Here is a 57,231-nt window from a genome sequence, read left to right on the forward strand (position 1 = left end):
CGCGATCGACATGATCCGCTGCGCCAAGCTCGCGCTCGATCGCGGCATCGCCGGGCCGATCGACGCCGCTTCCAGCTATTTCTGCAAGCACCCGCCGCGCCAGACGAGCGACGATCTTGCCTTCGCCGCGCTGGAGGCTTTCATCGCCGGCGGCGGCAAGCTGAACTAGGGCAGGGCCGTGCAGGCCATCGTGCTTGCCGCCGGTTTCGGCAGCCGGCTGCGCAGTCATGCGCCGTCGAAGCCGCTGGCGCCGGTCGCCGGTCGCCCGCTGCTGCTGCACACACTGCTGCGCCTTGCGGAGGCGGGCGCTGATGACGTCACCGTGGTGCTGGGCCACCGCGCGGAAGACGTCGCGGCGGCGCTCAGCCAGTGGAGCCTGCCGCTCACCGTCCGCACCGTCACCGTCGCGGACCCTGCGCTTCCCAACGGCGTATCGGCGCTTGCGGCCGCGCCCTTCATCGCGTCGCGCGCCTTGCTGGTGATGGCGGACCATCTCGTCGATCCCGCGCTTTACCGCGCGGTGATGCAGGCCCCCGCCGACGACGGCGCGCTGCTGCTCGGCATCGATCGCCGCATCGGCCACGCCTGGATCGACGAGGACGACGTCACCCGCGTGCGGACCGAGGGCACCGCGATCACCGCCATCGGCAAGGGGCTCGACCCCTACAACGGCTACGATACCGGCGTTTTTTCCATAGGCGCGCCACTGTTTGCCGCGCTTGCCGCGCTCGCCGGGCTCGAAGCGCCCAGCCTGTCGCAAGGCGTGGCGACGCTCGCCGCGTCGGGGCTTGCGCGCGGGGTCGAAACCGGGGATTGCGCGTGGCTCGACGTGGACGACGCGCGCGCGCTGGATATCGCGGAGCGCTGGCTCGGCGCGGAAGAGAAGGGTGCCCGATGAAGTCTCTTGGTATTGCCGCTGCCGCCGTCCTGCTTTCGGCGATGCCCGCCGCTGCCGGTCCCTGGCTTGAAGCGGGCGACCGTCAGGTCCGCAGCGATGTCGAGCTGCTGAAAGCGGCGGGGCTGATTCGAGGCCCGGTCAATGCGTGGCCGCTGCCGTGGGCGCAGGTCGCCGAGGGGCTGGAGCGCGCCGAGGGCCAGGCGCTGCCGCCGCATCTCGGCGCTGCCGTGCGGCGTCTCAATATCCTCTCCGCGCGCGATGGGCAGAAAAGCCGCTACGAAATCCGCGCCCGCGCGACCAATCGGCCGTCCGTGGTCCGCGATTTCGGCGATACCGCGCGCGAGGACGGCGACGTCACCGTCCGCGCCGAACACGAACTCGGCGGCCTTTACGTCTCCTACGGCGTCGGCTGGCGCGAGGGGCAGCAGGGCCGCGACTTCCATTTCGAGCCCGCGACCCTCGCGCTTCCCGTCGGCAACTGGGCGCTTTACGGCGGTTATGTCGATACGTGGTGGGGGCCGGGGCACGACAGCGCGCTGCTGTTTTCCACGAACGCGCGGCCCATCCCGCGCGTCGGCATCAAGCGGCTGGTGCCCGAGCCCATCGATTTCCCCGTGCTGCGCTGGTTCGGCCCGTGGCGGCTCGATATCTTCGCAGGCATCGCGACCGAAACGCGCCTCGACTACAACAACCCGGCGATTGCCGGCATGCGCCTGTCCTTCGAGCCCGTACCGGGGCTCGAAATCGGCCTGAACCGCGGCCTTCAGCTCTGCGGCAGCAACCGTCCGTGCGGTCTGCGCACCATTTTCGATGCGGTCATCGGCATCGGCGACGCCGATAACACCGGCACGCTCGATGAACCGGGCAACCAGATCGCCGGTTTCGACATCAGCTATACGCGCATGATCGGCAACGTCGCCGTGCAGGGCTATACCGAGTGGGAAGCCGAGGACGAGGACAACCTGCTGATCGAGCAGTTCTCGCGCCTGGCGGGCTTCACGCTTTCCGGGCCGCTCGGCGACAACGGCGCGAGCTGGACGCTGCTTGGCGAATGGTCCGATACGCTGGCGGTGAAGCTCGGCGGCGGCCGCACCTATCCCGGCAGCATGTATCACAATTTCATCTATTTCGACGGCTTCACCTACCGCGACCGCGCGCTCGGCCACAGCCTCGACGGCGACAGCGAGCTCTGGACAGCGGGCCTCTCCGTCACCGACGAGAAGAACCGGCGCTTTTACGGCACCTATCGCCGCGTCGATATCAACAAGACGAACAACCTCAGGAACAACAACCTTTCGCTCACCCGCGAAACCTACAACGCCTTCGAAGTCGGTACCGAACTCCCGACCGCGTTCGGCGATATCAGCCTGGAAGCCCGCTACGATACCGATGCGCCGGGCACGCCGGGCACAAGCGACGCGAAAACCGCAATCGAAATCGGCTGGCGCACACGATTCTAGCAACCTCTACGCGTCATGCTGAACTTGTTTCAGCATCCATGCAGCAGTGCGGCCGAACCCGCCGTATGGACCCTGAAACAAGTTCAGGGTGACGACTTGAGACCATCAGACTTCGCGCGGGCAAGGTTAATCCAATTTTAGGCGCATCCTTCTAGGTTCCGGTTTCGAGAAAAGACACGGGTTCGCACCGAAGAGGGGTTTCCTTGCCGCTGGATCGGCCAATCGACGTTCAGGCGCTTTTGGGTCTCGCCGCCGGCCGTTCCGGCGCGGCGCGGGCGCAGCTTGCGAATGCCGTTGCCGATCTTTTCCTGCCCGCCGCCCAGCGGCTCACCGATCAGCAGCGCGCGATGATGACCGACGTGCTCGGGCGCCTGCTCGGCACGGTCGAAATGGAGGTGCGCAGGCATCTCGTCGAAGCGCTTGCCCGTTCGCCTGCCACGCAGCCCGATCTCGAAGCCCGTCTTGCAAGCGACAGCATAGAGGTCGCGCGGCCGATCCTGGAACGCAGCAGCGTGGTGCGCAATCACGCGCTGATGGAAATCGTCATCCAGTGCGCCGAAGAGCATCGCATGGCGATCGCGCTGCGCGAAACCGTGTCGCCGCCGCTCACCGAGGCGCTGGCCGAACGCGGCCTGAAGGGCAGCGAAGACGATGTTCTCGAAAGCCTGATACGCACCGAAGACGCCGTGCTCTCGCGCCGCGCGATGGAGCTTCTGGTCGCGGAGAGCAAGCGCAACGGCCAGTTCCAGCAGCCGCTGCTCACGCAGAACGATTTGCCGGTCGATCTGGCGCGCGAAATCTACTGGTGGGTTGCGGCGGCGCTGCGCCGCCATATCCTGAAGAGCTTCGTCATCGATCAGGCCGTGCTCGATCCGATGATCGAACGCGCGGCGAAACGCGCGATGGTGGAGCATGACGATACGCAGTCGGTGCAGTCCCGCGCGCTGCAGCTTGCGCGCCGTCTGGGCGATCTGGGCGAGCTGACCGACGGGTTCCTGCTCCGCACGCTGCGCCAGGGCCGCCTCAGCCTGTTCACAGCCGCATTCGCCGCCCGCGCGAAGATTGCGTTCAACACGGTCTGGCGGATCGTGACCGATCCGGCGAGCGAGAGCTTTATCGTGCTGGCCAAGGCCGTCGATGTCAGCCGCGATGCGACCGCGTCGCTCGTGCTGGTTCTGGGCGATCTCAACAATGCCGCCCGCGCGCGTCCGCCCTCTGCGCTTGCCGAAATCCTGATGCTTCATGATGATCTCGATGTCGCCGCCGCGCGCCGCGTGCTCCACTACTGGCAGCTCGATACCGGGCTTCGGCAGGCGATCGACGACCTGAACGGGGACACCGCGTAGCGGCCATGTTCGAGCCGCGCGACATCAGGCCCGGCGAGGGCAGCGTGTTCGATGCGCTCGCGGCATCGGATCCCGCGCTTGCCGGTGCAATCGTGTTCGAATGTTCGTCCGCAGGCGTGCTTCTGGACGCCAACGCCGCCTACACGGAACTGGAGCGCGCGGCCGCTCTTGCCCCCGGCGAACTCGCCGCCCGGCTGCTCGCGGCGCTGGCGCCGACGGGGGAATCGGTTTCCGCGAGCTTAACCCTTGAGCTTTTGGGCAATTCACGTCATTTTCACGCTCGTTTCGTGCCCGTGTCGACACTGGCCCGCAACGAGTTGAAATTCGTGGGAATCATGCGGGAATCGTCCACCACTATCGATCAGCGCGAACGCGATCCCCTTGCCGCCTGGCAGGGGGACGAACTCGTTCGCGTCAATTCCGATTGGTATTGGGAGACGGATAGCCGCGGCGCGCTGGTCTCGATCTCGCGCGCGCTGGAAATTCTGGTCGGGCAACCGGCGGGCGCGCTGCTCGGGCGCTCGCTTACCGCAATCGGCACGCTGCTGCGCGGCGAAAACGGCGAAGTCCCCTACGATTTCGCCCGCGAGCGCGGCTCCAGCTTCCGCGATCAGCTCATGTCGGTCACGACGCAGGGCGGCGCGACGCGGCTGTATCGCCTCGCCGGGGTCGCGGTGCCCACGAAGGACGGCGGCTGCGGTTATCGCGGCGTCGCGGCGGTGGTGCCCGACAGCGCGCGACTGATCGAGCGCATGCGCTCCGAACTCGGCCGCACCGCCAAGGCCAATTTCCTCTCCTCGATGAGCCACGAGCTGCGCACGCCTTTGAACGCCATCATCGGCTTCGCCGAAGCGATGAACCACGAGGTGCACGGCCCGCTGAGAGCGCAATATGTCGAATATGCGGGCGATATCGCCAATGCCGGTCGGCATCTGCTCAGCCTCATTCAGGATCTGCTGGATATTTCCAGCCTCGATTCGGGCGAGGTCGATCTCGAAACCGAGGATTTCGACCTCTCCCTGCTGGTCGAGCAGGCCCGCGCGATGGTCGCGATGAAGGCGTCGGCGCGCAAGATCGATATCAAGGCGGTCGCGCTCTATGCGCCGCTGCGCGCGCGCGGCGATCGCCGCCGCACGCTCCAGATCCTCGTGAACCTTCTCACCAACGCGGTGAAGTTCACGCCCGAAGGCGGCTTCGTCGGCGCCGAGCCCGCCACGTCGCTGCCCGGCAACGTCGCCGTCACGATATGGGATTCGGGCCCCGGCATCGATCCGGAAGATCACGCCCGCGTGTTCGAAAAGTTCGAGCAGCTTCCCAAACCGCCCCATGTGGCGAGCGGCGAGGGCACCGGCCTCGGCCTCCACATCTCACGCCGCCTTGCCGATCTCATGCAGGGCAGCCTCACGCTCGAAAGCCGCAAAGGCATGGGCGCCCGCTTCACCCTCACACTGCCCGCAGCGGACTGATCGGGCACCACCAGCGCAAATGAAAACGGGCGCCCGAAGACGCCCGTTTGCTTCCACCGTAGTGCCGCCGCATCAGCGGTTCGTGATCTCCACGTAATCCCGCGCTGTCGCGCCGGTGTAGAGCTGGCGCGGGCGGCCGATCTTCTGTGCCGGGTCTTCGATCATCTCGTTCCACTGCGCGACCCAGCCGACGGTGCGGGCGAGCGCGAAGAGCACGGTGAACATCGAGGTCGGGAAGCCGATCGCCGAGAGGATGACGCCCGAGTAGAAATCGACGTTCGGGTACAGCTTCTTCTCGACGAAATAGTCGTCGTTCAGCGCGATCTGCTCCAGCTCGCGCGCGACGTCGAAGATCGGATCGTCGACGCCCAGCTTGTCGAGCACCTCGTTCGCGGTCTTCTGCATCACCTTCGCGCGCGGGTCGTAGTTCTTGTACACGCGGTGGCCGAAGCCCATCAGGCGGAACGGATCGTCCTTGTCCTTGGCGCGCTTGATATACTCGGGAATCTTGTCGGGCGTGCCGATCTCGCGCAGCATTTCGAGCGCGGCTTCGTTCGCGCCGCCGTGCGCCGGGCCCCACAGGCAGGCGATGCCCGCCGCGATACACGCGAACGGGTTCGCGCCCGACGACCCTGCCAGGCGAACCGTGGAGGTCGAGGCGTTCTGTTCGTGATCGGCGTGCAGGATGAAGATCTTGTCCATCGCCGCCTCGATCACCGGATCGACCTCATAGGCTTCCGCCGGCACGCCGAAGGTCATGCGCAGGAAGTTGCCCGTGTAGGAGAGGCTGTTGTCCGGGTAGAGGAAGGGCTGGCCGACCGAATATTTATACGCCATCGCCGCGATCGTCGGCATCTTGGCGATCAGGCGGTGGCTCGCGATGCGGCGCTGCACGGGATCGTTGATGTCGGTCGAGTCGTGATAAAACGCCGAAAGCGCGCCGACGACACCGCACATGATCGCCATCGGGTGCGCGTCGCGCCGGAAGCCGCGATAGAACATCGCGAGCTGTTCGTGGATCATCGTGTGGCGCGTGATGGTGCGCACGAATTCGTCGTAATCGTCCGGGTTCGGCAGCTCGCCGCGCATCAGCAGGTAGGCGACCTCCATGAAGCTCGATTTCTCGGCGAGCTGGTCGATCGGGTAGCCGCGGTGCAGCAGCACGCCCTGGTCGCCGTCGATGTAGGTGATCTTCGATTCGCACGATGCCGTCGACGTGAAGCCGGGGTCGTAGGTGAACGCGCCGGTGTTGCCGTAGAGCTTGCGGATATCCATCACGTCGGGGCCCACCGAGCCCGAAAGCACCGGATAGTCGCTGGCCTTGCCGCCCAGGTCCAGCTTCGCAGTTGTGTTGCTCATGGCTCGCTCACCCTTTCGTTATGTTGGCGGTCTGGGCCGTCTTCCCAACCTGGTCGTCTATCCTGCCGAGGCTTTCGTCGCGCCCCATCACTTCCAGAACCTCGAAGATACCCGGCGACGTTGTGGTTCCCGTTAACGCCGCGCGCAGAGGCTGCGCGAATTTGCCGAGCCCGATCTGCTCTTGCTCGGCGTAGACCCGCACGGCGGCTTCGATGGCTGCGGCAGTCCATTCGCCCACACCGGCGATAATCTCCCGCAGCGACGCGAGGCGCTCCCTGCCGGCGCTGTCTAGCAACCCTTGCGCCTTTTCGTCGAGTATTATTGGGCGCTGCCGAAACAGAAATGCGCTGGAGGCGGCCAACTCGTTCAAATCTTTCGCTCTTGGCTTCAGATGCGGCATTGTGCGGAGCAGCAAGTCTCCTTCGGCGGGCGTCAGCTCGCGGGCCAGTTCCGCCGCGATCCGGGGCGTGATGAGCCCCGTCAGCCGGGCATCGTCCGCCTCGCGCAGGTAATGCCCGTTGACGCTTTCGAGCTTCTTGAAGTCGAGTCGCGCCGGGTTGCGGCCGATGCCGTCCAGCGTGAACACGGCGGCGGCCTCGTCGCGCGTGAAAAACTCCTGGTCGCCGTGCCCCCAGCCGAGCCGCAGCAGATAATTCTCCAGCGCTTCGGGCAGGAAGCCCATGTCGCGGTAGGCATCCACCCCGAGCGCGCCGTGCCGCTTGGAAAGTTTCGCCCCGTCCGCGCCGTGGATCAGCGGCACGTGCGCATAGCCGGGTTCCGCCCAGCCGAGCGCGCGGATCAGCGCAAGCTGGCGGAAGGCGTTGTTCAAATGGTCGTCGCCGCGGATCACGTGCGTGATGCCCATGTCGTAGTCGTCGACCACCACCGCCAGCATGTAGGTCGGCGTCCCGTCGGAGCGCAGCAGCACGAAATCGTCGAGTTCGGCGTTCTTCACCGTCACCGCGCCCTGCACGGCGTCGTTGATCGTCACCTCGCCCTCCTGCGGCGCTTTCAGGCGGATGACATAGGGCGCACCCTCGGGCGCGTCCGAAGCGTCGCGGTCCCGCCAGCGGCCGTCGTAGCGCAGCGGGCGTTTTTCGGCGCGCGCGGTCTCGCGCATCGTCTCCAGCTCTTGCGGAGTCGCGAAGCACTTGTAGGCGCCGCCCGTCTCCAGTAGCCCGCGCGCGACCTCCGCGTGCCGCGCCTCGCGCTCGGACTGATGGACGATCTCGCCGTCCCAGTTCAGGTTCAGCCACGAAAGCCCGTCGATGATCGCATCGATCGCCTCTTTGGTGGAGCGCGCCTTGTCGGTGTCCTCGATGCGCAGCTTGAACGTACCGCCCGTCGCCTTCGCGTAGAGCAGGTTGAACAGCGCGGTGCGCGCGCCGCCGATGTGGAGGAATCCGGTCGGGCTCGGCGCGAAGCGCGTAACGACCGGGGTTTTGGCGCTTGCGCCCATGAAGATCCTGTCCGAAACTGAGGAAAGTCGGGGGGCTCTAACATAACGCTGCCAGCCGTTCAAACCGGGCCGGTCGAGACCGGAGCGTCATCCCGCGCGCGGCTTTCGCGTCAGCACGATGCAGCCGAAATCTGGCTGGCGGAGGAGCGCCACCAGCTCGTGCTCTTCGCGCCCGTTGCGCTCGGGCTCGGCATCGCGGCGTGGTTCGCGCTTCCCACGCCGCGCGATTGGCTGGCGGCGATGCTGCTCGGTGGGGCGCTTGCCGTCGCTGCGCTGCTCGCGAGCGGCTTGCCCCGTATCGTGCTTGCCGGCTTCGGGCTGCTGTTCGCGCTCGGAGTCGGCGCGGCGTGGCTGCGCGCGGAGCAGGTGCGCGCGCCGATCATGGAGCGGACCTGGCGCGTGCTGACGATCGAGGCCACGGTCGATGCCGTGGAGGCGCGACCGGCGGAGGGGCGCACGCGCCTGCTTCTCACCGACATTTCCGATCTGCCTCCCGGTCTCACCGCGCGCGTCGGCATCCGCAGCGAAGCGCCGCCGGGCGTCAGGCCGGGCGCGCGCGTCGCGCTCAGGGCGTCCCTGTCGCCGCCGCCGGGGCCCAACATTCCCGGCGGCTATCATTTCGCGCGCCGCGCCTGGTTCGACGGGATCGGGGCGGTCGGCTACGCACTTTCCGATGTCACGGTCGTCGCGCCCGCGCCCGAGCGCCCCGGTTTCGTGCGGCGGTTCCAGGCGTTTCGCAGCGCGCTCACCAAGCGCCTGCAGGACGGCGTCGGCGGCAGGGAAGGCGGGCTCGCCGCCGCGCTCGTCACCGGCGACCGGGGCGGCATCCCTGAAGACGTCACCGAGGCGATGCGCGACAGCGGGCTTGCGCATCTCATTTCGATCTCGGGGCTCCACATCGCGGTCGTCGTCGGCGGCGTGCTGTGGAGCGTGCGCCGGTTGCTGGCGCTGAGCGAACGTCTCGCGCTGGGCACGGATATCAAGCTGATCGCCGCGCTCGCCGCCGCCGCCGCGGGCATCGGCTACACGCTCGTCGCGGGGGCGGAAGTGCCCACGGTGCGCTCGTGCATCGCCGTGCTCATCGTGCTCGTCGGCCTCGCGCTCGGGCGGGAGGCGATCTCGCTGCGCCTCGTTGCGGCGGGCGCGATGTTCATTCTTCTCGTCCGTCCGGATTACCTGCTCGGCCCGAGCTTCCAGCTGAGCTTCGCGGCGGTCACGGCGATCGTCGCGCTCTACGAATCGCCGCTCGGCCGCCGGTTCAACGCGGGCAAGGATGCCGGGCGGATCACCCGCCTCTGGTGCGGCGTGCTCGCGCTTTTTGCCACGGGCATTGCGTCGGAGTTCGCGCTCACGCCGATCGCGATCTTCCATTTCAACCAGATGGGCCTCTACGGCATCGCAGCGAACATCGCCGCGATTCCGCTCACCAGCTTCGTCATCCTGCCGCTGCTCGGTCTTTCGGTCTTTCTGGGCGGCATCGGTCTGGCCGCGCCCGTCGATTGGCTGCTCGGCTACGGGGTGCATGCGCTGATCCGCATTGCGGAGATCACGGCGGCGATGCCGGGCGCGGTTTCCCGTCTGCCCGCCGCGCCGAACTGGGCCTTTGCGGTCTTCATCTTCGGAGGCATCTGGCTCTGCCTGTGGCACACCCGCCGCCGCTGGCTTGCGCTGCTCCCGCTGGCGATCGGCACGGTCGGCATGGTGACGGCGCAGCCGCCCGATCTCATCATAGACGGCGAGGGGCGGCACCTTGCCGTGGTGCGCGGCGGAACCGTCGCGCTGCTGCGCCCGCGCGCGGGCGATTACGTGCGCTCGATGTGGGCGGACGCTTCCGGGGAAGCCGCCAGCGGCGATCTCGACACGATTCCCGAAGCCCGCTGCACGCCCGACGCGTGCACCGCGCGGATCGTTGCGGGCAGCCGCGCATGGACACTGCTCGCCACCCGCTCTGATCTGCTCATCGATCGCGCCGCGTTCGAACCCGCCTGCGCCGCCGCCGACATCGTCGTCAGCAATCGCCGCCTGCCGTACTGGTGCGCCCCGCGCTGGCTGAAACTCGATCGCACCCGCCTCGCCGAAACCGGCGCGCTGTCGATCTGGCTCGAAGGCCCCCGCATCCGCACGGTCGCGGAAGAAGACGGCGCGCACCCGTGGGCGCGGCACGGCCCGGATCCGAAACGCACGAGCCTGTTGCGGCGGGCGCCGATATAGGATACCCCCCTAGGGTATGGCACATCTTCTGGAAACCGAACGCAAGGATCGCCTAGTCGCCCGTATCCGCCGCATCGCCGGTCAGGTCGCCGCGATGGAGCGCGCGGTCAGCGGGGACGCGCCCTGCAGCGAAACGCTGCATCTCGCGGCCGCCGTGCGCGGCGCCGTCGGCGGGCTGATGGATGAACTCGTCGAAGATCACCTGCGCGCGCATGTCGCCGCGCCGGGGTTGAGCGATGCACAGCGCACGGCGGGGGCGGACGAACTCGCCACGGTGCTCAAACGGCACATGCGCTGAGCAGGAGGCGGTATTGAGAGATTTTTCAGGCGCGGACGGCAGCGCCCATTCCCATGATTTTCTCGGTGCGGGCCACGATGCGAACGCGCGGCGAACACGCTGGGTCGTGCTGATCACCGCACTGATGATGGTCGCCGAAATCATCGCCGGCTACAAAACGGGTTCGATGGCGCTGCTCGCGGACGGGTTTCACATGGCAACGCACGCAGGCGCGCTCGGCATCGCCGCGGTCGCCTATGCGTACGCGCGCCGCAATGTCGGCAATCCACGCTATTCGTTCGGCACGGGCAAGGTCGGCGATCTTGCGGGTTTCGCCTCGGCGCTGGTGCTCGGCGTGATTGCGCTCGGCATTGCCGTCGAATCCGCGTTCCGGCTTGCCAGCCCGGTCTCTGTCGCGTTCGGGGACGCGACATTGGTCGCCGTCATCGGCCTTGCCGTCAACCTCGTCTGTGCCGCGCTGCTGTCGGGCGGCCATCATCACGGACACGACCATCACGCGCACGGGCACGGCCACGGGCACGGAAACGACCATCACGGGCACGGGCAAGGCGACAATAATCTGCGCGCCGCCTATCTGCACGTTCTTGCCGATGCGCTGACGTCGGTGCTCGCGATCGTTGCACTGCTTGCGGGCCGATACGCAGGCTGGGTCTGGCTCGATCCGGCCATGGGCATCGTCGGCGCCATCGTCATCGCGCGCTGGTCCTGGTCATTGATGCGCGATACGTCCGCCGTGCTGCTCGATACCGCCGATCCGCAACTCGTCGTGGAAATTCGCGATTGCGTGGAAAGCCTCGGCGACGCCCGTATCCGCGATCTTCACGTCTGGCAGATCGGCCCCGGCGTGCATGCGGCCATCGTTTCCGTAAGCGGTATCTCGCCGGAAACCGCCCGCGAGCGTCTGCGCCCCGTCCACGAACTCGCGCACCTCACCGTCGAGGCGCACTAAGCCTCAATTGTACCGGCGCAGCAGCCCCACCAGCTTGCCCTGCACGCGCACCCGGTTCGGGGCATAGCGCTGCGCGGTGTAGGCGCTGTTTGCCGGGTCGAGGCGGATTTCCCCCTTGTCGCGGCGCAGATATTTGAGCGTGGCCTCGTCCTCGTCGACAAGCGCCACGACGATCTCGCCGTCGCGCGCCGTGTCGCATTTCTGGACGAGCGCATAGTCGCCGTCGAGAATGCCCGCTTCGATCATCGAATCGCCGGAAACCTCCAGCGCGAAATGGTCGCCCGAGCCGCCGAGCAATGCGGCGGGAACCGAAAGGCTGCGATCGCTCTCCATCGCCTCGATCGGCATGCCCGCCGCGATCTTGCCGTGCAGCGGGAGCAGGACGATATCGTCGTTCGCGGCCTGAACGACGGGCATCTGCCGCGGGGCCTTCGCCGCCGTTCCGGTTTCGGGGAAGCGCAGCACTTCGAGCGCGCGCGCGCGGTTCGGCAGCCGGCGAATGAACTGCCGCTCCTCAAGCGCATTCACAAGCCGGTGCACGCCCGATTTGGACTTCAGATCGAGCGCGTCCTTCATTTCCTCGAACGAGGGCGAGACGCCGCCTGCCTGCAGCCGGTCGTTGATGAACATCAGCAGTTCGTGTTGCTTGCGCGTCAGCATGTCCGGTTCCGCCCTTCCGTGTTTCTCGACTCGTCCACAACATGTTCCGTTTTTCGTGAACGAATGGAGAACATTTAGGGGGCGAGCAGAATCCTGTCAAGCACCAGCACAGCCACTTCGGACCCGACTTCTGCCGCCGGCGCGTCCACGGGCCGGATGATGAGCGCGTTCGCGTCCGCGAGCACGCCGAGCATCGAGGAATCCTGCGCCGTAAACGCGCGCACGCCCTCTGCCGAAAGCCGCGCGCGCAGATGGTCGCGGCGGTTGCCATTGGCGGGCAGGGGGTCGAGCAGCCGCGCCGTCACCGCCGGCTGAGCGTCCGCGCGTCCCGCCATGCGCGCGATCATCGGCAGCGCGAAGAGCGCCGCGCATACGAACGCGGAGACCGGATTGCCCGGCAGCCCGAGCACGCGCGCGCCGCCCATCGATCCGGCGATCAGCGGCTTGCCCGGCTTGATCGCGACCTTCCAGAAGTCGATTGCCGCGCCCGCGTCCGTCAGTGCCTTCTGCACCAGATCGTGGTCGCCCACCGACGCGCCGCCGACGGTGACGACAAGGTCCGCATCCTTCGCGGCGGCGAGGCCCTTGCCGATGGCGTCGAGATCGTCGGGGAAGATGCCGAGATCGCGCACCTCCGCGCCCGCCGCGCGCAGCAGCGCCCCCAGCATCACCCCGTTCGAGCTGACGATCTGCCCCGCCCGGGGTGCCTCGCCCGGCGGCACCAGCTCGTCGCCCGTGGCGATGATCGCCACGCGCGGCCGCCGCACCGCGACGTTGCCGTGCCCGGCTGCGGCGGCAAGGCCCAGATGCTGCGGCGAAAGCCGCGTGCCCGCCGCGATCAGGCGCTGCCCCGCGCGGAAATCCTTGCCCGCCGCGCGGATATGCGCGCCTTCGTGCGGCGGTCCCTCGCCGGTCAGCGCCAGCGTATCGCCTTCGCGGCGCACGTCTTCCTGCACGATCACCGTATCGGCGCCTTCGGGGACGGGCGCCCCCGTGAAGATCCGGGCCGCTTCGCCCGTGCCGACACGGCCCGCAAAGCCGCGCCCTGCGGCGCTTTCGCCGACGACGCGCCAGGGCCCCGGCATATCCGCCCAGCGGACCGCGTAGCCGTCCATTGCGGAGGCCGCGAACGGCGGCTGCGTCAGCGTTGCGGTCAGGTCTTCGGCGAGTGTCAGACCCGCAGCTTCGGCGAGCGGAACCTCCGTGGGCAAAGCCTGCCCGCAGGCCGATAGCAGCCGTGCCAGCGCGTCTTCGTAGCTCAGCATCCGCCCGGCGCGGTCCATTGCCCGGATTTGCCGCCGGTTTTCTTCAGCAGCCGCACGCCGGAAATCACCATCGCCTTGTCCATGGCCTTCACCATGTCGTAGATCGTCAGCAGCGCGACGGAAGCCGCTGTCATCGCTTCCATTTCCACGCCCGTGCCCCACGTCGTCGAGGCCGTCGCCTCCACGCGCACGCCGCCGTCTTCCAGCGTGAAGTCCACGCCGACGCTGGAGAGCGGCAGGGGGTGGCAGAGCGGGATGAGGTCGGCGGTGCGTTTCGCCGCCATGATGCCCGCGATCCGCGCGACGGCGAGCACATCGCCCTTCGCCGCGTTCGCGTCCCGCACCGCGCCAAGCGCCTCGGCGGACATGGCGATGCGCCCTTCCGCGATCGCGGTGCGCGCGGTCGCGGCCTTGCCCGAAATATCCACCATGCGGGCTTTTCCGGCTTCGTCGAGATGGGTGAGACCCATGAATCAGCCCTCCAGCAGCCGTTTCGTCGCGGCGGTGACGTCATCCTGCGCCATCAGCGACTCGCCGACAAGGAAGCTGTTGATCCCGCAGCCCGCCAGCCGGTCGAGGTCCGCGCGCGTCCGCAGCCCGCTTTCGCCGACCAGCGTATAGTCTTTCGGAACGCCGCCCGACAGATGAACCGATGTCTCAATATCCACATGCAATGTCTTGAGATTGCGATTGTTCACGCCCAGAAGTCGCGATTTCAGATGTCCCAAAGCAGCATCGCGCTCGACGACATCATGGACTTCAACCAGCACATCCATCCCCCAGCCCAGCGCCGCATCCTCCAGCTCCCGCGCCAGCCCCATCTCGATCGCCGCCACGATGATGAGGATCGCATCCGCCCCGATCGCCCGCGCCTCCGCCACCTGATACGGATCGACCATGAAGTCCTTGCGCAGCACCGGCAGCGGCACTGCGCCGCGCGCTGCGATCAGCTTGTCGTCGCTCCCCTGAAACCAGTGCTCTTCGGTCAGCACCGAAAGGCACGAAGCCCCGCCCGCCTCATAGGCGCGCGCCAGCGCGGGCGGGTCGAAGTCCGCGCGGATCAGCCCCTTGCTCGGCGAGGCCTTCTTGATCTCCGCGATCAGCCCGAACCGGCCCTCGGCCCTTGCGCGTTCCAGCGCCGCCCGAAACCCGCGCGGCGCATCCGCCGCCCGCGCCAGAGCCTCGATCTCGCCGATCGGCCGCGCAGCCTTGCGCGCCGCAACGACACCCCGCTTGTGCTCGCAGATCTCCGCCAGAACGTCGCTCATCGAAAGGCCTTCCAGCGTTCGAGCAGCGCGCGCGCGCGCCCGTCGTCCAGCGCCGACGCCGCGAGCGCCGCGCCCGTCGCCCAGTCGTGCGCCTTGCCCGCCACGATCATCGCACCCGCAGCGTTCAGGCACACGATGTCGCGGTAGCCGCCCTGTTCGCCGCCGAGCAGCCTCAGCATCGCCGCCGCATTCTCCTCCGGCGTCCCGCCCCGGATCGCGTCCGGCGCATGTCGGGAAAGGCCGGCGGTTTCGGGCGTCACCTCGCCGGTTTCGATGCGCCCCCCGGAGAGGCGCGTGTAGGTCGTGCCGCCCGTAACGGTCAGTTCGTCGAGCCCGTCGCTGCCGTGGACGACCATGGCCGCGTCGGCGCCCAGCTTCTGCAGCGCCTCCGCGATGGGAAGCACCCACTGCCGCCCCGGCACGCCGACGAGCTGCCGCGTCACGCCCGCCGGGTTCGCGAGCGGCCCGATCATGTTGAAAATCGTGCGCCGTCCGATCGCGCGCCGCACCCCCGCGACGCGCGCCATCACCGGGTGATGTTTCGCGGCGAACAGGAAGCCGATGCCGATCTCGGCGAGCGAGCGCTCCACCGTGTCGGATGCAAGGTCGAGATCGAGCCCGAGCGCGGAAAGCACATCCGCCGCGCCCGATTTGGAAGACGCCGCGCGGTTGCCGTGCTTGGCGACGGTCACGCCGCACGCCGCGATGACAATGGCGACTGCGGTTGAAATGTTGAGCGTATGCGCGCCGTCGCCGCCGGTGCCGCACACGTCGATGGCGCCGCCGGGCGCCGCCACGGGCCGCATGCGGCTTCTCAGCACGCTCGCCGCCGCGACGATTTCGTCAACCGTCTCGCCGCGCTCGGCAAGGCCGGTCAGGAAGCGCGCGATTTCGGCATCCTCGATGTCGGCATTCAATATGGCGTCGAATGCCCCGCGCGCCTCTTCCTCGCCAAGCGGCGCATCGGTGCCCGGAAGGTGCTTCACGCGGCAAGGTCGCGCGGGCGCGGGTTCAGTCCTGCGATCCGCATGAAATTGGCGAGCATGTCGTGGCCGTGCTCGGTCGCGATGCTCTCGGGATGGAACTGCACGCTGTGGATCGGCAGGCTCGCATGACGGAAGCCCATCACGGCCTCGTCGCTCGACCACGCGCTCACGGTCAGGCTCGCCGGAATGTCCTCGACGATCAGCGAATGATAGCGCGTGGCGGTGAAAGGCGAGGGGATGCCCGCGAACAGCCCGGTGCCGTCGTGGCTGACAGGCGACGTCTTGCCGTGCATCAGGTGCCCGCGCACCACCTTGCCGCCGAAATGCTGCCCGATCGCCTGATGGCCGAGGCACACGCCGAGCAGCGGCTTTCCCGCGTCCGCGCAGGCCGCCACCATGTCGAGGCTGATCCCCGCTTCATTGGGCGTGCACGGCCCCGGCGAAATCAGAAACGCGCTCGCCCCGCTCGAAAGCGCCTGCCCGGCCGAGATCGCATCGTTGCGAACAACCTCCACCTCCGCGCCCAGCTCCATCAGGTAGTGGACGAGGTTCCAGGTGAAGCTGTCATAGTTGTCGATAACGAGGATCATGGCGCGACCGCCCTAATCAAGGGACGCGGGGAGGGCAAGCGATAGCCTCGCGACCCGTAGAGGAAGCTATTCAGGCAGGATATCGTCGACCAGAACGGCAAGAGCACCTGCAAGGGCGCGCCACTGCGCCGGATTGCCTTTTTTCAGCCCGCGTTCCAGCTCGGACAGATATCCGCGGCTCAGCCCCGTTTTCAAGCCGAGCGCCTCCAGCGTCAGTCCGCGATATTCGCGCCAGACATGCAGTGCGGCTTCCCCGCCGAGAATGCGGTCCACCATGTCGGCGGGAAGATATTCCTCGCCTTCCAGACGCCGGGCCTGAGCGGCAGCGGCCGACGCGGCATCGTCATTGTCTTCGGCCAGGTCGATCAGGCGCTCGTAATCCGCCACGGGCATCACGGCGACCTTTTCAGATCCGATCTGCAGGAACTGCACCGTCATCGTCTCAATCCTTGTAGACCGACCCGCGCGGGCCGATGTCGTCTATCCAGAGCGTAGCCTCCTCAATGCGGAAGATGATACGCCAATCCTGTACACGCAGCCGCTGCTCGGGGCGGCCTTTCAGCGGTGTCACGTTCGCCGCCAGTGACTCCGGATCGCGGGCGAGCTGATTGATCTTTTCGCGGATCAGTGAGCGTTTCCCGCAGCGCAACAACGCGCGCATCGCCGTCTTTGAAAACCGGACATCCACATCATCATGTTCGCACTTTGCGAACAAAAAATCAAGACCGATTTCGCTTTACTGCCCGTATCTCGGCTCTCCGGCACGCGCGATGGCGTCGCGCGCTGCGGCGATGAGGGCGCCGGACTTCGCTTCGCATTCGCGCTGTTCGTAGGCGGGAATCGAGTCCGCCACAATGCCCGCTCCGGCCTGAATGTGCATGGTGCCGTCCTTCACCACGGCGGTCCGCAGCACGATGCAGCTGTCCATCGATCCGTCGGGCGAGAAGTAGCCGACGCCGCCCGCATAGGCGCCGCGCTTTTCGCCCTCCAGTTCAGCGATGATCTGCATCGCGCGTACCTTGGGCGCGCCCGAGACCGTGCCGGCCGGGAAGCCCGCCATCAGCGCGTCGATGGCGTCCTTGTCCTTCGAAAGGTCACCGCGCACGTTGGAGACGATGTGCATCACGTGGCTGTAGAACTCCACCGTGTTGCGCTCCGTCACTGAAACGCTGCCTTCGGCGGCGACACGGCCGACGTCGTTGCGGCCGAGATCGAGCAGCATCAGGTGCTCGGCGAGTTCCTTGGGGTCGGCGAGCAGGCTTTCGCGGTTGGCGGCGTCCTCCACGGCGTTCGCACCGCGCGGCCGTGTGCCCGCGATCGGCCGCACCGTGACCTCGCCCTCGCGCACGCGCACAAGGATTTCGGGGCTGGAGCCGATCAGCGCGAAGCCCGGCAGGTCGAGCATGTAGAGGAAGGGCGAAGGATTGATGCGCCGCAGCGAGCGATAGAGGCTGAAGGGCGGCAGCGCGAAGGGCATCGAGAAGCGCTGGGCGAGCACGACCTGAAAGACGTCTCCCGCGACGATATACTCCTGCGCGCGCCGCACCATCTCGGCATAGCGCGCGGGGTCGGTGTGGTGCGTCATGTCGGCGGCGGCGGGCAGGGCGGGCGCGTGTTCGGCCTGCGGCAAGGCGCCTGCCAGCCGCGCCTCGGCGGTTTCGATGCGTTCGATCGCCGCCGCGCGGGCATCGCCTGCGCCAAGCGCGCCAGGAAACACCGGCGCGGCAATGAAAAGCTCGTCCCTCAGCCGGTCGAACGCGAGCAGCAGCGAGGGGCGCACGAACAGCATGTCGGGCAGGCCGAGCGGATCGCTCTCCGGCGTCGGCACCGGTTCGACGAGCCCGATCGTCTCATAGCCCATGTAGCCGACGAGGCACGCGAAGGCGGGCGGCAGGTCGGGCGGCAGGTCCATGCGGCATGCGGCGACGAGATTGCGGAGCGCATCGAGCGGTGCGGCATCGACAGGCGCGAAGAGGTCGGGATCGGTTGCGAAGCGGTCGTTGATTTCGGCCTGCCGTCCCCGCACGCGGAACACCAGATCGGGCGCGAAGCCGAGCAGCGAATAGCGCCCGCGCACGGTGCCGCCCTCGACCGATTCGAGCACGAACGCGCCCGATCCCGCCTTGCCGAGCTTCAGCATCGCGGAAACCGGCGTTTCGGTGTCCGAGATGCGCCGGGTCCAGACGAGTTGCGGCTTTCCGGCTTCGTAGTTCCGCTTGAACTCTGCGGCGTCCGGCTGGATCATCGCGGCCCGGTCACTCGGGCTGGTCGGCATTGCCCAGATAACGCTGCTTCAGCCGATCGAGCGCCTTCGGGTTCCGCTTCACGCCCACGTCGGCCATGATCGCGGCCACGAAATTCTGCGCATATTCGTTGGTTGCGGCTGTCTGCATCTGCGAGCGCATCTGGTCGAGGAAGGCGGGGGCCTCCGCCAGGTTGCCGGGCTTCACGTCGGCGACGTGAACGACGAACCAGGCGGCGTTGCGCGGCTGCGCGAGCGCCCGCGCATCGCCCTTGGCGAGTGCGAAGCCAAGGCCGATCGGCGGCGGCACCGGCTCCTGGCGCGCGGCGATCTCGATGCGCCGCGCCGTGAAGCTTTGCACGGGGGGCAGCTTGTTCTCGGCAAGCAGCGCAGCGAGCGACTTGCCCTCCCTGATGCCTGCGACGATCTTGTCGGCAACCACCTTCGCGGCGTCCATCTGGCGCTCGAAGGTGAGCGCGGCGGTCACTTGCGGCTTGATCTCGGCAAGCGGCACCGGGGTCGGCGGCACCACCTCTTCCACATCCATCAGCGCATGCAGCGTATCGGAAATATCCTCGACCGTCGGATCGTCGCTTTCTTCCGTCGCGAACGCGCGCTCGATGAGCGGGCGGACGCGCTGGTCGAGCTGAAGGCCGCTTTCTCCGAGCATCAGGCCTTCGCTCGTCACCGGCGGCACGCGCACGACGGCAAGGCCCAGATCCTTGGCAACTTCGGCGACGCTGGAGCCGTCGGCGAGCGCGTCGTCGGCTTTCTCGATGACGTCGGCGACGGCGTTCTGCGCGAGTTCGGCTTCCACGGCGGGCCGGATGCTGTCGGCTACCTCCGCGAGTGTCTGCGCGGGCTTGGCGACCACCGCATCGACCCGCACGACGTGCCAGCCGAATTCGCTCTGCACCGGGCTGGTGACTGTTCCCGATGCGGCCTTGAACACGGCGTCGGCCACGGTCGACGCAGTCTGGTCCGCAAGCGCGCTCTTCGAAATCGTGCCCAGGTCCATGTCGGTTTCACTGAAGCCGGCCACGTCCTTGGCGACGGCAGCGAAGTCCTCGCCGGCGGCCACGCGCCTGGCGATCGTGTCGGCCTGCGCCTTGTCCTGCACCACCACCTGCCGCAGCGTGCGCGTTTCGCTTGCTGCGAACTGGACGGCGTTGCGCTTGTAATAGTCCGCGAGCGCGGCGTCGGTCACCATCACCGTCTTGGCGATCTCGGCGCTGTCGATCAGCGCGTAGATGATGCGGCGGCGCTGGGGCACGGTGTAGTTCGCGATGTTCTTCTTGTAGAAGGCGTCGATATCGGCGTCGCTCAGGGTCGGGGCGGGGAACGACTGCGCCGGAATCGCGCCGATGCTCAGCGTCCGCTGTTCAAGCTGGAGCGCGGTGAAGGGCTCGGCGAGCTTGCGCGGCGTCATCGGAATCGAATCGACAAGCCCGAGCAGCTGGCGGCGAACGACGTCGCCGCCGATTTCGCGGCGCACCATGTCTTCGGTGAGGCCCTGCGAGGAAATCGCCTGGCGGAACGTGTCTTCCGAGAAGCGCCCGTCGGGTCCGCGGAACGCTGCGATCGAGGCGATCTCCGCGTCGATCTGCCGCTTGCTTGGTCCAAGACCCAGCTTTTCACCCATCGATGTCAGCGCCTGCGAGCCGATCAGGCGTTCGAGCACGCCATCGAGCATACCCCCGCGCGTGGCCTGCGCCGCCGTGATTCCGGGCTGTTCCTGGCGGATCGTGGCGAGCTGCCGATCGAACTGGCTGGAAACCTGAGTGTCGGAAATATCATCCTTTGCGACCGTGGCGACCGTGGTGGCCGCAGGGCCGCCGCCGAACGGGTCGCCGATACCGGTCACGACGAAGGCGACGAGCACGAGCCCGAGAAGGGCAAGGACGATCCAGGAGGAGAGGGCCTTGCGGATTAAACTGATCATCGGGAGCCTTTGGTCTTTCGCGCGCGTTCAGCATTGAAAATCGCGCCCGGTTTATAGGTAGCTGCGACAGTCGCGGCAAGCGCGGCCTTGGCTTGTGCGTGCGGCGGTTGCTAAGGCGGTTCTCAAATGGACATGGAGAGTTTGATGGACAAGCCGATGCTGGTGGCGGGCAACTGGAAGATGAACGGGCTGCAGGCCGCGCTTGCCGAGGTGGAAGCGATCGCGCGCGCGGCAGACGGCGCGCCGTCCCGCGTCGAGGTTGCCGTCGCCCCGCCGTTCACGCTTATCGCCCGCGCGAAGGATGCGGCGGCGGGTTCGCGGCTGCGGATCGGCGGGCAGGATTGTCATGCGAATCCTTCAGGCGCGCACACCGGCTGCATTTCCGCGACGATGCTCGCCGATCTCGGCTGCGACTTCGCGATCGTGGGCCACAGCGAGCGCCGCACCGACAACGGCGAGACCGATGCGATCGTGAAGGCGAAGGCGACGGCGGCGATCGGCGCGGGCCTGCGCGCGATCCTCTGCGTGGGCGAAACGGAAGCCGAGCGCGATGCCGGGCGTCATCTCGATGTCGTGGGCGCTCAGCTCGTCGGTTCGCTCCCCGATGCGGATCCGGCGAGCGTCGTCATCGCCTACGAGCCCGTGTGGGCGATCGGCACGGGCCGCACGCCGCGCGCAAGCGACGTCGACGAGATGCACAGCGCCATCCGCGCGCGCCTTGTCGCCCGCTACGGCGAGGAGGGCCGCGGCATCCTCATCCTCTACGGCGGCTCGGTGAAGCCTTCGAATGCGGCGGAACTGTTCGCGGTGCCCGAGGTCGGCGGCGCGCTCGTGGGGGGTGCGAGCCTCAAGGCTGCGGATTTCCTGCCGATCATCGCGGCGGCCTGAGGCGTGCGCACCGCCGTCGCCGCGCTGCTGGCATCCACGCCGGTGGCGGCGCAGGTTCGACTTATCGTCCCGGAAACGCCCGCGCCGCGCTCCGGCACGTTCGAGGTGATCTTCCTCAACGAAGGCACGGTCGCCGCGACGCTCGAAGCCCCCGCCGCGATCACGGTCGCGGAGGGCGAGGCCGCGCTGGAAGGATCAGCCCCCGCGCAGATCGCGCCCGGCGGCTTCGCGCGCGTCCGCTACCGCCTCGGCGTGGCGGCGGCGGCGGCGCCCGCGCCGCAGGTGGCGGTCGCGGCCTCCACGGCCACCCCGCAGGAAGCCGAATCCGGCGGCCTCGGCCGTTTCGAAACCTACGAGCCGATGTACGCGCTCGTCGGCGCAAACCCGTCCGATGCGAAACTTCAGCTCAGCTTCCGCTACCGCCTCTTCGGCCATCAACCCCGCGAACTCACCACCGGCGGCGGCAGCCGCGAATGGCGGGCGGGGGTCTATTTCGCCTACACGCAGCGCATGTTCTGGGATCTTTCGCAGGAATCGATCCCGATGTCCGACATCACCTTCAGCCCGGAGCTGTTCCTGCGCGCCGTCTCGCCGGGCTCGACCAGCGTGGGCGCACCGATGCTCGGCATCCAGGCCGGGCTGCGGCACCAGTCCAACGGCGAGGACGGCGCGGACTCGCGCAGCTTCAACACGGTCTATGTCGAGCCCTCCGTCGGTTTCGGCCTCGGCAACGGCTGGACGCTGACCGCCGCGCCGCGTCTGCTCGCCTACGTCGGCAGCAGGGAAGGCAACGAGCGGATCGCGCGCTATCGCGGCTACACCGGGCTGACGCTCAATCTCAAGCAGGCCGACGGCCTGGGCATCCGCACCTACGTGCAAGGCAATATCGAAGGCGGTCGGGGCAGCGCCGAGATCGACGTCAGCTATTCGCTGCGCCGCTGGACCAGCCTCAACCTCTATCTCTACAGCCAGCTCTACACGGGCTACGGCGAATCCCTGATCGACTACGACGAACGCAACACCCGCCTGCGTTTCGGCATCGGCATCGTCCGCTAGGGATCTGAGCGCATATGGATGCTGAAACGAGTTCAGCATGACGTCATGGGTTACGGGAGTGGCGGAAAACCCAAGGTTTCGCCGAGGTCGCGCCATTCAGGGTTCGCGGCTTCGATAAGGTTGATCTTCCATGCCCGGTGCCAGCGCTTGAGCTGCTTTTCACGTTCGATCGCGGCGGCCATCTCCCCTGAATATTCCAGCCAGACCAACCGCTTCACCCCGTAACGCGATGTAAATCCCGGGGCATCGCCAAGCCGATGCTCGCTAAGCCGTCGCTCGATATCCGACGTGACCCCGATGTAGAGCGTTCCCCGAGGCTGGTTGGCGAGAATGTACGTGCAGGGACTCAGCGGTGTCACCCTTCCTTACTCGTCACCCTGAACTTGTTTCAGGGTCCATGCGCCGCTTCAAGCCGCTCCTCCGCCCGGAGCCGTGCCGCAACGCTTGAACTCCTGTCCCCGCGTCGTTATGTGGCCAGCAGAAATTCGCCAGAAATGATCGGTTCCGCATGTCCACCGCGCTGATGCACTTTGTCCTTGTTGTCCATTCGCTGATCGCGATCGCGCTCGTCGCGGTGATTCTGCTTCAGCGCAGCGAGGGCGGAGCGCTCGGTATCGGGGGCGGCCCGGGCGGGCTGCTCACGGCGCGGGGGGCGGGCAACCTGCTCACCCGGTCCACGGGCGTTCTGGCCGCGCTGTTCCTCAGCACCAGCATTCTGCTCGCCGTGCTGGCGAGCCTCGCGAAGGCGCCGACGTCGATCGATACGTCGCTCGTCCCCACAGAGGCGCCCGCGTCCGGCCTGCCTGCAACGCCGGTCGTTCCGGATGCCGCGCCCGCCGACGACTCGCTGCCCATGGCGCTGCCTCCGGCGCCCGCACGCGACGACATTCCGACCGCGCAATAAAGTCATCCACGGAAAAAGTCCCGCCGCCGCCTCGAATCGGGTGGCGGTTCATCCCTTTGCTCGCCTATAGGTCTCCTCCCATGGCGCGGTACATTTTCATCACCGGCGGCGTGGTTTCCTCGCTCGGAAAAGGTCTTATGGCAGCAAGCCTCGCGGCGCTGCTGCAGGCGCGCGGCTATACCGTGCGCATCCGCAAGTTCGATCCGTATCTGAACGTCGATCCGGGCACCATGTCGCCCTATCAGCACGGCGAGGTCTACGTCACCGACGACGGGGCGGAGACCGACCTTGATCTTGGCCACTACGAGCGCTTCACGGGCGTGCCGTCGCGCCAGTCCGACAACATCACCTCGGGCCGCATCTATCAGCAGATCATCGCCAAGGAGCGTCGCGGCGACTTCCTCGGCGCGACCGTGCAGGTCATCCCGCACGTCACCGATGCCATCAAGGCGTTTGCCCTCACCGATACGGACTGTCTCGATTTCGTGCTCTGCGAGATCGGCGGCACCGTCGGCGACATCGAATCGCTGCCGTTCATCGAGGCGATCCGCCAGCTCAGGAACGATATCGGCGCCGAAAACGCCTGCTTCGTCCATGTCACGCTGGTGCCGTTCATCGCCGCCGCCGGCGAGCTGAAGACCAAGCCGACGCAGCACAGCGTCCGCGAACTCACCAGCCTCGGCATCCAGCCGCAGGTGCTGGTCTGCCGCTGCGAACATCCGCTGCCGGAAAGCGAGCGCGCCAAGATCGCGCTGTTCTGCAATGTCCGCACGGAAGCCGTGATCCCGGCGCTCGACGCGAAAAGCATCTACGCGGTGCCCCTCCAGTACCATGCCGAGGGGCTGGACCGCGAAGTGCTGCGCGCTTTCGGCATAGAGGCGAACACATCGCCGAACCTGTCGCGCTGGGACGATATCATGGACCGGCTGAACAACCCCGAAGGTGAAGTCACCATCGGCGTCGTCGGCAAGTATGTGGGGCTGCAGGACGCGTACAAGTCGCTGCACGAGGCGCTCGTCCACGGCGGCATCGCCAACCGCGTCAAGGTCAACGTCAAGTGGCTGGATGCGGAGCTGTTCGAAGGGGAAGGGGCCGAGCCCCAGCTTCTCGAACCCATGCACGGCATCCTGGTGCCCGGCGGCTTCGGCGAGCGCGGCAGCGAGGGCAAGATTTCCAGCGTCGCTTTCGCGCGGGAGCGCGGCGTGCCGTTCTTCGGCATCTGCCTCGGCATGCAGATGGCCTGCATCGAAGGCGCGCGGAACGTCGCGGGCATCGCCAAGGCGTCCACCACCGAATTCGGGCCCACCGACGAACCCGTCGTCGGCCTCATCAGCGAATGGATGTCCGCCGAAGGCCTCCAGAAGCGCGAGGCGGGCGGTGATCTGGGCGGCACCATGCGCCTCGGCGCGTTTCCGGCGAAGCTCGGCGCGAACAGTGTCGTGGGCAGCATTTACGAAGCCACCGACATTTCGGAACGCCACCGCCACCGTTACGAGGTGAACGTCCACTACAAGGATCCGCTCGAAAAGGGCGGCCTCGTCTTCTCGGGCATGTCACCGGACGGTGAACTTCCCGAAATTGTCGAACGACCCGACCACCCCTGGTTCATCGGTGTCCAGTTCCATCCCGAACTGAAGTCGAAGCCGTTCGATCCCCACCCCCTGTTCGCCAGCTTCATCGCCGCCGCGCTGAAACAGAGCCGCCTCGTCTAAACCCCTCCCTCGCCCCAACGGGGAGAGGGCCGGGGAGAGGGGCAAACAAAAACCCCAAACGACCCCACTGGCAAAATAGGATTGCAGGAGTCATGCTCGGCAGCGGCACAGCGTGTCCGCCTGCTCTTTGAAATCGCGAAATTCAGTTTTGGCCTCCACTTCGCTTACTTGACGCGGATCGGCCGCGTCTTTTGAGCGACAGCCAAACGAAAAGCGCCCGAGCCTTTCGGCCCGGGCGCTCTCGTGACGAGTCATTTAACGTCCGCGAAGATCAGGCCCTCTGTTCCCCCATCGGGCCTTCTCCTGCTAGCGCGCCGTCGTTGTTCGCGTCGCGCTGCCTCCCCCAACCCTGGTGCCCTCCCACAGGCGTTACCGGATCAGATGCAGGAGTGTTACGGTGCCGATGCCCCTCCCGACAAGATAGTGTCACGTCCGATGCACATTAATTTCGATAGGTGTGGATATGATGCAACAATATGCCTCAGGCCGGGTGCATGACGGGCGGATGAGGAATCCCTGATTGGGCAGTTGCTTGCGCGACAGCCCGTGCTAGACAGCGCGCACCATGCGACTATCCCGCTATTTTCTTCCGCTCCTCAAGGAAACCCCCACCGACGCGCAGATCGTCAGCCACCAGCTGATGCTGCGGGCCGGTCTCGTCCGTCAGACTTCGGCCGGCATCTATGCCTGGCTGCCGGTCGGCCTTCGCGTGCTCGACAAGATCGCCGATCTTGTCCGCCGGGAACAGGACCGCGCGGGCGCCATAGAGCTGCTGATGCCCACGATCCAGTCCGCCGATCTCTGGCGCCAGTCCGGCCGTTTCGACGCCTACGGCCCGGAAATGCTGCGTTTCAAGGATCGTCACGAGCGCGAGATGCTCTATGGGCCGACCAACGAGGAGATGATCACGGCGTTGTTCCGTGATTCCGTCCGCAGCTACCGCGATCTGCCGCGCACGCTCTATCATATCCAGTGGAAGTTCCGCGACGAGGTGCGCCCGCGCTTCGGCGTCATGCGCGGCCGCGAATTCCTGATGAAGGATGCCTACAGTTTCGATCTGGACGAGGCGGGCGGCAAGGTTTCGTACAACGCCATGTTCGACGCCTACCTGCGCACCTTCGCCGCGATGGGCCTCAAGGCCGTGCCGGTGCGCGCGCCGACCGGCCCCATCGGCGGCGACATGAGCCACGAGTTCCACATTCTCGCCGAAACGGGCGAGAGCGAAATCTTCTACGACTCGGCGATCGAAGACGTTGACGTCACCGATCCCGATGCCGTGGCGAAGCTCTCGTCGATCTACGCGATGGAGGCTGAGGAGCACGAGAAAGTCGTCGATTGCCCGGTCCCGGCGGAGCGTCTGCTCAGCCGCCGTGGCATCGAGGTCGGGCATATCTTCTTCTTCGGCACCAAATATTCCGCCGCGATGGGCCTTTCGGTGCAGGGACAGGACGGCAAGCCGGTCATCCCGCAGATGGGCAGCTACGGCGTCGGCGTCTCGCGCCTTGTCGGCGCGGTGATCGAGGCCTGCCACGACGAAGACGGCATTGTCTGGCCCGATGCGATCGCCCCGTTCAAGGTCGGCCTCATCAACCTGCGGAGCGGCGATTCGGCCTGCGACGTCGCTGCCGACGATCTTTACGCCAAGCTGCAACGCGCGGGCATCGAGACGCTCTACGACGACCGCGACGAACGCGGCGGCGCCAAGTTCGCAGGCATGGACCTCGTCGGCATCCCCTGGCAGATCGTTGTCGGGCCCAAGGGTGTCAGCGCCGGTGTCGTCGAGCTGAAGCACCGCAAGACCGGAGAGCGCCACGAGCTTTCTGTCGATGCCGCACTGGCAAAGCTGGCGGGATGATTTCCCGCTACGAGCGCATGATCGCGCGGCGCTATCTGCTGCCGGGCCGGGGCGAGGGGTTCATCTTCCTCGTCGCATCGATCAGCCTCGTCGCCGTCGCGCTCGGCGTTGCCGCGCTCATCGCCGTCATGTCGGTGATGAACGGCTTCCGCGCCGAGCTTTTCGATCGCATCCTCGGCCTCAATGGCCACGCCGTCGTTCAGGGTTACGGGGGCCGCCTGCCGGATTGGGAGCCGCTGCTCACCAAGGCGCGGGCGCTTCCCGGCGTCGTTCAGGCAGAGCCGATCATCGAGCAGCCGCTCATCGGCTCCTACAAGAGCCGCGCCGAAGGCGTGCTTCTGCGCGGCATGCTGATGGACGATATCCGGGGCCTCAAGCTCATTGCCGATAACGTAAAGGCAGGCCGCCTCGAAGACCTTGCGCTCGAAGGCAATTTCGTCGCCATCGGCGCGCGCCTGTCCGAATCGCTCGGGGCCGGGGTGGGGGACACGATCAGCCTCATTTCGCCCGACGGACAGGTGACGCCATTCGGCACCACGCCCCGCATCGTCCCCTACCAGATCGGCGCCGTGTTCGAGGTCGGCATCTTCGATTACGACAAGGCCTTCGTGCTGATGCCGCTCGATCGCGCGCAGACGTTCCTGCGCATGGGCGACAACATCGGCATGATCACGCTGACCACCACCGATGCCGACCGCGCCGACCGTATCCTCCAGCCGCTCGCACCCGCGCTTGCCGGGCGCGGCGTCATTATCGACTGGCGGCAGATGAACGGCGTGCTGTTCGAGGCGCTTTCCGTGGAGCGCACGGTGATGTTCGTCGTCGTCGGCTTCATCATCCTCGTGGCGGTGTTCAACATCCTCACCAGTCTCATCATGCTCGTCCGCGCCAAGACGCGCGATATCGCCATCCTGCGCACGATGGGCGCGAGCCGCGCAGCGATGATGCGCATTTTCGTCACCGTCGGCACGCTGATCGGATCGGCTGGAATCCTGCTCGGCCTCGGCCTCGGCTTCCTGTTCCTGCATTATCGACAGAACATCGTGATGGGCGTTTCGAAGATCACCGGTGTCGATCTCTGGGATCCGCGCATCCGCTATCTCACGGAACTTCCCGCCAAAACCGACATGGTCGAAGTCACCGCCATCGTCTCGCTGGCGCTGGTGCTGAGCTTCCTCGCGACGATCTACCCGGCGTGGAAGGCCGCGAGCACCGACCCCGTGCAGGTGCTGCGCTATGAGTGACGTGCTCGCCGTAAAGGGCCTCTCGCGCAGTTTCCGGCAGGGCGAAGTGGTGATCGACGTTCTGCGCGGTGTCGATCTTACCGTCGCCCCCGGCGAGATCGTTGCGCTGCTCGGCCCTTCGGGGTCCGGCAAGTCCACCATGCTTCAGGCGATCGGCCTTCTCGAAGGCGGCTTCGACGGTTCGATCGTCATCGACGGCCGCCCCGCCGAGAAGCTCTCCGGACAGCAACGCACGGAAGTGCGCCGCGACAAGCTCGGCTTCGTCTATCAGTTTCACCACTTGCTGCCGGACTTCAACGCGCTCGAAAACGTCGTGCTTCCGCAACTGATCGCGGGCCGCGACATGGCGTCGGCGGAGGTCAAGGCGAAGTCCCTGCTCAGCGACCTCGGCCTCGGCGAGCGTCTGGACCACCGGCCGTCCCAGCTCTCCGGCGGCGAGCAGCAGCGCGTGGCAGTGGCGCGGGCGCTCGCGAACGAGCCGGTGCTGGTGCTCGCTGACGAGCCCACCGGCAATCTCGACGAAGCGACCGCGCAGCGCGTGCTCGCCGAGTTCCTGCGCGTCGTACGCAATCACAATTCCGCAGCAGTCATCGCCACGCACAACACGACCCTCGCAAGGCAGATGGACCGCACCGTGGAGCTGCATGAAGGGCAGCTGGTCGAAAGACGATGAACCCGTGGCGGGATCAGGTTCGCCTCGAAGGGGGCAATGTCGCGCTTCTTCCGCTCGAAACGGCGCACGCGGAAAGCATTGCCGAGGTTTCAGGCGACGGCAGGCTTTGGGAACTGTTCTACACGCGCGTCCCGGCGCCCGGCGATGTGAAAAGCTGGCTTGAAACCGCACTGGCCGAGAAGGCCGCGGGCCGAGCGATGCCGTTCGTGGTCGAGACGGAGGGGCGCATCGTCGGCGCCACGCGCTACCTGCGCATGAACGAAGCATATCGGCGCCTCGAAATCGGCGCGACCTTCTATGCGAAGTCGGTGCAGCGATCGGCGGTGAACACGCAGTGCAAGCTGCTGCTTCTCAGCCATGCCTTCGAAGTCATGGGCTGCAACGTCGTCCAGATCCGCACGGACTGGCTCAACCATGCCTCGCAGCGCGCGATCGAACGGCTCGGCGCGAAGCGGGACGGGGTGCTTCGCAATCACCAGATCGCAGCGGACGGCCGCTTGCGGGACATTGCCTGCTACAGCATCATTTCAGGCGAATGGGCGGGCGTGAAGCAGAATCTCGAATTCCTGCTATCGCGGCACCGGGAGCCTGCGCCAGAATAAGCCATGCCCGAATCGCGTTTTGTCCATCTCCGCATCCAGTCTCCCTATTCGATGCTGGAGGGCGCGGTTCATGCGAAGGACGTCGCCAAGGCGTGCCTCAAATACGGCATGCCTGCTGCTGCCGTAACAGACAGAAACAACATGTTCGCGGCGATGGAGTTTTCGGAAAAACTCGCCGACGCAGGCATACAGCCGATCATCGGAACACTGCTGTCGGTTGCGCGCCCCGGCACGCCGCAGGCGGGGAGCAAGCCGGCGCAGGATTGGCTCGCGCTGCTCGCACAGGATGAAAAAGGCTACGGCAACCTCATCCGCATCGTTTCCCGCGCGCATCTCGAGTCCGATCCTGTCGACGGACCGAACGTGCCGCTTATGGACCTGCAAGGACTGACGGACGGCCTGATCGCGCTCAGCGCGGGGCCGGACGGCGCGCTTGCAAGGTTATTGGCGCAAGGGCAGGCGGATGCCGCCAATGCCTATGCGGACGTGTTGCAGGCTCTGTTTCCGGATCGGCTCTATATAGAGCTGTCGCGCACACACAATCCGATCGAGGATGGCGCTGAGCAGCCGCTGATCGCGCTCGCGCACGCAAGGAACCTGCCGCTGGTGGCGACCAATCCGGTGGCCTTCCCGGACCGCAGTTTCGCTGCCGCGCATGACGTTCTGCTTTGCATCGCGGACGGCGCTTATGTGGAAACCGAAGGGCGCCGTCGCGTTTCCGAAGAGTGCTGGCTGAAATCGCCCGACGAGATGATCCGGCTGTTCGACGACGTGCCCGAGGCGATCGACAACACGCTCGTCATCGCCCAGCGGTGCGCGGTGATGGCGCCCTCGCGAAAGCCGATCCTGCCGAGCCTTGCAGGCGACGTGGAAGGCGAGGCGGCGATGCTCGTCGATCAGGCCCGGCTCGGCCTTGCGCGCCGTCTCGAAGGCCGCACCGATACCGACACCTATGCCGAGCGCCTTGAATACGAGCTCGGAATCATCAACAAAATGGGGTTTGCGGGTTACTTCCTGATCGTTGCGGATTTTATTCAGTGGGCAAAGGGGCAAGGCATCCCCGTCGGGCCGGGGCGCGGATCGGGCGCCGGCTCGGTCGTTGCATGGGCGCTGACGATCACCGATCTCGATCCGATGCGCCTCGGCCTGCTGTTCGAGCGCTTCCTGAACCCCGAACGTGTCTCGATGCCGGACTTCGACATCGATTTCTGCGAAACCCGTCGCGGCGAGGTGATCCGCTACGTTCAGCAGCGCTACGGTCGCGATCAGGTGGCGCAGATCATCACCTTCGGAACGCTGAAAGCGCGCGCCGTTCTGAAGGACGTCGGCCGCGTGTTGCAGATGCCTTACGGGCAGGTGGATCGGCTGGCGAAGCTGGTGCCCAACCACCCCACCGATCCGTGGACGCTCGACCGCACCATGAACGGCGTCGCTGAATTTGTTGCCGAAACGAAGCGCGACCCGGCGGTCGAAAACCTCGTCAACCTCGCGATGAAGCTCGAAGGCCTGCCGCGCCACGCCTCCACGCACGCGGCGGGTGTCGTCATCGGCGACCGCCCGCTCGACGAACTCGTGCCGCTCTACCGAGACCCGCGCTCGGACATGCCCGTCACCCAGTTCGACATGAAGTGGGTGGAGAAGGCGGGCCTCGTCAAGTTCGACTTCCTCGGTCTCAAGACGCTCTCCGTTCTGCAGCGGGCGCTGGACCTTCTTGCGAAGCGCGGCATCAGCGTCGATCTGTCGACGCTTCCCTGGGATGATCCGGATGTCTACGCGCTGCTGGCGAAGGGCGACACGGTCGGCGTGTTCCAGCTCGAATCCGAAGGCATGCGCCGCACGCTCGCGCAGGTGAAGCCGGACTGTTTCGAAGACATCATCGCGCTCGTCTCGCTCTACCGGCCCGGCCCGATGGACAACATTCCGAGCTTCGCGAACCGCAAGCACGGCACCGAGGCCGTGGACTGCCTGCATCCGAAGCTGGAACCGATCCTGAAGGAAACCTACGGCGTCATCATCTATCAGGAACAGGTGATGCAGATTGCGCAGGAGCTTGCCGGCTACTCGCTCGGCGAAGCCGATCTGCTGCGCCGCGCGATGGGCAAGAAGAAGAAAGAGGAGATGGACGCCCAGAAGGCGCGCTTCCTCGAAGGTGCCGCCGCGCAGGGGGTCGAGAAGTCGCAGGCCGATTATATTTTCGAGCTGGTGGCAAAGTTCGCGGGCTACGGCTTCAACAAGAGCCACGCAGCCGCCTACGCGCTCATCGCGTATCAAACGGGCTGGATAAAGGCGAAGTATCCGGTCGAGTTCTACGCCGCATCCATGGCTTACGACATAACGCTTACCGACAAGCTCAGCGTGTTCATCGACGATATCAAACGCATGGGCGTCGAATGTCTGGCCCCCTGCATCAACAACAGCGAGGCGGATTTCGCGGTGGAGGACGGCAAGGTCCGCTATGCGCTCGCTGGTCTCAAAGGCGTCGGCGAGCGCGCGATGGAGGGCATCGTGGAGGTTCGCCAGGCGGGCGGGCCGTTCAAGTCGCTGACCGACTTTGCCGAACGCATCGATCCGACCCTGCTCAACAAGCGGCAGATCGAAAGCCTCGTTTCAGGCGGCGCATTCGATTGTATCGAGCCCAACCGTGCAAAGGCCTATGCGATGGCCGAAGCTGTCCTTGCGGCTGCGAACGCTGCGGCGGATGCACGCAAAACGCATCAGGGCGCGCTGTTCGGCGGCGCGGGGGGCGGGGCTTCCATCACGCTGATGGCGCCCGGCAGCGTCTCGGCATGGTCGCTCGGCGATACGATGGCGAAGGAACGCGACGCTTTCGGTTTCTATTTCGCCGCGCACCCGCTCTCGGCCTGGCAGCACGTGCTCGATACGCACGGGGCGCGTTCCTACGCGCGCGTTTGCGAAGACGGCGCGCCGTGGGACGGCGGACGCGGCAGCGCGACGATGGCGGGGCTCGTCGAGTCCGTGCGGTGGCGCACGCCCCAGAACGGGCGCAGCAATCGCTACCTGCTTGTCAGCCTCTCGGATTCGAGCGGCCAGTACGTGGCGAGTTGCTTCGACGAGGAGGTCATGCCCGCGCTCGAAGCGGCGGCGGCCGGGCAGGAGGTCATTCTCATCAATGCCGAGCTGCTTTGGCGGGATGGCGAAGAGGCCCCGCGCGTAACGATCCGCGGGCTGACCCCGATTGCCGAATTGTCCCGACACAGCCGGGGGCGCCTCAACCTGAAAGTCTCCGCAGGTTTTGATGCAGCAGCGCTCAGCCGCCTTGCCAATGCCCAGCCTTCGGGCCGCAGCGACATTTATGCGGAAGTCGAGCTGCCGGGAGGTTTTGCCACGATCCGGCTCGCGCGCGGTTTGATGCTCGATTCGGAATTACGCCATATTGTCGAGGGCATTCATGGCGTGACGTCCGCCGAACTCGTCGCTGTAAACTGAAATTCTTCGCAGCGCGGCGCATCGTCGCGGGCCGATTTCTGATGCTTTTCAGAGTTGCAGTGCTGCACTGCGACATGCAATTTGCGTCACACTCAAAAAATGCTTTGACATCAAACTGAGTGGCACTTAAACAGATTTTAGTGGTTTTAAGTAAGACTCAGCAGCGACCCTCCCACACGGCTCACAGGAGCAAGAATATGAACCGCGTCCTCGTCACTCTCCCCCTCGCAATCGTCGCGTCAGCTTTCTTCGTCAGCGCATCCGTAACGCCGGCGCATGCCGCAACGGGCGTTTGCGCCGCCATGCCCGCGGACATTCGTACGGTTGCTGACAAAGGCGACGCCGAAGCTGCAAAAAAGGCGCTGAAACTCGTGCGCACCGGTGAACTGCTGTGCGATGCCGGCAACGAGCGCGCAGCGAAGAAGAAATTCGAAAGCGCCTATAAAACTCTCGGCGTCGCCGAAGAGGAATACGCGCAGCTCGCGAAGTAAGCTCCCCCAAGGCCCATTGCGGCCTTCATGGGCTGCGGCAGTGATGTCGCAGCCCATTTCTTTGCGCGCGAAGCCGGGCATTTACGGTTGCGAGGCGGCCGAGCGCGTGACATTGGAGCCCCGGTTCGACACCGGACAGGACGGGGTGAAATGACCGACGCGTTGCAACTCCAGATCGAAGGGCCGGTCGCGCGCATCGCCTTCAACCGCGCGGACAAGCGAAACGCCATTTCACAGGCGATGTGGGAAGCGTTGCCGCGCCTTGTCGAGTCTGCAGTGGCGCAGCGCGCTGTTCGCATGCTTATCATCCAGTCCACAACGCCGGCGATGTTCTCGGCAGGTGCCGACATCGGCGAGTTTGCCGAAAAAGCCCGCGATCCGGTGTGGCAGGCCCGAAACCGCCAGGCGCTGCGCGGCGCCCAGCTCGCCATTTCGCGCGCGCCGATTCCGACGCTTGCCGTCGTGGACGGCGACTGCGTGGGGGCAGGGTGCGGCATCGCGCTTGCCTGCGATATCCGGATCGCCTCGTCGCGGGCACGTTTCGGTATCACTCCGGCGAAGCTGGGGCTCGTTTATCCGCTGCACGATATCAAGTTGCTCGTCGATCTCGTCGGGCCGGGTCAGGCGCGGCGCATCCTTTACACGGGCGAACTGCTATCGGCTGACGAAGCGCTTGTTATCGGCCTCATCGAGATGGGTACGACCGTGGAGGCGCTGAGCCGCGAGGTGGACTTGCTGATCGAGCGGATCGTCGAGAACGCGCCGTCAAGCATTGCCGGCCTCAAGGGGTTCGTGCGCCGCGTGCTCGATGGCGATCGCGACGACGATGCGGCAAGCGCGGCGATGTTTGATGCGGCCTTCGCTGGCGCCGATTTTAGCGAAGGGCTGGCGGCATTCGCCGCGCGCCGCAAGCCGGTGTTCGCCGATCGATGAGGGCTGCCGAATATCTGCCCGGCACACCGGGCCGCCTGCTTATCATTGCCGACCACGCATCGAATGCCGTTCCGGTGGAAATTGCGCTCGGGGTCGGCGCAGCGGACCTCCAAAAGCACATCGCATGGGATATCGGCACTGCGGCGCTGGCACGGAGCCTGTCGGCTGCGCTTGCCGCACCGGCAATCCTCGCGACTGCATCACGTCTCGTGGCGGATTGCAACCGCGCGCCCGAGGACGACGGGGCGATCCCGCCTGCAAGCGACGGAATTCCCGTGCCGGGCAACGCGCTCGGCGCCGACGCGCGGCAAGCGCGCCTCGCGGCGTGGCACGAACCCTATCACGCCGCGATCGCCGATGCGCTGGACCGGCTGAGCCCGCGTCTGCTTGTCTCGATCCACAGCTTCACGCCGGGCCTTGCCTCTCGCCCCGAGGAAACGCGGCCTTGGCAGGTCGCGCTGCTCTACAACCGAGACGACCGCGCCGCACGGATCGCCATGCGCGTCCTCGCCGCCGAAGGTTTGACGGTGGGCGACAACCAGCCCTATTCAGGCGCCGTCTACGGCTACACGACGGACCGTCATGCGGAGGCGAGGGGGCTCGCCTATCTCACCTTCGAGATCCGCCAGGATATGCTTGCGGATGAAGGCGCGATTGCCGCATGGACGCAGCGTCTCGGTCGTGTCATTGGCAGCTTCGAATCCGAGCTTGTGGAGGTAATATCATGACGACATTCGACAAATCGAAATTGCCGAGCCGTTATGTCTCCGTTGGGCCGGAGCGCGCGCCGCATCGGTCGTATTATTATGCAATGGGTCTGACGGAAGAGGAGATCGCGCGGCCCTTCGTCGGTGTCGTCTCGGCGGGCAACGACAGTGCGCCGTGCAATACGACGCTCGACTATCAGGCCGACATTGCACGCAAGGGCGTTCACGCCGCAGGCGGCTTACCGCGCCGGTTCAACACGATCACCGTTACCGACGGGATCGCGATGGGTCATCAGGGCATGAAATCTTCGCTCGTCAGCCGCGAGGTGATTGCGGACTCGGTGGAGCTTTCGGTGCGGGGTCACTGCTATGATGCCATCGTCGGCTTTGCGGGTTGCGACAAGTCGCTGCCGGGAATGATGATGGCGATGCTGCGGCTGAATGTGCCGTCGATCTTCGTTTATGGCGGGTCGATCCTGCCGGGGCGCCATGAGGGGCGTGATCTTACGGTGCAGGATGTATTCGAAGTAGTCGGACAGTATGCGGCCGGCAAGTGTCCACTCTCACACCTGACCGCGATCGAGAAGGCGGCGTGCCCGGGGCACGGCGCGTGCGGGGGGCAGTATACGGCGAACACGATGGCGTGCGTGGGCGAGGCGATCGGGCTGAGCCTGCCGAACAGCAACATGGTGCCGGCACCCTACGAGACGCGCGACGACATCGCCGAAGCGGCGGGGCGGCAGATCATGAAACTGATCGAACTGAACCTGCGCCCGCGCGACATCTGTACCCGCGAGGCTTTCGAGAACGCGGCGCGCATCGTCGCGGCGACGGGCGGATCCACCAACGGCGCCCTGCACCTTCCGGCCATGGCGTCCGAAGCGGGCATCGAGTTCGACCTGTTCGATGTCGCGGAGATATTCAAATCAACGCCTTACATCGCGGACCTGAAACCCGGCGGCAACTACGTGGCCAAGGACATGTACGAGGCGGGCGGCGTGTACATGGTGATGAAGACGCTGCTTGCAGGCGGCTTCCTGCACGGCGACTGCATGACCGTGACGGGCAAGACGCTGGGCGAAAACATCGAGGAAGTGACCTGGAAATCCGACCAGAAGGTCATCCGCGAGGTTTCAAACCCGATCACACCGACGGGCGGCGTCGTCGGCCTGAAAGGCTCGCTCGCCCCCGATGGCGCGATTGTGAAGGTCGCCGGCCTCGCAAGCCTCGTTTTCGAGGGACCGGCCCGCGTGTTTGATTGCGAGGAGGACGCGTTCGCTGCCGTCGAGAACAGCCAGTTTGAGGAAGGCGAAGTTCTCGTCATCCGCTACGAGGGCCCCAAGGGCGGCCCCGGCATGCGCGAAATGCTCGCGACCACCGCCGCGCTCTATGGGCAAGGCATGGGCGACAAGGTCGCACTCATCACCGACGGTCGCTTCTCCGGCGCAACGCGCGGCTTCTGCGTCGGTCACGTCGGCCCCGAAGCCTCTGACTGCGGCCCCATCGCGCTGATCGAGAACGGCGACCGCATCCGTATGGACGCTGTCGAGGGCACCATAGACCTCCTCGTCGAGGACGATGTTCTCGCCGAACGCCGGTCCCGTTGGCAGCCCCGCGTCAACGATTACCAGTCCGGCGCGCTCTGGCGTTACGCCCAGAACGTCGGGCCCGCCAGCAAGGGCGCCTGCACGCACCCCGGCGCCCGCAGCGAGCGCCACGTCTTCGCCGACATCTGACCGAGACGAGAGCGGCGTGGTCGATACCGGCGACAGGGGTAGCGGCTGGACGGGGATGGTTCTGGGCGACGGCGGGATCGTGACATCGCCGCGGCTTTCATGCTGCGGCGGGATCGCCGACCAGACCGGCTCACCGCGCGAATCGCGCGGAATTTCGCCCGGCGTCGTATTGATACCCCCCGCATAGAAGGGAGACGGCGCGCAGGCGCCGACAAAGAGCGTGGCGGCCAGGATGACAAGTATGGGAAGTCGCATGACGTCATATGCTGTCGCAAGAACGGTGCGCGTTGACAAGTCCGTCATGATCGGTGCCGGGTCTTTCCATGCCTGAGTATCCGCCGCTGCTTCATCGCGAGCCTGTCTTGACCGCTGCGGAGACGCGCGCCGCCGAGGACGCGGCAATCGCGGGCGGTACGCGCGCGTTCGTGTTGATGCGCCGCGCGGGCGAGGCCGCTGCAGCGGCGATTGCCGCGTTTACCGGCCCCGCGCCGGTGCTGGTGCTTGCCGGGCCGGGAAACAACGGCGGAGACGGCTATATCGTCGCGCATGCGCTGAGGGCGCGGGGCTGGCCCGTCGATATCGCCGCGTCGTCGCCGCCCGCAACGGAAGCGGCGCAGCAGGCGGCCGCGCTCTGGAATGCTCCCGTCATGGACATCGCGGCGGCTGAACCGCGTGTGGTCCTCGTCGATGCGCTGTTCGGAACGGGTCTCAAGCGCGCTGTTTCCGAGCCGATCCTGTCTCAGTTTCATGCACTTGCGTGCGCGTCTTCTGTTTTGGTCTCGCTTGATCTGCCCAGCGGCGCGGCGAGCGACGACGGAAGCGCGCTGTCGCCGCTCGCACGCGCGGACCTGACCGTGGCGTTCGGCGCCCTGAAGCCGTCTCACCTGCTGCATCCCGCTGCCGCAAGCTGCGGGCGCATCCTCGTCGCCGATATCGGTCTGGACGAGATCAACACGCGCCTTTTCCGGAACGGCGCGCCGCGCGACCTGCCGCCCGCCTGCGATACGCACAAATACCGGCGGGGGCATGTGCTCGTCGTTGCCGGGGAAATGCCCGGCGCGGCATGGCTTTCCGCCCGCGCCGCGCAGTGCGCCGCCGGATACGTAACGCTGGCCTCGGAAACCCCGCTGCCGCCCTCGTCGCTTGTGGTGCAGACGCTCTCTGTAGCCGCGCATGGCCGCGCGGATGCCGTTGTGCTCGGCCCCGGGCTCGGTCGTGAAGCGTCGGCCCTCGCACGCGCGAAGACGGTGCTCGGCCTTGCGAAACCGATGGTGCTCGATGCCGATATCTTTTCGCTGTTTGCGGACGATCCCGCGCCGGTTTTCGGCCTCGGCGGCGTCATGACGCCGCACGAGGGCGAATTCGCGCGCATGTTCGGCGATCTGCCCGGCAGCAAGGTGGACCGCGCCCGCGCTGCCGCCGCGCGCTGCGGCAACGTGATCGTTCTGAAAGGCCCCGATACGGTGATTGCCGCGCCGGACGGCCGCGCAGCCATCAACAGCCATGCGTCTACGCGTCTGGCGACCGCCGGGAGCGGCGATGTTCTCTCCGGGATGATCGCGGCCCGCCTTGCACGCGGCGACGACGCGTTCGAGGCTGCCTGCGCCGCCGTGTGGCAGCACGGCGATGCCGCGATCAGGGGGCGGGAGGGCCTGATCGCCGAAGACCTCGTCGGCCTGATCCGTTGAGCATGGAAACGATCGTCCGCCTGGCGGCGCGCGGTGACGGTGTCACCGAAAGCGGCCGCTACGTCGCCGGGGCCATCCCCGGCGACAGGGTGGACGGTGACGTGATCGCGGCGGGGCCGCACCGGATGACCCCTGCGTGCAGGCATTTCGGTGTCTGCGGCGGCTGCCAGTTGCAGCACGCGGACGATGAGGTGCTCGCCGAATTCGTTTCGGGTCGCATCCTCGGCGCACTCGCGGGCGTCGGCATCGTGCCGGAAACGGTCCATCCGGCGCATCTGTCGCCGGAGGGTGCGCGGCGGCGGGCCAGTTTTCGGCTGGTGCGCGACGGCGGCGGCGTTCGCATCGGCTTCAATGTCGAGGGCAGCAGCGCGGTTGTCGATCTCGCCGAATGTCCGGTGGTTCGGCCTGCGCTGTGGAATGCGGCGTGGGCGCTGAGACAGGCTCTCGCCCCGAAACTGCGGACCGGCCACGCCGTCGGCATGACGCTTACCGAAACCCTTTCAGGTTTCGACGTTCTTCTCACCAACCTCTCGCTGCCCCCATCGGACATCGGCGCGCTTGCGGCTTTGGCGTCGGAGGCGAGGGTGGCACGGATCGCGACCGAAACCTCCGCCGGTGTCGAGATCGTGCTTCAGCTTGCAGAGCCCGCCGTGCGCTTCGGTGATGTTGCCGTGGCACTGCCGCCGGGCGGCTTCCTGCAAGCGACGATGGACGGCGAAGCGGCTTTGCAGGCGGCTGTACTGAAAGGTGTGGCCGGTGCCGGAACCGTGGCCGACCTGTTCTGCGGCGCCGGTACATTCGCGCTGCCGCTGTCGGCCCATGCCAAGGTCTTTGCGGCGGACGCGGCGCGCGATGCCGTCGCGGCGCTTTCCGCCGCCGCCAAGCGTGCCGGGCGTCCGATCACGACCGCGCACCGCGACCTGTTCCGCCAGCCTTTACAGCCCGCAGAACTTAACAAGTTCGACGCCGTCGTGCTCGATCCGCCGCGCGCAGGCGCGAAGACGCAGGTGGAGACGATCGCCCGATCAAAACTGAAGCGGGTCGTGCACGTTTCGTGCAATCCCAATACGTTCGCGCGTGATGCGAAGATCCTGCACGAAGCCGGATTCAGGCTGACCGAATTATGGCCGGTCGGCCAGTTCCGCTGGTCCATCCATGTGGAACTGGCCGCCGTTTTCTGCCGTTAGAGCGGGAAGGCATCGAGGACGGGCTTTTTCGCGCCCGGCGTAGAGCAGCGGGGATGCCCCACCCAAACCCCTCCCCTGAAGAGGAGGGGCTTTTTTGTCTTCAGGCGAAGAGCTTCGCCCAGCCGTGCTTGGGGCGGGTCTTCCAATGGCCGCGGTGGTAAGCGTCCGACGCCAGAAGCGGCAGCACCGAGCCCGCTTCGGCGAACACCATCTGTTCGAGCGTGGTATCGACCTTGCCCCAACTCGCGGCTTCCTTGAGCGTTGAGGACGAGCAGGCGCCGTCGCGGACGTCGGCGACGGTGATCTGCACGGCGTACTTGTGCATCTCGACGTCTTCATGGCCGAGGATTTCGGCGCAGACGACGGTATCCTGCACGAAGTTCTTCGGCACGCCGCCGCCGATCATGAGGAGCCCGGTGGTGCCCGCCTTGATCTTGATGTCGGTGAGTTCGCGGAAATCCGCGATCGAATCCATCGTCATGTAGGGGCGGCCCGCCTTCATGGCATCGACCTGATGCTTGACGAGGCCGAAGCCTGCCGAGCTGTCTGTAAACGCCGGGCAGAAGATCGGCACGTCGTGCTCGTAGGCGAGCTTGACGAGGCTGTTGTCCTTCTTGCCGTGCTCCGAAAGATAGCGGCCCATCTCGCGGATGAAGGCGCGGCTCGAATAGGGCTTCGGATCGAGCGAATTGGCGATCTCGCCGATCGTGTGGTCGCAATCCTGAAGCTGTTCCTCGTCGATATAGGTGTCGTAAATGCGATCGATGTAGAGCGAGCGCAGGACATTATCGTCTGGAATTTCAAGCGCCTGGTAGTGTTTGTGGCCAAGGCCTTCAAAGAAATCCATGTCGACGATCGAGGCGCCGGTGGCGATGATGCCGTCCACCATGTTGTTCTCGACGAGGTCGGCATAGAGGTTCATGCAGCCGCCCGCCGAGGTCGATCCGGCGATGACGAGGAAGATCGAGCAGCTCTTGTCTTCGAGCATGGCGTTGTAGATCTTCGTGGCGCGCGCGAGATCGCGGCTCGTGAAGCTCATGCCTTCCATCTGATCGACGATGGGGCGGGCGTCGAAGCTCTTGATATCGATATGGCGCACTTCGGTCGAAAGCAGTTCGGCCTTGCGCTGTGCGTCTACGCGGGTGTCGGTCATGATATTGTCTTCCAGTCTTGTGGTTGCTGCGGACTGGCTCGGCGCGTGGAAAAGCGCCGCCCGCGGCCGGATTTGCCGGCGCCGAGCGGGAAGGGGCGGTCACCCGATCAGGTGACCGCTCTTCAGTTGCGTATGGCAGTAACGCTGTGCGGTGTCGACTCCGTGACAGCGTAGGCGCTTGCCATCGGCTCGTCGGTGACGATCACGGTTTCGCCGTTCACGAAGCCGTTGAACGCCGTGCGCATCGCCGCGCCGTAAGCACCCAGCATGCCGACCTCGATATAGTCGCCGGCCTTGACGTCCGCGGGGAGAACGAACGGCCCCGCCATGTAATCCATGTCGTCGCAGGTCGGGCCGTAGAAGCTGAACTCGGTCGCCGCGCTCGTGCTGCCGCGCAGCAGATTCACCGGAAAACGCCACGCGACGTGCGCCGCATCGAACAGCGAACCGTACGCGCCGTCGTTGATATAGATGACGTCGCCCTTGCGGCGCTCCACGCGGACCAGAACGCTTGCATACTCGGCACAAAGCGCGCGGCCCGGCTCGCACCAAAGCTCGGCCGAATAGCTGATCGGCATCGCTTCGAAGGCGCGGTGGATCGAATCGAAGAACATCTGCATCGGCGCCGGGTCCATGCCCGGATAGATCGACGGGAAGCCGCCGCCGACATCGACGACGTCGACGGTGACGCCCGCCTGCACGATCGCGGCGCGGACCAGCGTCATCGCTTCGATATAGGCCTGCGGGCTCATCGCCTGGCTGCCGACATGGAAGCAGACGCCGAGGGCATCCGCCGCCTGGCGGGCGGCAAGCAGAAGCGCGGGGGCTTCGTCGATGGAGGCGCCGAACTTGGAGGCCAGGCTGAGCTTCGAGTGCGCCGAAGAGACGCGCAGCCGCACGCAGAGCGTCAGGTCGCTCGCGCGGCCTGTCGCTTCGACGATTTTTTCAAGCTCTTCATGGCTGTCGAGCGAGAAGGTGCGGACGCCATGCTCGAAATACGCCTCGCTGATCGCCTCGCGGGCCTTCACGGGGTGCATGAAACACAGCGTCGCTTCGGGCAGAAGGCCGCGCACCAGGCGCACTTCGTTGATCGAGGCGACATCGAAATGCGTTATGCCACCATCCCACAGCGTGCGGATGATCTCCGGCGAAGGATTGGCCTTCACCGCATACATCGACAGCCCCGGAAACTTCTCGACGAAGAATCGGGCCGCGCGATGTGCAGCGTGAGGACGAATGAGGGTAACGGGTGCATCAGGTCGAAGAACTGACGCTACCCCCAGCGCGCTATGAAATTCTCGCAACTCAAGGGACCTCCGGGAGACTGTTGACATGCACTGCCTTGCGGTGGAAGTCCCATGGGGCAGCGGACGCGCTGTTTAGGGTCGGGGGCTCTCGATGTAAAGAAAAAATCGCTGAAGCGTTCTTATTGTTTCCCCATTTGAAATCAGCGAGTTAACTGAATATGAACATACCGGTCCTCGATGACGTGAAAGCCGCCGCCCGGCGTATCGCCGGCGTGGCCGTCCGCACCCCGCTTCTGCGCAGCGATACGCTGGATGCGGCAACCGGCGCGACGCTCTGGCTGAAAGCCGAATGCCTGCAGCGGACGGGCTCCTTCAAATTTCGCGGGGCGTATAATCGCCTCTCCGCACTGACGCCCGAGCAGCGCCGCGAAGGCGTCGTCGCCTTCTCCTCGGGCAATCACGCGCAGGGTGTGGCGCTGGCGGCGCGCATGCTCGGCATTTCGGCGACGATCGTGATGCCCTCGGACGCGCCGCGCATCAAAGCCGATGCGACGCGCGGCTACGGCGCGGAAATCGTCAGCTACGACCGGCTTACGGAGCGCCGGGAGGTCATCGCCGCCCAGATCGCGGCGGAGCGGGGCGGGGTGGTCGTGCCCTCGTTCGACGATCCGTATATCGTCGCGGGGCAGGGGACTGCGGGCCTCGAGATCGCCGAGGAGATCGGGGCGCCCGATGTCATGCTGGTGTGCTGCGGCGGCGGCGGCTTCGCGAGCGGCATCGCGCTGGCGCTGCCCGACAGCGCGATCGTCGTCGTCGAGCCCGAAGGCTATGACGACGTCACGCGCTCGCTCGCGAGCGGCACGATCGAGCCGGTGCGAAACCCCGGCCCGACGCTTTGCGATGCGCTGCAGACGCTCGTTACCGTGCCGCTGACCTTCGGCATATTGCACGGGCGGGGGGCGCGTGGCGTCGCGGTTTCGGAGGCGGAGGTGAAGGCTGCGGTCGCGTTTGCATTCCGCGAACTGAAGCTCGTGGTGGAACCCGGCGGCGCGGCGGCGCTCGCAGCGGTGCTTGCGGGGAAACTGGACCTTGCGGGAAAGACCGTCGCGCTCACCCTTTCGGGCGGCAATGTCGACGCGGAGGTCTATCGCGCCTGTCTGGGCGTGTAGTTGCGTACGCTCGGCGCCTGAACCGGCGCGGCGGGCTCGTCGAGCAGGCCGCCCAGTTCGTAGGCAGCCCGGGCGGCGCCGTCGCCGAGGCGCTTGATGTCGGTCGCGAAAATGCTCGCATCCTTGCCGGGCCGCGCCAGCGTCATCGCGTCGATCAGCGCATCGAGCAGGCTGACGGAGGTGCTGGTGGCATAGTCGGCGGCGAAGTTGTGATTGTGTGCGACCATGGGGCGATTTCCTTGTGCTTTGCAAGGGACCCTACGACCGGCTTCCTAACTCTTGGTAAACCGCGCGGCGAACCACCGTTCAACCGCTCGCGCGGCGTCGGGGGACAGGTGAAGGCCGAGTTTGCTGCGGCGCCAGAGCGCGTCTTCGGCCGTCTGCGCCCATTCGTGCGCGACCATGTGTTCAAGCTCCGCCGTGAACACACCGCCGAGATTTTCGCCGAGGCCACCTTCCAGCATCGCTTCGGCCCGCGTGCCGTAGAGGCGGGCGAGGCGATCGACGATGCGGGGGTCGTAGTCCGAATATCGCATTCGCAGGACATCGCACCACTTGGCCCACGCCTGCTGGCCGGAGAAGCCCGGCGCGCGCGGGAAGTCGCTGCCGGGAAGCGGCTGACCCGCCGTCCAGCGCTTGCTTTCCGGGAACAGGCGCCCGAGGACGTCTTCCGCGAGAAGCCGGTATGTCGTGATCTTGCCGCCGACAACGGTTATGGCGCCGCCGCCTTCGTGCGCGACGAGTTTCCAGTCGCGGCTCGTTTCGCGCGCGCCTTTGCTCTCTTCCAGCACGAGCGGGCGGATGCCCGCATAGGTGGAGATGATGTCCGCGCGTTCGAGCGGCCGCGACAGATAGCGGTTGGCTGCGGCGAGAAGATATTCGGTCTCCGCCTCCGTAATCCGGGGCGCGTTCGCCGATTCGATCGTCGTCTCGGTCGTGCCGATCAGCGAGAAGTCGTTCTCGTAGGGGATGATGAAGACGATGCGGCCGTCGGGCTGCTGAAGGATGTAGCTGTCCTGCCCGCGCCCGATGCGCCGCGTGACGAGGTGGGCGCCCTGGACAAGGCGGAGGCGAGGGGCGTCGGGGAGACCGAGGATACCGGATGCGACCTCGCCCGCCCAGGGGCCGGTGCAGTTGACGACGTGGGCGGCGGAGAGGGTGGTGGCGTCGCCGAGGATGACCTGCCAGCCCGCGTCGGTTCGGCTTGCCCCAGTGACGGCGGTACGGGGCAGGACCAGCGCGGAGCGGGACGACGCATCCTGCGCGTTCGCGATGACGAGGCGGGCGTCGTCCACCCAGCCGTCCCAGTACCGAAACGCCTGCGTATAGCGCTTGTCGAGCGGCTGGCCGGCGTGATCGTCGCGCAGCACGACCTTCGAATAGCCGGGCACCTGCTCGCGGCGGGCGAGATGATCGTAGAGGAAGAGCCCGGCGCGAATCATCCAGCCGGGCCGCGTATCCGGGCCAACGGGCAGAACGAACGGCATCGGCCGTGTGAGATGCGCGGCGATATCGAGCAGCACCTCGCGCTCCGCGAGGGCCTTGCGGACCAGCCGGAACTCGTAAAATTCCAGATAGCGCAGCCCGCCGTGGATCAGCTTGGTGGACGACGACGACGTGGCGCCGCCGATGTCGGCAGCGTCGACGAGCGCGACCTTGAGGCCACGCCCGGCGGCATCGCGCGCCAATCCGGCGCCGTTGACGCCCGCGCCGATAATGAGAAGATCGAAATGGCCCCTGTTCACGGGCGTTTACCTAGAGCCGCTGCGCGCGCTAGGAAAGCGGCAATGACACACATGCTCAGCATCGACGAGGGGACGACCTCGACACGTGCGGTCGCCTTCACGCCGGAAGGCCGGATCGGCGCCGCGAGCGGCGAGGAAATCATCCAGCATTTCCCCCAAAGCGGATGGGTCGAGCATGACCCTGCGGAGATCCGGGACAAGACGCTGCGCGCCGCGAATCAGGTCGCCGAGACGGTCGGCGCACAATCGATCGCCGCGATCGGCATCACCAATCAGCGCGAAACGATCGTTTTCTGGGACCGGAAGACGGGCGAACCGCTGGCGCCCGCGATCGTCTGGCAGGACCGCCGCGGCGCGGCGATCTGCGCGGACCTGAAAGCACGCGGGCTGGAGGACGATGTGCAGGGCCGCACCGGCCTGCTGCTCGACCCCTATTTTTCTGCAAGCAAGATTCGCTGGGCGATCGAAAACTGGCCGGAGGTGCGCGATGCGGCGAAGGCGAAGCGGCTTGCCGTCGGCACGATCGATTCGTGGCTGATCTGGCACCTGACGGGCGGGCTGCACGTGACCGACGCCACCAATGCGGCGCGCACACTGCTGATGGACCTTGACCGCTGCACGTGGGACGCGGGCCTTGCCGCCATGTTCGACATTCCGCTTGATGCCCTGCCGGAGATCATCGATTGCGCGGGGCCTATCGGTGAAACACGGCTGATCGGCGGACGCGCGATTCCGATTTCGGGATGCGCGGGCGACCAGCAGGCAGCCGCGATCGGGCAGGTGTGCCTTGAACCCGGTGCGGTGAAATCCACCTACGGAACGGGCGCGTTCCTGCTCGCGCATGCCGGAGCGAGCGCGTCGGTCTCGTCGAACCGCTTGCTCTCCACGGTCGCGTGGCGGCTCGGCGGACGCCCGGCCTACGCGCTCGAAGGCAGTATTTTCGTTGCGGGCAGCGCGATCAAATGGCTGCGCGACCAGATCGGCATCATCGACAGCGCATCGGAAACCGCCGGGCTTGCGGCTTCCGTTCCCGACAGCGGCGGCGTTGCCTTCGTGCCTGCCTTCAACGGGCTCGGCGCGCCCTGGTGGGAGCCCGGCGCGCGCGGCATCATCACCGGGATCAGCGGCGGTACGACACGCGCCCACATCGTTCGCGCCTGCCTTGAAGCCATGAGCCTGCAGACATCGGACCTGCTCGACGCGATGCGCCGCGACGGCGTGTCGCCTTCACTCCTGCGGGTTGACGGCGGCATGGTGGCGAACGACTGGCTCTGTCAGGATCTTGCGGACGTGCTCGGCATCACCGTGGAGCGCCCCAAGGTGGTGGAAACGACGGCGCTGGGCGCGGCCATGCTTGCGGCGGTCGGCTGCGGACTGTTCGCCGATCTCGAATCGGCAAGCGTGATGTGGCACGCCGAACGCAGATTCGAGCCCGCATTGAACGAGGAGACACGCGCGGTGCGAAAAACGAAATGGGCGGCCGCCGTAGGGCAGGTGATGGCGGGGCTGCCGCAATGACCAACATGCTGACAATCATCCTGTCGTTCGCCGTGATCGCGGCCTTCATCATCGGCGGCGGCGGCGTGTGGATCATGCTGAAGCGCCCCGGCGAGCGCAAAAAGGGCCTGCTGATGGTGGGCGTCGCTGTCGTGACGCTCGTGAACGTCTGGCTTCTGGCAGCGCCGATACCCTGAAAATCGGCTTCAGCCGGTGGCCGTGCCTGACCGACAAAGATCGCGCCACATCACGCAGCGGCGCGCGGGGCTCGGCTGCATCGCGAGCCGTCTGGCGAGTGCAGGCGGCGTGCGATCGGCAGCGAGCACCCGGAAACCGAAGCGTTCGTAGTAGGGCGCGTTCCACGGGATCGTGCGGTCGGTCGTGAGGCACGCCGCCGTGAAGCGGCGCTTCGCCGCTTCGGCGAGCGCCGCCTCCATGAGGGATCGCCCGATGCCGCGCCGCTGGTGGGATTGGGAAACGGATATCTCATCGATGTAGAAGCTGTTTTCGAGCCGTTCGCCGCGCAGGTAGCCGACCGGCGTTCCGCCGATTTCCGCCACCCACAGCGCATTTTGCGAAAGCGCGGCGGAGAAGTGCTCCGGCGCCGAGGTCTGCCCCACAGCCCACGCCATGTGCGTACCCGCGAAAACCTCGCTTGCGGACAGTTCCACGACGGCCAGCGCGGCGATATCGGCTTGCCTGCCGGGGCGGACGATCAATGTGTACGCGTGAGCGCGCGCATCGCGTCGTCGAGCCCTTCGAGGGTGAGCGGGAACATGCGGTTTTCCATCAGGGTTTTCACCATCTGGATGGATTGGCCGTACTGCCAGTTCTTCTCCGGGATCGGGTTCAGCCATACGGCGCTGTGGTAGATGTCCGTCAGCCGCCGCATCCAGACATCACCGGCTTCCTCGTTCCAGTGTTCCACCGAGCCGCCCGGATAGTTGATTTCATAGGGGCTCATCGAGGCGTCGCCGACGAAGATCAGCTTGTAGTCGGCCGGAAACTTGTGGAGCACGTCGAGCGTCGGTGTCCGCTCCGTGAAGCGGCGGCGGTTGTCCTTCCACACGCCTTCGTAGACGAAGTTGTGGAAATAGAAGAATTCAAGGTGCTTGAACTCGCTGCTCGCGGCGGAAAACAGCTCTTCGCAGAGCTTGATGTGCGGGTCCATCGAGCCGCCGACATCGAGGAACAGCAGCACCTTCACGGCATTGTGCCGCTCCGGGCGCATCACGATATCCAGATACGCCTTGCGCGCCGTGCCCTTGATCGTCGCGTCGAGATCCAGCTCGTCTGCCGCGCCGGTGCGCGCGAAACGGCGCAGGCGGCGCAGCGCGACCTTGATGTTGCGCGTGCCGAGTTCGACGCTGTCGTCGAGATTCCTGAACTCGCGCTTGTCCCACACCTTGATGGCGCGGCCCTGACGCCCTTCCTTCTGCCCGATGCGCACGCCTTCGGGGTTGTAGCCGTAGGCGCCGAAGGGGGATTTCCCCGCCGTGCCGATCCACTTGTTGCCGCCCTGATGGCGCTCCTTCTGCTCTTCGAGGCGCTTTTTCAGCGTCTCCATGATCTCTTCCCACGAGCCGAGCTTCTCGATCTCGGCCTTTTCCTCTTCGCTGAGATAGAGTTCGGCGAGCTTGCGCAGCCATTCCTCCGGGATTTCGGCGGTTTCGTCTGCGAAGCTGGTTTCAAGCCCGTTGAACACCTTGCCGAACACCTGATCGAAACGATCGAGCAGCGCTTCGTCTTTCACGTAGGCGGCGCGGGAGAGATAATAGAAACTCTCGACATTCCGATCGATCACGCCGGCCTTGAGCGCCTCCAGAAGCGTCAGGTGCTCCTTGAGGCTCGCCGGAATCTTCGCGGCGCGGAGGGCATCGAGGAAATCGAGAAACATGCGTCCGGAAGCCTTTCGGTGGTGCGATCGCCGACTGCATAGAGCAATCCGCACGCCGAGGCATTAGCCGGTTCTGACAGGGCTGTCACATTGGCGCGCGCGCACCGATACATGCAAAAAAACGGGCGCTGCGGATTGGAAACCCGCAGCGCCCGCTTGTTCTTTGCTGCCGGTTCTCAGGCGCCGCGGCGGCGACGCGCGAGGCCGAGACCTGCAAGACCGAGGCCGAGAAGCGCCAGGGTGGCGGGCTCCGGAACATCGACGGGATCGGGATCGGGATCGGAAAGCACCGCCGTGAAGCCGATGTTGTTGAAATCGACCTGGTTGTTGCTGCCCGTGAGATAGGCATTGACGTAGCGGACGTTCGTGGGGAACGCGAGCGCGTAGTCTTCAGGCGTGATCGGCGTGCTGTCGCTGCCGGTGAGGTTGCCCAGAACGGGCGATTCGGTCAGTTCACCGACCAGCGCCCAGGCGTCGTCGTAGAACGTGAACACGATCGTATCCACGTCGTAGTTTTCGCTGTGATAATTCCAGAAATGGAGGGTGCTGAGATCGTATTCAGCGCCGAAATCGAACACGAGTTCGAGCGGGCCGCCGCTTACCCATACGTGCGTCGACTGCGTGTGCAGTTCGCCCGACGTCGCCGTCGGGGCATCGATAATGCTGGCGAGCGATGCTGCCGTCGTGCGGTTGGCGAAGGGTTCGGGATCGCCCGCATGCGCCGCGCCCAGCGTTACCGTGACGCCCGCTGCGTCGTTCAGATAGACCGGCGCCGCCGTCGCCGCAGCCGAAACGCCCAGTGCCGCCCCAAGCAGGGCCACCCTTGCAATGTTTTTCGAAACGAATGTTCTCACGCCCACTCTCCCATTATCCGCAAACACGCCGGATCGGCGCTCCGCGATGAAGGGAAGCAAGGTGTGTGCCATTTTTTCAAAACGGAAAGATACTGGCGAGTCGGCAGTGTTTTCAAGCGAAGCGGTCGTTTCGCTTTGTAAACATTTCCGACACTTTCAACGATTCTATACGCTTGTAAGGTAAAGCAGCCTACGACTTGCTCTCGCGCCGTGCGATGAAGGCGAGGCGTTCGAAGAGCATGACATCCTGCTCGTTCTTGAGGAGCGCGCCGTGCAGGGGCGGGATGAGCTTCTTGGGATCGCGTGAACGCAGGATATCGAGCGGCAGATCCTCGTGCATGAGAAGCTTCAGCCAATCGAGCAGTTCGGACGTGGACGGCTTCTTCTTGAGACCCGGCACGTCGCGAATATCGTAGAACGCCGAGAGCGCCTCGCGCACCAGTTCCTTCTGGATGCCGGGGAAGTGCACGTCGACGATCGCCTGCATCGTCTCGCGGTCGGGGAACTTGATATAGTGGAAGAAACAGCGGCGCAGGAATGCGTCGGGCAGTTCCTTCTCGTTGTTCGACGTGATGATGACGATCGGCCGATCCGCCGCCTTCACCGTCTCGCCGGTCTCGTAGACGTGGAACTCCATGCGGTCGAGTTCCTGCAGAAGGTCGTTCGGGAACTCGATATCGGCCTTGTCGATCTCGTCGATCAGCAGGACAGGAAGGACAGGCGCGGTGAACGCCTCCCACAGCTTGCCCTTGCGGATGTAGTTGCGGATATCGTGGACGCGCTCGTCGCCGAGCTGGCTGTCGCGCAGGCGGCTGACGGCGTCGTATTCATAAAGGCCCTGCTGCGCCTTCGTGGTCGACTTGACGTGCCATTCGATGAGCGGCGCGCCCATCGCCGCGGCGACTTCGGCCGCCAGCACGGTCTTGCCCGTGCCCGGCTCGCCCTTGACCAGCAGCGGACGCCGCAGCGTCGCCGCCGCGTTCACGGCGACCTTCAGGTCGTCGGTTGCAACATAGCCGCTGGTGCCTTCGAAACGCATGTATCTCTCCGCTTATTCCCTTGGTGTGCGGGCCTAAAGCGCGAAAGCGAAACGGGCAACCGCCTGTTTGCGATAGGGAGCCCTAAGCGAGGCGCTGGGCGTGGCGGGCTTCGAGGAGATCGAAAAGCTGGGCGTGGAGACTGGCGAGCTGGAGCGCGCCGAACTCGATCGCGCGGCGCACGCGCACATCGTCCGCATGACACGCGAGCGCATCGAAGGCGCCGTCCACCGGCCACGGGTCCGCAAGCCGCTCGTGGCGATCGTAGCCGAGGTGCTGCGCGGCGCGGGGCAGGCGGGTGCGGACGGCCTGCCAATCGAGCATCAGTGTGACCGCAGCGCCGATGGCGCAGCCGATACGGTTCGATTTGGCAAGCGTCAGCATCGCGTCGCGCTGATCGCGCACGACCTGCTCGGCCGTGCTGATGCCATGCAGATCGAGCGCGCCGCCGGTCATCGCGGCGAGCCCTGCCATCCAGCGGCGATCCTGATCGAAAGCGGCGCCGGCGTTGCGCAGCCACGCGGCGGCAGGCTCATCGGCGTTGAGGCGCGCGATTTCCAGAACGCTCGGCAACTGGCCGTGAAGAATGACGAGAAAATGCGCGGCGTCGGCCACAGCCTGGAGCGGCCGGGTGACGGAGCCTTCGGAAAGCGCGCGCAGGTGCCGGCTGCCGCCCGCGCCGCCGTCGCGCAGCGCGCCGATCACCGCCGCCGCAAAGCCACGCGAATCCACCGCGCTGCCCGCAGCGCGAAGATTCTTCTGAAGCTGGTCCATGAAAGTGGGGACCACCGCTGGCGCCATGTGCCGTCGACTCCGCATCCGCTGCCTTACGGCTTTCGCCGCCGGAGCGGAGCTTAGAGCGATCGATGTAAAGGGAGCCTTAATTCGCGCCGCCGTTTTTTGACTTGCGACGGCGCCACGCGAGAAGGCCGAGACCCGCCGCCACGAGGCCGAGCGTCGCAGGCTCGGGAATGTCCGCGCCGGTCTCCGGGAACGCGAAGTTTCCGCCGTAGTTCGGCAGGTGAAGCTCGCCGCGAAGCTGCACGGCACTGGCCACGACGCTGCCGTTGATCGGCGTGACGTTCCTTACCATCGCGAGCGGTGCAACCACAGAACCCCACGTCTGATCGAGGAAGCTCACTTCGGTCGCTTCGAAGAAGTTCCAGATGATGTTGTCGGCAAGCGCATTGCCGGCGGCTTCCCAGCCCTTGAAGTTGATGGCGGTGCCCGCGACGTTGATGATGATCGTGTCGATATCGCTGGCCGACGATGCAAATTTGATCTTCCCCGTGTTCGGGAAGAAGTCGGCCGACAGCGAGATCACCGAAACGCCGTTATCGCCCGGAACCGCCGGTGCGATGAGGAACCCGTTCATGTGGTCGCCGGGGCTGTAGCGATCGTAGCTGACGCCCGCGTCGAGCGCGGCGAGATCGGCTGAAAACTGTACGAAATCGGATTGCTTGAGCGTGCCGCCCGGCAGGTCCGCGAGGGCCTTCGTGCTGCCGCCGCCGCCCTGATAGTCGATCGAGGGCGAAACGCTGCCGCCGACATAGGCGTCGCCGCGCTTTACCTTCGCGTTGTTGGAGACGTTGCCCGTGACGACGAGGCTCGCCTTTTGGGCGTTCGTCCCCTTGGAAGCGACCTGAACCGCCCCGGCGTTGTAGTTGCCGTCGACATAGACGGCGCCTTCGATGTCGCTGGAGAGCTTCACATCGCTGAAGACGATGAGGTTGTAATCCTTGAGGGCCTGGATCGGGCTGGCGGACGCAGCGGAGGCGGCGAGCGTCAGGGCTGTAACAACAAGGGTGCCGAAAGCGGTTTTCATCTGATTGCAGGCCCTTGCTGGTTCGCGACGCAAAAACGGCGGACGCCGCTGCGCCCGCCGTATAGCTTGCCTTGCTTAAGACGACATGAACCGGAGGCGGCTCAGGTGTCGAGGAAACTCCGCATCTTGCGGCTGCGCGTCGGGTGCTTGAGCTTGCGGAGTGCCTTCGCCTCGATCTGGCGGATGCGCTCGCGCGTCACGGAGAACTGCTGGCCGACCTCTTCGAGCGTGTGGTCGGTGTTCATGCCGATGCCGAAGCGCATGCGAAGCACGCGCTCCTCGCGCGGCGTGAGGCTGGCGAGAACCCGCGTCACGGTTTCCTTGAGGTTGGCGTGGATCGCGGCGTCCACCGGGATGACGGCGTTCTTGTCTTCGATGAAATCGCCGAGGTGGCTGTCTTCCTCGTCGCCGATCGGCGTTTCGAGGCTGATCGGCTCCTTGGCGATCTTCATCACCTTGCGCACCTTGTCGAGCGGCATCGAAAGCCGTTCGGCCAGCTCTTCCGGGGTCGGCTCGCGGCCGATCTCGTGGAGGATCTGGCGGCTGGTGCGGACCAGCTTGTTGATCGTTTCGATCATGTGGACGGGAATGCGGATCGTGCGCGCCTGATCCGCGATCGAGCGCGTGATCGCCTGGCGAATCCACCACGTGGCGTAGGTGGAGAACTTGTAACCGCGCCGATACTCGAACTTGTCCACCGCCTTCATCAGGCCGATATTGCCTTCCTGAATGAGATCAAGGAACTGCAGGCCGCGGTTCGTATATTTCTTGGCAATGGAGATGACCAGACGAAGGTTCGCCTCCACCATTTCCTTCTTGGCGATACGCGCCTCGCGCTCGCCCTTCTGCACCATGTTGACGATGCGGCGGAACTCGCCCAGCTCCACGCCCGTCTGCTGGGCGATGTCGGTGATTTCCGAGCGGATCTTCTCGACCGTACCGGCCTCGCTGCGCGCGAAGTTCGCCCACTTGTCGTCGATGCCCGACACGCGCTCCAGCCAGCCTTCGTCCAGCTCGTTGCCCATGTAGCCTTCGAGGAACGCCCGGCGGTTGATGCGGTAGCGTTCCGCCAGCCGCAGCATGTTGCCGCCCAGCGTCATCAGATGGCGGTTATAGCTATAGAGCTGATCGACGAGGAACTCGATCTTGGCGTTGTGGAAATGCACGGCGGCGACCTTCAGGGTCAGCTCCTCGCGCTGCGCCTGGTACTTCTTTTCCTGCGCCAGCGGATACTCGTTGCCGGCGTTCAGCGCTTCGAGGCGCGCCTCCTGAAGCTTCAGGAAGCGCTTGTAGAGCGAGGTGATCTCGGCGAACTGCTCAAGCGCCTGCGGCTTGAGCTGCTCTTCCATCTGGGCGAGGGAGAGCGTGTTCTCTTCTTCCTCCTCTTCCTCGCGCTGCGGCGCGGCGCGCTTTTCGGTGTAGTCGTCGTCTTCGTCGTTGTTCTTCTCGGGCTCGGCTTCGGGCTCGTCGTCGTCCTTCAGCTCGACGCCGCTGGGAAGATCGGAATCGCTGTCGTTCTCGACCTGCTCATCGGACGGCCCGCTGTTGAGCATGGCATCGAGATCGAGGATTTCGCGAAGCTGCATCTCGCCCGCGTTCAGCGCCTCGGACCAGGCGATCATCGACGTGAAGGTGAGGGGGCTTTCGCAAAGCCCCTCGATCATCGTGTTGCGGCCCGCCTCGATACGCTTGGCGATGGCGATTTCGCCCTCGCGCGACAGCAGCTCGACGGCGCCCATTTCACGCAGATACATGCGAACCGGATCGTCGGTGCGATCCAGAACTTCCTTCTTTTTCTCGATGACATGAAGGGCAGGCTTGCCTTCGCCGTCGACCTCTTCGGCCTCTTCTTCCGCTTCGGGCTCGGCTTCCGGCTCATCATCGCCGGTATCCTCGTTTTCGGTGAGGTTGATGCCCATTTCAGAAAGCGCGGACATCACGTCTTCGATCTGTTCCGAAGACATCTGATCCTGCGGCAGCGCCGCATTCAGTTCGTCATACGTCAGCCAGCCGCGCTTCTTCGCCTTCGCGATCAGCTTCTTGATCGACGCATCGTTCATATCGATGAGCGGCGCGCCGTCGGCTTCGCCGTTTTCGTCTTTACCCTTGGGCTTCGCCGGTGCTTTGGTCGCCATCCAGGTTCCGTTCCTTCATGGGCGCCGACGTGTCGTCCCCGCGTCGCGCCTCTGCCAAATCGATAAGTTCTTGTTCGACACGCGCCTTTTCAGCGCGAAGCCGTTGTTGTTCCTCGAATTCCGACTGGACCAGGGAATCGTAGCGCGCGCGCAGATCCGCCAAATCCTCATCGATGCGTTGGAGCGCCATAAGGTGGCCCACAACACATGCCAAGTCCTGATCCGCAATCGCGGCGGGCGTCCGGGGTTGCGTGAAGCTGAAATCGAGGCGGTTGCGAGCATGTCGCTGTTGCCTGAGATCTTCCGCGTACTGACCGAGCCCTTGTGCCGCTAGGTCGTGCGCCAGCGCCTCTTTGTCAAGATCGGGATTGCGCGAAACTGCGGTAAAAATTGCGGTTCGAAGGGCCGCGAGCTGCGGATCGGCGATATGGAGCCCGGCGATATCCTCCGAATGCGCCTGTGCCAGCACCGGACGGTCGAGCAGGCCGCGAAAAACCGAGTACATCTGCTTCTGCGTCGTTTCGACCCCGGCCCGCGCTTTTGCCGCGCTCGACGCCCCCAATATGACGGGTTTGAAGCGGTCCTGCCGCCGCGCCCTGAACATCGCGTCGAAGCGATCCCGGAACTCGCTCTGGTAGAGCGAGGCGACGGTCTGGTTCTCGATCGCGTGGGCATGTTCGAACAGGCGCTGCCGCACGGCGGCGCGGCGTTCGGGCGTATTCGTGTCGACACCCTCGGTCTCGGCCCTCCACAGCGTGTCGATCAGGCTCGCGGCGCCGGTCACGAGGTCGGTGAACGCGGCGAGCCCGCGCGCCTTCGCGAAATCGTCGGGATCCTGACCCTGCGGCATGGTGATGAAACGCAGCGACTTGCCGGGTTCGAGCAGCGGCAGCGCGCGCATCGCCGACCGGATCGCCGCGCGCCGCCCGGCGGCATCACCGTCGAAGCACAGCACCGGCTCGGGCGCGACGCGCCACAGGAGCTTCATCTGATCCTCGGTAAGCGCCGTGCCCATCGGCGCGACCGCCTCCGCAAAGCCGACCTGCGCGAGGCCGATCACATCCATATAGCCTTCGACGACGACGATGCGGCCGGACTTGCGCGCGGCGGGCCCGGCCTTGTCGAGATTGTAGAGCAGGCGGCCCTTGTCGAAGAGGGGCGTGTCGGGAGAGTTCAGATATTTGGGCTCGCCCGCGCCGATGATGCGCCCGCCGAAGCCGGCGACGCGCCCGCGCGGATCGCGGATGGGGAACATCAGGCGGCCCCGGAAGCGGTCGTAGGGCTCGCGGCCTTCGGCCTCGATGACGAGGCCGACCTCGATGAGCCTGGCCGTATCGATATCGCCGAGCGCGGACTTGAGCGCGCCGCGACTGTCGGGCGCGTAGCCGAGGCCGAAGGCTTCGACGGTCGCCGGTTTCAGGCCACGCTTTTCGATATAGGCGCGCGCATCCGCGCCGCCGAGGCCGGAAAGCTGCTTGCGGAACCAGTCGCCTGCCGCAGCGGTGACGTCATGAAGTCCCGCAGCCGCCTTTGCCTTCGCGCGGGCCTCCGGGTTTTCCTCGGGCAGCTCCAGCCCGGCTTCGGCCGCGAGGCCCGCCACGGCATCGCGGAAGCTGAGGCCTTCCTGCTCGACGACGAAACGGATCACGTCGCCGTGGGCGCCGCAGCCAAAGCAGTGGTAAAAGGCCTTGTCGTCGTTGACGTAGAAGCTCGGCGTCTTCTCGTTGTGGAAAGGGCAGCACCCCTTCATCTCGCGCCCGGCACGCAGCAGCTTCACCCGCCGCGCCACCACGGACGACAGGCTCACCCGGCTCCTGATCTCGTCGAGGAATTGCGGGGGGATGCTCATGGGATGAACTTTGCCGTCGCTGCACCATGTCGGAAAGCTGTTTTGTGCTGAGCCGGATCGTCGCTATCGCGCGATCCGTCTTTGGGTTGCGTGTGATGCACCCACCTATGGGCCCCGGCCTTCGCCGGGGTGACGAAGGGGAACGTCAGCGAACCTGCGATCGAAAGGACGCATGCCCGGAAAGTCAATTATCCCGCCAGCGCGGCTTTGACGATGCTGCTGACCGTGCTCATGTCGATCTGTCCGGCGTGGCGTGCCTTCACTTCGGCCATCACGCGGCCCATGTCCTTGGGCCCTGCCGCGCCGATCTCGGTGACGATCGCGGCGACCGCGGCTTTCACCTCGTCCGGGCCCATCATGGCGGGGAGGAAGGATTCGATGACGGCAAGCTCCGCCTTTTCCTGAGCGGCAAGCTCGTCGCGGCCGCCTTGTTCGAACATGGCGATGGATTCGCGGCGCTGCTTGCCCATTTTCTGCAGCACATCGACGACGATGACGTCATCGTCCGGCACGGACTTCGCCGTGCGCAGCTCGATGTCGCGGTCCTTCAGCTTTGCGAGGATCAGGCGCAACGCCGCCACGCGGTCCTTCTCGCCCGCCTTCATGGCCGCCACCTGCGCCGCCTTGATGTCGTCGCGAATCATTATTGTCTTCCTCGTCTGAGCAAGCGGCTCGTCTAGCCGCCAAAAAGGCAAAAGAATAGATTGACGCTCCGGGACCACGCCAATAGCTAGGCGCCTTAGCCACAAAGCAGCAAATCCAGAGTCGAAGGGGCCAGACCACGTGTCCGACGCCAAACCCGCGCGCGCACCCAAAGGAGCCACGGGGGTATTGATTCTCGCGGACGGCACAGTGATCCGGGGGCGCGGTTTCGGCGCCGAGGGTCATGCGGTCGGCGAAGTCTGCTTCAACACCGCGATGACCGGCTATCAGGAGGTGATGACCGATCCCTCCTACGCCGGGCAGATCGTGACCTTCACCTTTCCGCACATCGGCAATGTCGGCACGAATGCCGAGGATGTCGAGGCCGATACCCCCGCCGCCGTCGGCTGCGTGGTGCGGCAGGACGTGACGGCGCCCAGCAACTTCCGCAGCGCCGAAGGCTTCGACGCATGGATGAAGCGCAAGGGGCGGGTGGGGCTCTCGGGCGTCGATACGCGCGCGCTGACGCGCCGCATCCGCGAGCTTGGCGCGCCGAACGCGGTGATCGCGCACAGCCCATCGGGCACGTTCGATATCGAAGCGCTGCTCGCCGAGGCGAAGGTCTGGCCGGGGCTTGAGGGCATGGACCTTGCCAAAGA

Annotated in this window: 53 protein-coding genes (2 of these 53 only partly in view); 27 read left to right on the forward strand and 26 right to left on the reverse strand. The window is 65.8% G+C overall.

What is annotated here, in order from left to right; all coding sequences use genetic code 11:
* The 5 genes from GGQ98_RS00295 to GGQ98_RS00315 all read left to right on the forward strand — a co-directional run.
* Positions 1–169: the 3' portion of an inositol-3-phosphate synthase gene (locus tag GGQ98_RS00295; RefSeq protein ID WP_184063365.1), read on the forward strand. The gene continues 938 nt to the left of window position 1, outside the view; 169 of the gene's 1,107 nt are visible here — the last part of the coding sequence; the start codon falls outside the window, past its left edge; the stop codon is at positions 167–169.
* Between the two features lie 9 nt (positions 170–178).
* Positions 179–898: an NTP transferase domain-containing protein gene (locus GGQ98_RS00300; RefSeq protein WP_184063368.1), complete on the forward strand. Its 720-nt coding sequence runs from the start codon at positions 179–181 to the stop codon at positions 896–898.
* Positions 895–2,358, forward strand: a complete 1,464-nt coding sequence (locus GGQ98_RS00305; protein WP_184063371.1) for a capsule assembly Wzi family protein — start codon at positions 895–897, stop codon at positions 2,356–2,358. The genes GGQ98_RS00300 and GGQ98_RS00305 overlap by 4 nt, the downstream gene beginning before the upstream one ends.
* Positions 2,359–2,561: 203 nt before the next feature.
* Positions 2,562–3,704 carry a DUF2336 domain-containing protein gene (locus tag GGQ98_RS00310; RefSeq protein WP_184063374.1) on the forward strand — a complete coding sequence of 381 codons (1,143 nt, stop codon included), beginning with the start codon at positions 2,562–2,564 and terminating at the stop codon, positions 3,702–3,704.
* Positions 3,705–3,709: 5 nt separating this feature from the next.
* A complete protein-coding gene (locus GGQ98_RS00315; RefSeq protein WP_184063378.1) occupies positions 3,710–5,170 on the forward strand; it encodes a sensor histidine kinase in 1,461 nt (486 codons plus the stop codon).
* A gap of 72 nt (positions 5,171–5,242) precedes the next feature.
* On the opposite strand, the gene GGQ98_RS00320 is transcribed toward GGQ98_RS00315, so the two are convergent.
* Positions 5,243–6,529 (reverse strand): citrate synthase, encoded by a 1,287-nt coding sequence (locus GGQ98_RS00320; protein ID WP_184063381.1) that lies wholly within the window; start codon positions 6,527–6,529, stop codon positions 5,243–5,245.
* Between the two features lie 7 nt (positions 6,530–6,536).
* A complete protein-coding gene (gene gltX / locus GGQ98_RS00325; RefSeq protein WP_184063384.1) occupies positions 6,537–7,988 on the reverse strand; it encodes a glutamate--tRNA ligase in 1,452 nt (483 codons plus the stop codon).
* 159 nt (positions 7,989–8,147) lie between these two features.
* Here gltX and GGQ98_RS00330 point away from each other — a divergent pair, with 159 nt between their 5' ends.
* From GGQ98_RS00330 to dmeF, 3 genes are read left to right on the forward strand one after another with little or no spacing between them, the layout of a single operon-like run.
* Positions 8,148–10,199 carry a ComEC/Rec2 family competence protein gene (locus tag GGQ98_RS00330; RefSeq protein WP_184063387.1) on the forward strand — a complete coding sequence of 684 codons (2,052 nt, stop codon included), beginning with the start codon at positions 8,148–8,150 and terminating at the stop codon, positions 10,197–10,199.
* A gap of 16 nt (positions 10,200–10,215) precedes the next feature.
* Positions 10,216–10,497 (forward strand): metal/formaldehyde-sensitive transcriptional repressor, encoded by a 282-nt coding sequence (locus GGQ98_RS00335; protein ID WP_184063390.1) that lies wholly within the window; start codon positions 10,216–10,218, stop codon positions 10,495–10,497.
* A gap of 13 nt (positions 10,498–10,510) precedes the next feature.
* Complete coding sequence (dmeF, locus tag GGQ98_RS00340; protein ID WP_243451595.1) at positions 10,511–11,446, forward strand: CDF family Co(II)/Ni(II) efflux transporter DmeF; 936 nt, start codon at positions 10,511–10,513, stop codon at positions 11,444–11,446.
* Between the two features lie 3 nt (positions 11,447–11,449).
* Here dmeF and lexA read toward each other — a convergent pair whose 3' ends face one another.
* The 10 genes from lexA to GGQ98_RS00390 form a co-directional block, all read right to left on the reverse strand.
* Positions 11,450–12,106, reverse strand: coding sequence for a transcriptional repressor LexA (lexA, locus tag GGQ98_RS00345; protein WP_184063396.1), 657 nt, complete (start codon positions 12,104–12,106; stop codon positions 11,450–11,452).
* A gap of 74 nt (positions 12,107–12,180) precedes the next feature.
* Positions 12,181–13,389: a molybdopterin molybdotransferase MoeA gene (locus tag GGQ98_RS00350; RefSeq protein WP_243451596.1), complete on the reverse strand. Its 1,209-nt coding sequence runs from the start codon at positions 13,387–13,389 to the stop codon at positions 12,181–12,183.
* On the reverse strand, positions 13,365–13,841 hold the full coding sequence (gene moaC / locus GGQ98_RS00355; RefSeq protein ID WP_184063399.1) for a cyclic pyranopterin monophosphate synthase MoaC: 477 nt from the start codon (positions 13,839–13,841) through the stop codon (positions 13,365–13,367). Before moaC ends, GGQ98_RS00350 begins: the two co-directional genes overlap by 25 nt.
* Positions 13,842–13,844: 3 nt before the next feature.
* On the reverse strand, positions 13,845–14,639 hold the full coding sequence (gene trpC, locus GGQ98_RS00360) for an indole-3-glycerol phosphate synthase TrpC (RefSeq protein WP_184063402.1): 795 nt from the start codon (positions 14,637–14,639) through the stop codon (positions 13,845–13,847).
* The gene (trpD, locus tag GGQ98_RS00365; RefSeq protein WP_184063405.1) at positions 14,636–15,625 is read right to left on the reverse strand and encodes an anthranilate phosphoribosyltransferase; all 990 of its coding nucleotides are present in this window, start codon (positions 15,623–15,625) and stop codon (positions 14,636–14,638) included. The genes trpC and trpD overlap by 4 nt, the downstream gene beginning before the upstream one ends.
* Positions 15,622–16,215: an anthranilate synthase component II gene (locus tag GGQ98_RS00370; protein ID WP_184063408.1), complete on the reverse strand. Its 594-nt coding sequence runs from the start codon at positions 16,213–16,215 to the stop codon at positions 15,622–15,624. The genes trpD and GGQ98_RS00370 overlap by 4 nt, the downstream gene beginning before the upstream one ends.
* A gap of 66 nt (positions 16,216–16,281) precedes the next feature.
* Positions 16,282–16,653 carry a helix-turn-helix domain-containing protein gene (locus GGQ98_RS00375; RefSeq protein WP_184063410.1) on the reverse strand — a complete coding sequence of 124 codons (372 nt, stop codon included), beginning with the start codon at positions 16,651–16,653 and terminating at the stop codon, positions 16,282–16,284.
* 4 nt (positions 16,654–16,657) lie between these two features.
* Positions 16,658–16,903, reverse strand: a complete 246-nt coding sequence (locus tag GGQ98_RS00380) for a type II toxin-antitoxin system RelE/ParE family toxin (protein WP_184063413.1) — start codon at positions 16,901–16,903, stop codon at positions 16,658–16,660.
* A 48-nt stretch (positions 16,904–16,951) separates the two neighbouring features.
* Complete coding sequence (trpE, locus tag GGQ98_RS00385; protein ID WP_243451606.1) at positions 16,952–18,460, reverse strand: anthranilate synthase component I; 1,509 nt, start codon at positions 18,458–18,460, stop codon at positions 16,952–16,954.
* Between the two features lie 10 nt (positions 18,461–18,470).
* Positions 18,471–20,399, reverse strand: a complete 1,929-nt coding sequence (locus tag GGQ98_RS00390; protein ID WP_184063419.1) for a SurA N-terminal domain-containing protein — start codon at positions 20,397–20,399, stop codon at positions 18,471–18,473.
* 144 nt (positions 20,400–20,543) lie between these two features.
* Here GGQ98_RS00390 and tpiA point away from each other — a divergent pair, with 144 nt between their 5' ends.
* Complete coding sequence (tpiA, locus tag GGQ98_RS00395) at positions 20,544–21,287, forward strand: triose-phosphate isomerase (RefSeq protein ID WP_243451597.1); 744 nt, start codon at positions 20,544–20,546, stop codon at positions 21,285–21,287.
* Positions 21,288–21,290: 3 nt separating this feature from the next.
* Positions 21,291–22,343, forward strand: a complete 1,053-nt coding sequence (locus GGQ98_RS00400) for a phospholipase A (RefSeq protein ID WP_184063425.1) — start codon at positions 21,291–21,293, stop codon at positions 22,341–22,343.
* Between the two features lie 50 nt (positions 22,344–22,393).
* On the opposite strand, the gene GGQ98_RS00405 is transcribed toward GGQ98_RS00400, so the two are convergent.
* A complete protein-coding gene (locus GGQ98_RS00405) occupies positions 22,394–22,702 on the reverse strand; it encodes a GIY-YIG nuclease family protein (RefSeq protein WP_184063428.1) in 309 nt (102 codons plus the stop codon).
* Positions 22,703–22,851: 149 nt separating this feature from the next.
* On the opposite strand from GGQ98_RS00405, the gene secG reads away from it, so the two are divergent.
* The 13 genes from secG (at position 22,852) to GGQ98_RS00470 (ending at position 39,522) form a co-directional block, all read left to right on the forward strand.
* A complete protein-coding gene (secG, locus tag GGQ98_RS00410; RefSeq protein WP_184063431.1) occupies positions 22,852–23,247 on the forward strand; it encodes a preprotein translocase subunit SecG in 396 nt (131 codons plus the stop codon).
* Between the two features lie 80 nt (positions 23,248–23,327).
* Positions 23,328–24,959 (forward strand): CTP synthase, encoded by a 1,632-nt coding sequence (locus tag GGQ98_RS00415; RefSeq protein ID WP_184063434.1) that lies wholly within the window; start codon positions 23,328–23,330, stop codon positions 24,957–24,959.
* A 565-nt stretch (positions 24,960–25,524) separates the two neighbouring features.
* Positions 25,525–26,814 (forward strand): proline--tRNA ligase, encoded by a 1,290-nt coding sequence (proS, locus tag GGQ98_RS00420; RefSeq protein ID WP_184063437.1) that lies wholly within the window; start codon positions 25,525–25,527, stop codon positions 26,812–26,814.
* On the forward strand, positions 26,811–28,058 hold the full coding sequence (locus tag GGQ98_RS00425) for a lipoprotein-releasing ABC transporter permease subunit (RefSeq protein WP_243451598.1): 1,248 nt from the start codon (positions 26,811–26,813) through the stop codon (positions 28,056–28,058). The genes proS and GGQ98_RS00425 overlap by 4 nt, the downstream gene beginning before the upstream one ends.
* The gene (locus GGQ98_RS00430) at positions 28,051–28,731 is read left to right on the forward strand and encodes an ABC transporter ATP-binding protein (RefSeq protein WP_184063439.1); all 681 of its coding nucleotides are present in this window, start codon (positions 28,051–28,053) and stop codon (positions 28,729–28,731) included. The genes GGQ98_RS00425 and GGQ98_RS00430 overlap by 8 nt, the downstream gene beginning before the upstream one ends.
* Entirely contained in the window at positions 28,728–29,333 is a 606-nt protein-coding gene (locus tag GGQ98_RS00435; RefSeq protein WP_184063442.1) for a GNAT family N-acetyltransferase, read from the forward strand. The genes GGQ98_RS00430 and GGQ98_RS00435 overlap by 4 nt, the downstream gene beginning before the upstream one ends.
* Positions 29,334–29,336: 3 nt before the next feature.
* Positions 29,337–32,780, forward strand: coding sequence for a DNA polymerase III subunit alpha (dnaE, locus tag GGQ98_RS00440; protein WP_184063445.1), 3,444 nt, complete (start codon positions 29,337–29,339; stop codon positions 32,778–32,780).
* Between the two features lie 197 nt (positions 32,781–32,977).
* The gene (locus tag GGQ98_RS00445) at positions 32,978–33,271 is read left to right on the forward strand and encodes a hypothetical protein (protein ID WP_184063447.1); all 294 of its coding nucleotides are present in this window, start codon (positions 32,978–32,980) and stop codon (positions 33,269–33,271) included.
* Between the two features lie 150 nt (positions 33,272–33,421).
* Entirely contained in the window at positions 33,422–34,204 is a 783-nt protein-coding gene (locus tag GGQ98_RS00450) for an enoyl-CoA hydratase-related protein (protein WP_184063450.1), read from the forward strand.
* Positions 34,201–34,932 carry an N-formylglutamate amidohydrolase gene (locus GGQ98_RS00455; protein WP_184063453.1) on the forward strand — a complete coding sequence of 244 codons (732 nt, stop codon included), beginning with the start codon at positions 34,201–34,203 and terminating at the stop codon, positions 34,930–34,932. Before GGQ98_RS00450 ends, GGQ98_RS00455 begins: the two co-directional genes overlap by 4 nt.
* Positions 34,929–36,647: a dihydroxy-acid dehydratase gene (ilvD, locus tag GGQ98_RS00460; protein WP_184063456.1), complete on the forward strand. Its 1,719-nt coding sequence runs from the start codon at positions 34,929–34,931 to the stop codon at positions 36,645–36,647. Before GGQ98_RS00455 ends, ilvD begins: the two co-directional genes overlap by 4 nt.
* A gap of 323 nt (positions 36,648–36,970) precedes the next feature.
* The gene (locus tag GGQ98_RS00465) at positions 36,971–38,335 is read left to right on the forward strand and encodes an NAD(P)H-hydrate dehydratase (RefSeq protein ID WP_184063460.1); all 1,365 of its coding nucleotides are present in this window, start codon (positions 36,971–36,973) and stop codon (positions 38,333–38,335) included.
* A gap of 2 nt (positions 38,336–38,337) precedes the next feature.
* Complete coding sequence (locus GGQ98_RS00470) at positions 38,338–39,522, forward strand: class I SAM-dependent RNA methyltransferase (protein ID WP_184063463.1); 1,185 nt, start codon at positions 38,338–38,340, stop codon at positions 39,520–39,522.
* Positions 39,523–39,622: 100 nt separating this feature from the next.
* Here GGQ98_RS00470 and GGQ98_RS00475 read toward each other — a convergent pair whose 3' ends face one another.
* Both GGQ98_RS00475 and GGQ98_RS00480 read right to left on the reverse strand, forming a co-directional pair.
* On the reverse strand, positions 39,623–40,675 hold the full coding sequence (locus GGQ98_RS00475) for a 1,9-bis(guanidino)-5-aza-nonane synthase (protein ID WP_184063466.1): 1,053 nt from the start codon (positions 40,673–40,675) through the stop codon (positions 39,623–39,625).
* Positions 40,676–40,797: 122 nt separating this feature from the next.
* Positions 40,798–41,979: an alanine racemase gene (locus GGQ98_RS00480; RefSeq protein ID WP_184063469.1), complete on the reverse strand. Its 1,182-nt coding sequence runs from the start codon at positions 41,977–41,979 to the stop codon at positions 40,798–40,800.
* Positions 41,980–42,140: 161 nt separating this feature from the next.
* On the opposite strand from GGQ98_RS00480, the gene GGQ98_RS00485 reads away from it, so the two are divergent.
* Positions 42,141–43,091, forward strand: a complete 951-nt coding sequence (locus GGQ98_RS00485; RefSeq protein WP_184063471.1) for a threonine ammonia-lyase — start codon at positions 42,141–42,143, stop codon at positions 43,089–43,091.
* Here GGQ98_RS00485 and GGQ98_RS00490 read toward each other — a convergent pair.
* Positions 43,067–43,318 carry a hypothetical protein gene (locus GGQ98_RS00490; RefSeq protein ID WP_184063474.1) on the reverse strand — a complete coding sequence of 84 codons (252 nt, stop codon included), beginning with the start codon at positions 43,316–43,318 and terminating at the stop codon, positions 43,067–43,069. The genes GGQ98_RS00485 and GGQ98_RS00490 overlap by 25 nt on opposite strands.
* Positions 43,319–43,363: 45 nt before the next feature.
* On the reverse strand, positions 43,364–44,836 hold the full coding sequence (glpD, locus tag GGQ98_RS00495) for a glycerol-3-phosphate dehydrogenase (protein WP_184063477.1): 1,473 nt from the start codon (positions 44,834–44,836) through the stop codon (positions 43,364–43,366).
* 42 nt (positions 44,837–44,878) lie between these two features.
* Between glpD and glpK the strand changes: the two genes are divergently transcribed.
* Both glpK and GGQ98_RS00505 read left to right on the forward strand, forming a co-directional pair.
* Positions 44,879–46,354, forward strand: coding sequence for a glycerol kinase GlpK (gene glpK, locus GGQ98_RS00500; RefSeq protein WP_184063480.1), 1,476 nt, complete (start codon positions 44,879–44,881; stop codon positions 46,352–46,354).
* On the forward strand, positions 46,351–46,530 hold the full coding sequence (locus GGQ98_RS00505) for a hypothetical protein (RefSeq protein WP_184063483.1): 180 nt from the start codon (positions 46,351–46,353) through the stop codon (positions 46,528–46,530). The genes glpK and GGQ98_RS00505 overlap by 4 nt, the downstream gene beginning before the upstream one ends.
* Positions 46,531–46,539: 9 nt before the next feature.
* On the opposite strand, the gene GGQ98_RS00510 is transcribed toward GGQ98_RS00505, so the two are convergent.
* The 9 genes from GGQ98_RS00510 to GGQ98_RS00550 form a co-directional block, all read right to left on the reverse strand.
* Positions 46,540–47,052 (reverse strand): GNAT family N-acetyltransferase, encoded by a 513-nt coding sequence (locus GGQ98_RS00510; RefSeq protein ID WP_184063486.1) that lies wholly within the window; start codon positions 47,050–47,052, stop codon positions 46,540–46,542.
* Positions 47,049–48,230, reverse strand: a complete 1,182-nt coding sequence (locus GGQ98_RS00515) for a vWA domain-containing protein (RefSeq protein ID WP_184063489.1) — start codon at positions 48,228–48,230, stop codon at positions 47,049–47,051. Before GGQ98_RS00515 ends, GGQ98_RS00510 begins: the two co-directional genes overlap by 4 nt.
* 176 nt (positions 48,231–48,406) lie before the next feature.
* On the reverse strand, positions 48,407–49,084 hold the full coding sequence (locus tag GGQ98_RS18110) for a PEP-CTERM sorting domain-containing protein (RefSeq protein ID WP_207791164.1): 678 nt from the start codon (positions 49,082–49,084) through the stop codon (positions 48,407–48,409).
* 190 nt (positions 49,085–49,274) lie between these two features.
* Entirely contained in the window at positions 49,275–50,123 is an 849-nt protein-coding gene (locus GGQ98_RS00525; RefSeq protein WP_184063492.1) for an AAA family ATPase, read from the reverse strand.
* Between the two features lie 82 nt (positions 50,124–50,205).
* A complete protein-coding gene (locus tag GGQ98_RS00530) occupies positions 50,206–50,922 on the reverse strand; it encodes a DUF6975 family protein (RefSeq protein ID WP_184063495.1) in 717 nt (238 codons plus the stop codon).
* 79 nt (positions 50,923–51,001) lie between these two features.
* Positions 51,002–51,946: a collagen-binding domain-containing protein gene (locus GGQ98_RS00535; RefSeq protein ID WP_184063498.1), complete on the reverse strand. Its 945-nt coding sequence runs from the start codon at positions 51,944–51,946 to the stop codon at positions 51,002–51,004.
* A gap of 101 nt (positions 51,947–52,047) precedes the next feature.
* Complete coding sequence (gene rpoD, locus GGQ98_RS00540) at positions 52,048–54,081, reverse strand: RNA polymerase sigma factor RpoD (RefSeq protein WP_184063501.1); 2,034 nt, start codon at positions 54,079–54,081, stop codon at positions 52,048–52,050.
* Positions 54,047–55,930 carry a DNA primase gene (dnaG, locus tag GGQ98_RS00545; protein WP_184063504.1) on the reverse strand — a complete coding sequence of 628 codons (1,884 nt, stop codon included), beginning with the start codon at positions 55,928–55,930 and terminating at the stop codon, positions 54,047–54,049. The genes rpoD and dnaG overlap by 35 nt, the downstream gene beginning before the upstream one ends.
* Before the next feature lie 188 nt (positions 55,931–56,118).
* The gene (locus tag GGQ98_RS00550) at positions 56,119–56,574 is read right to left on the reverse strand and encodes a GatB/YqeY domain-containing protein (protein WP_184063507.1); all 456 of its coding nucleotides are present in this window, start codon (positions 56,572–56,574) and stop codon (positions 56,119–56,121) included.
* A gap of 139 nt (positions 56,575–56,713) precedes the next feature.
* Here GGQ98_RS00550 and carA point away from each other — a divergent pair, with 139 nt between their 5' ends.
* A protein-coding gene (carA, locus tag GGQ98_RS00555) for a glutamine-hydrolyzing carbamoyl-phosphate synthase small subunit (protein ID WP_184063510.1) crosses the window boundary here: on the forward strand, positions 56,714–57,231 show its 5' end (the start). 652 nt of this gene lie beyond the right edge of the window; only the first 518 of its 1,170 coding nucleotides appear in the window; the start codon lies at positions 56,714–56,716; the stop codon falls past the right edge of the window.

Source organism: Sphingosinicella soli, assembly GCF_014199685.1.
Classification (GTDB): Bacteria; Pseudomonadota; Alphaproteobacteria; order Sphingomonadales; family Sphingomonadaceae; genus Sphingosinicella; species Sphingosinicella soli.

Bases quoted from the DNA above. Each gene is read 5' to 3' on its own strand.
- GGQ98_RS00305 (WP_184063371.1), top strand. From the start codon at position 895: ATGAAGTCTCTTGGTATTGCCGCTGCCGCCGTCCTGCTTTCGGCGATG.
- GGQ98_RS00315 (WP_184063378.1), top strand. From the start codon at position 3,710: ATGTTCGAGCCGCGCGACATCAGGCCCGGCGAGGGCAGCGTGTTCGAT.
- GGQ98_RS00320 (WP_184063381.1), bottom strand. From the start codon at position 6,529: ATGAGCAACACAACTGCGAAGCTGGACCTGGGCGGCAAGGCCAGCGAC.
- gltX (WP_184063384.1), bottom strand. From the start codon at position 7,988: ATGGGCGCAAGCGCCAAAACCCCGGTCGTTACGCGCTTCGCGCCGAGC.
- GGQ98_RS00335 (WP_184063390.1), top strand. From the start codon at position 10,216: ATGGCACATCTTCTGGAAACCGAACGCAAGGATCGCCTAGTCGCCCGT.
- lexA (WP_184063396.1), bottom strand. From the start codon at position 12,106: ATGCTGACGCGCAAGCAACACGAACTGCTGATGTTCATCAACGACCGG.
- GGQ98_RS00350 (WP_243451596.1), bottom strand. From the start codon at position 13,389: ATGGACCGCGCCGGGCGGATGCTGAGCTACGAAGACGCGCTGGCACGG.
- moaC (WP_184063399.1), bottom strand. From the start codon at position 13,841: ATGGGTCTCACCCATCTCGACGAAGCCGGAAAAGCCCGCATGGTGGAT.
- trpC (WP_184063402.1), bottom strand. From the start codon at position 14,639: ATGAGCGACGTTCTGGCGGAGATCTGCGAGCACAAGCGGGGTGTCGTT.
- GGQ98_RS00370 (WP_184063408.1), bottom strand. From the start codon at position 16,215: ATGATCCTCGTTATCGACAACTATGACAGCTTCACCTGGAACCTCGTC.
- GGQ98_RS00375 (WP_184063410.1), bottom strand. From the start codon at position 16,653: ATGACGGTGCAGTTCCTGCAGATCGGATCTGAAAAGGTCGCCGTGATG.
- trpE (WP_243451606.1), bottom strand. From the start codon at position 18,460: ATGATCCAGCCGGACGCCGCAGAGTTCAAGCGGAACTACGAAGCCGGA.
- GGQ98_RS00390 (WP_184063419.1), bottom strand. From the start codon at position 20,399: ATGATCAGTTTAATCCGCAAGGCCCTCTCCTCCTGGATCGTCCTTGCC.
- tpiA (WP_243451597.1), top strand. From the start codon at position 20,544: ATGGACAAGCCGATGCTGGTGGCGGGCAACTGGAAGATGAACGGGCTG.
- secG (WP_184063431.1), top strand. From the start codon at position 22,852: ATGTCCACCGCGCTGATGCACTTTGTCCTTGTTGTCCATTCGCTGATC.
- GGQ98_RS00415 (WP_184063434.1), top strand. From the start codon at position 23,328: ATGGCGCGGTACATTTTCATCACCGGCGGCGTGGTTTCCTCGCTCGGA.
- proS (WP_184063437.1), top strand. From the start codon at position 25,525: ATGCGACTATCCCGCTATTTTCTTCCGCTCCTCAAGGAAACCCCCACC.
- GGQ98_RS00425 (WP_243451598.1), top strand. From the start codon at position 26,811: ATGATTTCCCGCTACGAGCGCATGATCGCGCGGCGCTATCTGCTGCCG.
- GGQ98_RS00430 (WP_184063439.1), top strand. From the start codon at position 28,051: ATGAGTGACGTGCTCGCCGTAAAGGGCCTCTCGCGCAGTTTCCGGCAG.
- GGQ98_RS00435 (WP_184063442.1), top strand. From the start codon at position 28,728: ATGAACCCGTGGCGGGATCAGGTTCGCCTCGAAGGGGGCAATGTCGCG.
- dnaE (WP_184063445.1), top strand. From the start codon at position 29,337: ATGCCCGAATCGCGTTTTGTCCATCTCCGCATCCAGTCTCCCTATTCG.
- GGQ98_RS00445 (WP_184063447.1), top strand. From the start codon at position 32,978: ATGAACCGCGTCCTCGTCACTCTCCCCCTCGCAATCGTCGCGTCAGCT.
- GGQ98_RS00450 (WP_184063450.1), top strand. From the start codon at position 33,422: ATGACCGACGCGTTGCAACTCCAGATCGAAGGGCCGGTCGCGCGCATC.
- GGQ98_RS00455 (WP_184063453.1), top strand. From the start codon at position 34,201: ATGAGGGCTGCCGAATATCTGCCCGGCACACCGGGCCGCCTGCTTATC.
- ilvD (WP_184063456.1), top strand. From the start codon at position 34,929: ATGACGACATTCGACAAATCGAAATTGCCGAGCCGTTATGTCTCCGTT.
- GGQ98_RS00465 (WP_184063460.1), top strand. From the start codon at position 36,971: ATGCCTGAGTATCCGCCGCTGCTTCATCGCGAGCCTGTCTTGACCGCT.
- GGQ98_RS00470 (WP_184063463.1), top strand. From the start codon at position 38,338: ATGGAAACGATCGTCCGCCTGGCGGCGCGCGGTGACGGTGTCACCGAA.
- GGQ98_RS00475 (WP_184063466.1), bottom strand. From the start codon at position 40,675: ATGACCGACACCCGCGTAGACGCACAGCGCAAGGCCGAACTGCTTTCG.
- GGQ98_RS00485 (WP_184063471.1), top strand. From the start codon at position 42,141: ATGAACATACCGGTCCTCGATGACGTGAAAGCCGCCGCCCGGCGTATC.
- GGQ98_RS00490 (WP_184063474.1), bottom strand. From the start codon at position 43,318: ATGGTCGCACACAATCACAACTTCGCCGCCGACTATGCCACCAGCACC.
- glpK (WP_184063480.1), top strand. From the start codon at position 44,879: ATGACACACATGCTCAGCATCGACGAGGGGACGACCTCGACACGTGCG.
- GGQ98_RS00505 (WP_184063483.1), top strand. From the start codon at position 46,351: ATGACCAACATGCTGACAATCATCCTGTCGTTCGCCGTGATCGCGGCC.
- GGQ98_RS00515 (WP_184063489.1), bottom strand. From the start codon at position 48,230: ATGTTTCTCGATTTCCTCGATGCCCTCCGCGCCGCGAAGATTCCGGCG.
- GGQ98_RS00525 (WP_184063492.1), bottom strand. From the start codon at position 50,123: ATGCGTTTCGAAGGCACCAGCGGCTATGTTGCAACCGACGACCTGAAG.
- GGQ98_RS00530 (WP_184063495.1), bottom strand. From the start codon at position 50,922: ATGGCGCCAGCGGTGGTCCCCACTTTCATGGACCAGCTTCAGAAGAAT.
- GGQ98_RS00535 (WP_184063498.1), bottom strand. From the start codon at position 51,946: ATGAAAACCGCTTTCGGCACCCTTGTTGTTACAGCCCTGACGCTCGCC.
- rpoD (WP_184063501.1), bottom strand. From the start codon at position 54,081: ATGGCGACCAAAGCACCGGCGAAGCCCAAGGGTAAAGACGAAAACGGC.
- dnaG (WP_184063504.1), bottom strand. From the start codon at position 55,930: ATGAGCATCCCCCCGCAATTCCTCGACGAGATCAGGAGCCGGGTGAGC.
- GGQ98_RS00550 (WP_184063507.1), bottom strand. From the start codon at position 56,574: ATGATTCGCGACGACATCAAGGCGGCGCAGGTGGCGGCCATGAAGGCG.